The organism is Pantoea sp. OXWO6B1, assembly GCF_001641135.1.
Classification (GTDB): Bacteria; Pseudomonadota; Gammaproteobacteria; order Enterobacterales; family Enterobacteriaceae; genus Pantoea; species Pantoea allii.
Genome location: NZ_CM004290.1, coordinates 172,735 through 230,405, shown reverse-complemented (window position 1 = coordinate 230,405; position 57,671 = coordinate 172,735). Strand labels below are relative to the sequence as shown.

Genomic DNA, 57,671 nt, shown 5'->3' with positions numbered 1-57,671 from the left:
TTAAATATTATCCTCAATAATCACCGCTACGCACTGTCCTGCGCGTACTGCGCTGCCCGGTTGCACATTAACCTGCTGGATCACGCCGTCGCAGGGTGCCAGAAGCGGAATCTCCATCTTCATCGATTCCAGCACAACCAGAACATCGCCCGCGCGCACCCGGCTACCCACAGTGGTTTGCACTTGCCATAAATTGCCGGAAACAGGGCTTTCCACCCCCTGTTCACCCGGCTGTAGCGGCGCATCGCCGACTTCATCAGCCACAATCTCCTGACTGTCAAAATGGGCCTGACCGCTGGCGATCCAACGGTCGCGTTCAGCATTAAACGCCTGCCGCTGATGGTCGCGAAACGCAGTGATGCTCTGTGCTTCGCGTGCGAGGAACTGCTGATATTCTGCTAACCGTAGCGTGCTGTGTTCAATACGCAGCGGATAGCGGCCAAGTGGAAAATCACGACGAATATGCAGAAGTTCCTCTGCCGATACGGGATAAAAGCGTAGCTGATCGAAAAAACGCAACAGCCAGGGTTGACCGGCAAAATCAGCGACGTCGTGATATCGATTCCACATCTGAAGCGTGCGGCCCACAAACTGGTAGCCGCCAGGCCCTTCCATGCCGTAAACGCACAGATAGGCACCGCCAATGCCAACCGAGTTCTCGGCCGTCCAGGTGCGCGCCGGATTGTATTTGGTAGTGACCAGACGATGGCGCGGATCAAGCGGCGTCGCGACTGGCGCACCGAGATACACATCACCCAGCCCCATCACCAGGTAGCTGGCTTCAAACACCGTATTCCATACTGCTTCTTCATCAGGCAGATCGTTTATCCGGCGGATAAACTCAAGGTTACTCGGGCACCACGGCGCGTCATGGCGTACGGTGGTCATATATTTCTCTATGGCTTTCCGGCAGGCCGGATCATCCCAGGAGAGCGGCAAATGCACCACGCGCGTGGGTACCTGCAGGTCATCGCTAACGCATACTGCCGCCCATTCATCGCGCACCCAGGTCAGCAGCGAGGCCAGCGTCAGGGTTTCAGGCTGAAAATGGATTTGCAGTGAACGAATCCCTGGCGTGATATCAATTACGCCCTTTCGGGATGGCGCTTCCAGTGCCTGCATCAAGGCGTGAATACGAAAACGCAGCACCAGATCCAGCTCCGGCTCGCCTGCCTCAAGGAGCAAATGGGTGTCGCCGGAAAGGCGCGCCACCAGGCGTTTATCTGCCTCGCCGCAGGTCATGATGATCGGTGACGTCAAGGGAGCCGGTTGCCAGGCGATTTTCTGCACCTCGAGTGTCGCTAACTCGTTGCGTCGTCCTTCAGCCAGTCGGCGGGCGGTAGCTAAATCCACGGCCACAAAACGCACTTTATCGCCGGCTTTAAGTTGCCCTAACTGCCAGAGGTCGGCTTCTATCACTGTCACCGGACAGACAAAACCGCCCAGGCTGGGGCCATCCGGCCCCAGAATCACCGGCATATCGCCTGTAAAATCTACGGCACCGACGGCGTAAGGATTATCGTGAATATTTGACGGATGCAACCCCGCTTCTCCCCCGCTGTCGCGCGCCCAGATCGGCTTTGGTCCGATCAGGCGCACACCGGTACGGCTGGAGTTAAAATGCACTTCCCAGTCTGTCGCAAAGAAAGTCGCAATATATTCTGGCTCGAAGAACTCCGGCGCGCCATGCGGGCCATAAATCACCCGCAGCGTACGCACCTGCGGGAGTGCCGTACGCAGCGCGATGGGCAGCGTTGCGCTGGTCTGGCTGGCAGCTCGCGGAGCCAGATGCAACACATCGCCGCCGCGCAGCGCCCGTCCGGCGTGACCGCCAAACTGACCAAGCGTAAACGTGCTTTTACTGCCCAAATAATCCGGCACCTGAATGCCGCCGCTCAGACAGAGATAGCTTCTGACGCCCGCGTGGCTAATCGCACCCAGCTTCAGCGTTGCGCCAGCCGGAATGCTAAAAACACAGTCCATCGGCACAGCAACATCCTCTAGCGTGGCAGCCAGGGGCGCACCACATATCACCGCCTGAACATCGGTATTAAATTTCAAAGTTGGCCCCATAAGGGTGATTTCCAGCGCGGCTTCCCCTTCGGCATTGCCCAAAAGCCGATTGCCGAAACGCAGGGCGCGGTCATCCATCGGTCCCGACGGCGGCACGCCCACCGCCCAGTATCCCAGCCGCCCAGGGTAGTCCTGAACGCTGGTTTGGGTTCCGGCACTCAGCACCTCAACCGTGGCGGCTCGATAACACAGTTGCTCAAGACAGCGGGTCCAGGGTTCGCCTGCGGCAAAGGGAGCGAACGCCAAAATTTGCATCAGGTACAAGCGATTAGTTTCTACGCCGTATAACCGGGTCTCCGCCAGCGCCTGCGTCAGCGTGGCGATAGCCTCATTGCGGCTGGGACGCCAGGCGATGGTTTTTGCCAGCATAGGATCAAAAAACGGCGGGACTTCGCATCCCGCTTCGACCCAGCGGTCAATACGTAGCGTTTCACCATCGGCAGGCGGGAAGACGACTTCGGTTAACAGGCCGGGCGAAGGCTGGAACTGTCGGCCAGGATCTTCCGCATAAATTCTTGCCTGAATAGCATGCCCCTGTGGTTTTAGCCCGGCAAATAAGTCATCCAGTGGGGGCAAATCGCCCGCCGCCAGTTCAATCATCCATCGCACCAGATCAACGCCCCAGACCTGCTCCGTTACACCATGCTCCACCTGAAGGCGCGTATTTACTTCAAGAAAATAAAACTGCTGCGCCACGCTGTCATAGACAAACTCAACCGTTCCAGCGCTGCGATAGTTTACGGCTTTGCCCAGTGAAATGGCCGCCGCGCAGAGCGCCTGCGCCATGCCTTCAGGGAGATTGGGTGCCGGCGTCTCCTCAGCAGTGGCAAAATAGATCCTTTATATTTCCATTGTAAGACGGACCTAATAAATCAGATTATTCCTTGCCAGATCGTGACCTGTTTACATCACGCTTAAATTAAAATTATTCAATAGAATCATATAATAAATCAGATTAATGTCGTTTAACCTGGCTGCGAAGACGCTCAGTAACGCACCGCGAATAACGTACCAAACCCAATTAGAGCAACGGGGAATAAAAGGCTGATGTTACCGCCTGGCTCCAGTCTTAAACGTGGCTTCAAACCGTAATGCCAACATCCGCGTGCGTTTAAACCCTGTGCCCAAGGCTGTCAGAAATTTCATGCTTTTACGGCGATCTTATTTGCGCATAACTTTCATGAGGAAACGTTAAAGACGCGCTTTGTTTTTCTGCTTTTGTTTACCCTGAAGCATCATTCACTATCAGGCCGCATTCGTGGCGGCTGGCTCGGGAAGCCTAAAATGAAAGTACAAAAACTTGAACAACCTGCTTCACTCAAGACGCTTGAGCCATGGGGAACCGTGGAAGGTCTGCCTGGCTCACCCGAAATCGCACTGGCAGGACTGCAAAAGGTAATTCCGGGCCATGAAAGCATTGATATGGGCATTTTTGAATGTACGCCTGGAAGTTATCGTCGTGGCGTTAAGCAAGCAGAGATGATGCATTTCCTGTCAGGAACAGGGTCGTTTACAGCAGATGGCGAAGCACCGCAGCATTTTAAACCCGGTGATACCTTGTTCTTCGAAGCCAATACCGAAGGCACCTGGGTGATGGACACAACCATGCGCAAGCTCTACGTTATCTTCGACACGCTTTAAACGCCTGTGCACTGATTCACTCTGTAAGGGTGAATCAGGACAGCATGAAATTCACCGCATCGCTGGCATGGATTTTGGTGGTATCGAACACCGGTAACGCACTTTGCTGTTCTGGAATCAGCAAGCCTATTTCCGTGCAGCCAAAAATAATGCCTTGTGCGCCTTGCGTAGCCAGTTGCTGTATCACGTCAAGATAATAGTGCCGGGAAGCGTCCGTAAATATCCCCATACACAGTTCATCAAAAATGATGCGGTTAATGACCTCACGTTGCTCCGCATCGGGTACGACAGTGTTTATTGAGAACGACTTAGTCAGGCGACCCAGATAGAAATCCTGTTCCATCGTATATCGTGTGCCAAGCAAGGCAACACGGTTCATTCCTTTGCTCACTATCTCACGGCCCGTCGCGTCGGCAATATGTAAAAACGGCAAATCACAGCGAGATTCAATCGCGCCGGCAACCTTATGCATGGTATTGGTGCACAACACGATGGCATCAGCTCCGGCCATTGCCAGACCTTGTGCTGCCTCGGCCAGTAACTCACCTGCCCGATCCCAGTGACCACTGCGTTGGCAGGCTTCAATCTCATGGAAATCGACGCTGTGCAGAAGCAGTTTTGCAGAATGCAGGCCGCCTAACCGGGACCTGATCCCCTCATTAATTAAACGATAATAAGGGATTGTCGATTCCCAGCTCATGCCGCCAATAAGCCCAATCGTTTTCATCATTATCCTGTGAAGGGTTTTGCTAGAAAGCCATGAAACTGCTGATAATAGCGGCCTTAGCCCAACGGGCTATGGCCGTTTATCAGGCATTCCCTATGCATGCGATGGACGTGCGCTGTCGCCGCGAAGAAAATTCGCTGCGAAGAAAATAGCGGGCCTCCGTCAGGGTATGTCCGGCAGGCATTCACGTTCTGCTTTTGCCACTAAGATTTTTTGCCTTTTTCACTTGCCTGCTGCAAGGCAGTAATTACCGTTCCGGGGGTTAATACCTGAGGCAACACCACCGGTTTTCCGCCATCAGCCGGATAAACCACATAAAGCGGCAACCCACCACGACCAAAGTCACTGAGCGCCTGTTCAACGTCAGGATTGTACTTTGTCGAGTCTGCAATCATATAGATGGTGTTCGTGCGTGCCATGGCCGTTTTTACCGCCTGGGTAGACAGCGAGGTGCGTTCGTTTACCTGGCAGGTGATGCACCAGGAGGCGGTAAAGTTCACCAGAACCGGTTTACCCTGCCCTTTAATGGCATCAACGTTCTGAGGTGACCACGCAACCGCCGCCGCCGCAACAACATCTGACGAATCCGCTGCCGCCGTTGAGCCCTTAAGCGTGACTAAAGGGGGAACCAGCAAAACGATCACGACAGCCGTAGCGATGTGTAAAGCCCAATGCCGCCTTCCCATCATCTGCCGCTTTTGTGCCAGTCCATACAGCCAGGCGGCAAAACTCAGTAGCAGGCAGCAGGTCAGTATCGCCGCCAGCGCGGTTGAGCCTGCCTGGCGCTCCAGCACCCAGATTAACCAGCCAGCCGCACCTAACATCGGAAATGCCAGGGCATGTTTTAAGGTGATCATCCAGGCGCCCGGCGATGGCAGTATCCTGGCGACGATGGGGAAAAAGGAAATCAAGGTGAAAGGCGCGGCAAAGCCCAGCGCCAGCGAAAGGAAAATAATAAAACTGATAAAGGGCGGCTGCGTCAGCGCATAACCTACCGCACTGGCCATGAAGGGCGCACTGCAGGGAGTGGCAACAATGATGGCCAATGCCCCTGTCAACGCGGAACCAATCAGCCCACCCTGGCTGCCCCCGACTTCGCCGACCCGCTGAAGTGATAATCCCACTTCAAACAGGCCGAACAGATTGAGCGCCGAGGCCAGCATCACCAGGACTAACACTGCAATCACCAGAGGTGATTGCAGTTGAAAGCCCCAGCCCACGGATGCCCCACCCAATCGCGCCAGCAATAACAGACTGACCAGTAAAACCATGGTGACAACAACGCCAACCAAAAACGCGAGCCCTTCTGCGCGAGCATGGGCTGGCCGGGCGTGATGCCGTATCAGGCTCAACGCTTTGAGCGAAATAACCGGAAACACGCATGGCATAAGATTAAGTATGATGCCACCCAGAAAAGCGGCGGCGATAGCAGTCAGCATGATTTATCTGTCCAGATCTGAGATTAAGCCGGGTTAGCCTGGCGGTATTTTTTCACGGCATCCAGCGTTTTCTGGATATGGGATTCCGGGTTTTTATCCGTATAGCTCAGTAAAATTTTGCCATCTGGCGCAATAACATAGGAGGTACGATCGGAAAGCGTTTTACCTTTCATCTCCATGGTACTTTTATATTCCGCGGCCACTTTTGCACCCGGATCGGCGGCAACGGTGAATTTATCGCGGCATTCAAGCTTTGAGAATTTCTCAATCTGGTCGGTGTTACCTGCGGTCACGCCGATAACTGTCGCACCCTGTTTTTTAAATTCATCGGTGGCTTCAGCAAATGCGTGTGCTTCTAACGTACAACCGGCACTAAACGCCGCTGGGAAAAAATAAAGCACGACCGGGCCTTTTTGCAGCGCCTGCTGCAAGGAGAAGGTTGTTTCTTTACCTGCCAGTGCGGCTTCCAGTTTAAAATCTGGCGCATTTGCACCGACCGGTAATGCAGCAAATGCGGAGGTCATCGGCAGGCTCAGTGCCAGGAGCGTTGCGGTCGTCAATATTTTCAGGTGATTCTTGATACGCATTATTTTTTTCTCCGTCGACAAGCAGGCAAAAGTGCCCTTGTACTTTAATACTAGGTTCGTTAGCTAAAAATGGAAAAATTAACGTCATGTGATAACGCGACTGCGTTGCCAGCGTGGTGATACGAAATAGTCTGGCATGTACTGTAAGATAGCCACACAACCGGTCATTTAGATATCCGGTTAACCGATAATTTTGTGTCAGACGGTAAATAAGGCACATTTAGGGAAAAGAGAGACGACCAACCTCGTAGTGTTGCGTGTGCAGTACATTTTGCGCAGGCGCTTTTGTCCACAGGCAAAATGCTATGCGCCGCCAGTGAAAGGTATCCAGAGCAGAGACGCGTGCTACAGCCCCGGATTGATCTGGGCACTGAGTAAGCCCGGAAAGTTCGCTGTAAGCAGGAACGCGACTCACCGCCAGGGATGCAAAGCCAGCATGCGAGATATCTGGCCCTAAGTCAGCCGATAAGACCGGAAAGGTGTGCACCTGTGGCCAGCCGAAATCCTCGGTAAGTTTTTTAAAACCTGCCCCGGACAGAAAACGGTGCAGGCTTTCTGCGTTCTGCCACAGATAAAATGGCGCATAGCTGTTTTCTTCACTGTATGTCGGGCTGTTGGATTTGCAGGCATAAAGCCAGGCTTTAAACAGGAGACCCGGAAAGCCTTCCATCTTATGCCCATGGTCATTAATCCGGCGTTTAATGATTGTCATGTCGTAATCAGCAGGAAGAACAAACCGATATTGCATAGCAAGCATACTTTTCTCCTTAAGCGTGTGGAATAGCCGTCAGGCTAAACATTTTCCCATGACTGAAAGACCAGTCTTCAGATTGTGTGAAATGAATAATGACCATGACATCGCGGGGGTTTATGCCAGTCGCTTGTTCAAGACGCCCGATCAGATCGCGATAAAAAGCCTGCTTTTGTTGAGTGCTGCGCGCTTTACCGGCGGTAACAGTAAACATAAGGAAGTCATCGCTACGGCCCGCTTCCCCGTCGCACAGATAGTGCCGATCAAAAATGCGGCTACGTTCGTCATAACAATCAAAAAACTGAAAGCAGTCACCGCGTGGTACGGCAAACGACGCTTCAAGTGACTGCTGTAAAGCATCAGAAACAGCCTCTCGCCACTGCTGGAAACGCGGTGTTGAGATAGCGATACGAGTGACAGGCATACAGGCTCCTTACTCAGGCTGTGCATTTTTGAAGACGGTCAACGCAGAAACGGCATTTGGCCATCCGCAATAAAAGGCAAGATGCGTTATCACTTCCGTTATTTCCTCATCAGAAACCCCATTCTTCCGCGCGAACTGAAGATGCCAGTCCAGTTGCTCATGTCGAGACAGCGCAATAAGTGCACTGACCGTCACTAAACTTCTGTCCCGCGGGGAAAGCGCTTCCCGCTGCCAGATATCGCCAAACAACACCTCTTCACTGAGCAATGCCAGCTTTGGGGCAAGTTCAGCCATGTTTTCTCGGGTCACCTTTATAGCGTTCATTTATCTTCCTCTGGTGGATGTGGTAAAAAGATAAAACGCCTTGATAATTTATAAAATCAGAAATAATGGGACGCCTAATCCCAAAAAACAGGACACATAATGGCTAAAAGACCCGTTACGTTCGATGCGGAAACCTTACGCACTTTTGTGACCGGCATTGAGCTGGGTAGCTTTGCTTCCGCCGCTGAACGCTTAGGTCGTTCAACATCGGCCGTGAGCGCCCAACTTAAAAAGCTCGAACAACAGGCAGGTGCAGCGCTGGTGCAAAAGTCAGGGCGACATCTGGTTCTTACAGCCCAGGGTGAAATTATGCTTGCTTACGCGCGCAGGCTCATGAGTTTGAACGATGAAGCTTATGCAGCCGTTAAGGCCGTTGGTATCCGTGGCGAGCTACGTCTGGGTTTGCAGGAAGACTTTGGAGAGTCACTCCTTCCCACCATTCTTGGACAATTTTCACGTGCGCATCCCGATGTGCAGATATCAGCAACGGTCACCCGTAATAAACCTCTGTTAGAGGCTATTCGCCAAAATGAACTCGATATCGCACTGAGTTGGCAGGGTAAAGAGAGCAGTGCTTATAGCCAGTCGCTTGGCACGTTACCGCTATGCTGGATAGGCGCAAAGGATCTGGATATCGGCACATTTTTCTTGCAGAACCGACCGTTGCCGTTACTGGTTTTTGATGCACCCTGTATGATGCGTAGCGCAGCGACAGCCGCACTGGACAGCATGAATATCCCGTGGCGTATTGCGTTTACCAGCAGAAGCCTGAGCGGTATATGGGCCGCAGCCGCAGCGGGGCTGGGCATTACGCTACGCACTGAAACAGGCATGCCGTCATCGTTAGGGATTATTACCGGGCAAAAATTGCCTGATGCAGGAAGCATTGGCGTCACGCTGCATTACGCAGAAAAAAACGTATCTGCCGCAGCAGCCTCACTCTGCCAGATGATAAAAGTACACTTTCCCGGTGCTCAGGCGCGCTGACAGATTAAGGCGTTATTTTTACTCTCGGTTATAAATATTCATGCTGTCCTGGTGAGTATGAAAACAAGAGACAATATTTCAGCGCGACAACATATCTCTGTCGCACCAGCCGCTGATAGCGCGATGAGCCCGGCGGAAAATACATAGCCAGGGTCTGAATGACACCACATTCATTTAATCGATCAATGAACGGTTAAGCGGGTGGCGTTAGCGCACGCTGGCTTAACAGGGTTCGCCGTCTCAGCTAAGCGCCATCTTTCTCTACATCGCCATTACGCCTTAACTTACCCGCCGCTCTGCGCCTGATTCGGGCACCTTAATGATTTCACTTACAGTATGATGTAACTAAATCATCTTTAAAAAGAGGGGAAAAGAGGTCTGATTAGGAATGGTGGTGATTAAACGCGATTTAATGTCCTTGAGCAGCGGCTTACCTCTCCCTCAAAGCCATGTAACCTGAGTGTGTTATTGTCTATTTCCACCCGCGCAAAGGGCGCATCTGACGGACCATCCAGCATTCCTTTCATAGTGAAAAACTCGGTGTGCCCGATACGTGCATAGCCGCCACGATGATCGTGCCCGGCAAAACAGGCGCGTACCCGATAGCGAGTGAATAAATCCACCAACTCTCCGGCATTCATCAACATATGTGTATTCTCGGGTGCCAGCGGATAATGCCCCAATACCACGACGCTTTCCCCGCACTGTTGGGCGGCCTGTAACTGTTGCTCAATCCAGTCCAGTTGCTGTTTACCCACTGCGCCATTCCAGGGCTGTGCCTGGGGTTGCTGCGCGCGCTGGAGTCGGGCCAGCAACGCCGCGGCCTGTTCACGGTCTGTGCCGTTGAGTGCATTGCAGTAAACACTGATATCGTTGCCATCGTAGACAATGAAACGCCATCCGTTGAAACGGAAGGCGTAATAGCTCTTAGGTAAGGGAAGCTTTCCCTCAAGCCGTGCGGCTATAGTCTGCGCATCGTGATTACCCAGCACCACGGCATGAGGATGCTGTAAGCCTTGATAAACAGGCAGCACCGCCGCATAGCTTTGCCAGTCGCGATCGACCAGATCGCCCAGCGTGACAACAAAATCGAGCGGCTGCACGTTAAGCACCCCGATGGCCCGCTGTAGCTTTTGTAGTCCGTTGCGATAATAGAGATTATTGTCGATATCCGGCTCGCTATCCGCATATTGCGGATCGGCAATCAGACCAAAACAAACCCTGTTATCCCCTGTCGCCACAGTTCGCAGCGACGGCGGTTGATAAAGCTGAGCGACTTCCGCCAGTAATGCGCGTTGTGGCAGACTAAGCGAGTGAGGCATTAACATGCGGGACACCTTAACGTATGCCAGCACGCATAAAAGACTGGATAAACTGGCGCTGGAAAATCAGAAACAGCAGCAGTAACGGCAGCGTTGTCATGATCGTCGCCGCCCCAATAAGCGCCCACTGAACGCCCTGCTCCGGCGAAGAAAATAACTGCAGCCCGACCGTTAATGGCCGCACCTTAACAGAATCGGTAATCACCAGTGGCCAGAGAAAATCATTCCAGTGGAAGCTAACAGATACCAGTGCAAAGGCGATATAAATCGGCCTGGCCAGCGGGATATAAATTTTACGTAAAATATAAAACCGGCTGGCACCTTCCACGACAGCCGCTTCTTCCAGTACCACAGGAATGCTTTTAAACGTCTGGCGCAGCAGGAAGATGGCAAAGGCCGAGGCGAAATAGGGTAAGGCAATGCCGGTCAAGGTATCGCGCAACCCGAGCGCGCCAATCGTTTGGTAATTGTTGAGGATCAACACATCGGGGCTGATCATCAGCTGTAACAGGATAAGCGCAAACAAAACCCCCGAATACTTCAGGCGAAAACGCACCAAAGCGTAAGCCGCCATGGTGGCCAGCACCAGCTGACATACGACGATCATTAACACCAGCAAAATGGTGTTGAGAAAGTAGCGGGCAAAGGGCGCAGCGTGCCAGGCGTCAATAAAGTTCTGGAGCGTCAGGGGAGCAAAGAGCGTAAAGCTCCCCTGCTCTGCCGCGGGATGTATCGCCACCCACAGCGCGACCAGGATGGGAAGTAACCATAGCACTGCCATCAGCCAGATAACGGCATTCAGGCACAGGCGACCAACAGCACATTGAGGCTTCATTGATAATGGGCTCGCTTGTCCAGTAACCTAAACTTAACCACAGCAATGGCCGCTAAAATCAGCAGTAACACCACGGTCATTGCCGCCGCTGCCGGTAAATCCCAGTAACTGAATGCGGTGCGGTAGATGTAAAACAGTAACAGGCTGCTGCTGTTGTCCGGGCCGCCATTGGTCATGGCAATCACCTGATCGACAATGCGAAATGCGTTCATTGATGCGTTGATTAGCACAAATAACGTGGTCGGCATCAGTAATGGCCACTGGACGCGCCGGAAGAAGTACCCGTGAGATGCACCTTCAATTTGTGCCGCTTCACTCAGTCGCGGATCAATCTGCTGCAGAGCGGCCAGATAGAAGATCATAAAGAATCCGGCTTCACGCCAGACGGAGACCGCCATCAGACACCACAGCGAGGTGCCTGGCTCCCCGAGCCAGTTAATGGGGGCAAAGGAAAACAGCGCCAGCAGCTTGTTCAGCAGGCCAAGCTGCGGCGTGTAAAAAAACAGCCACAGGTTGGCAATGGCAATCATTGGCAGCAGAGAAGGAATAAAAAACGCCGCACGAACCACCGCATTCCCTGCCAGTCGTCGGTTAACGGCCAGCGCCATCAGTAAAGCCAGCGTGACCGCCAGCGGAATAGTGATCAGGGCATACAGCAGGTTATTCCACAACGCGCGGATAAACACATCGTCATCCAGCAGCGCAGCATAGTTATCCAGCCCAACAAACTGGGCCGGATGACCATTACGTGAGGCGCTGAACAGACTTTCCCACACCGTCGCCAGTGCAGGATAGTGGGTAAAGAGCAGCAAAAAAACCAGTGCCGGTAAAATCAGCAGATAGCCACACAGCTGTAATGACCCGCCACCAGAGCGAGAGGCTGACGCTGCCGGTGTAAGAATGCGCATCGCCATAGGGTTACTGGTAAGCCTTTAGCAAACGATCGGCCTGTTTCTGCGCCGCTTCCAGAGCTTCTGCTGGTGTTTTAGCCTGGGTAATGGCGGCTTCAATGGCGTGGTTCAGCGCCTCCTGAATTTGTACGCTGTTGTAGGTCGACAGTTCTGGCTGGGCATATTTGAGTTGCTCACGAGCCACCAGCGCCTGGGGTACCTGTTTCACATACGCTTCCATTGCCGGTGTTTCCCATGCGGCGGGAGAGGTCGCCACGTAGCCGGTGGCAATACTCCAGCGAGCGGCCTGTTCAGGGGCGGTGACCCAGCGGATAAATTCCATTGCCGCTTTCTGCTGCGCTGCCGATGCATTTTTGAAGACGTAAAGATTTCCGCCGCCGGTTGGGCTACCGCGCTGGGTTTTTTCAGGAAGCATTGCGATGCCAAACGGGAATTTGGCATTTTTGCGCACGACACTCAGGTTCCCGGTGGTCGTCACCATCATCGCAGTTTTGCCACTGAGAAAATCCTGCGGCGTCGTGCCCCAGGCGATAGCGCCTTTCGGTGAAACGCCTTCTTTCTGGCCTAAATCGGCCAGCCATTGCAGCGTTTCACTATTTTTAGGTGTATTAAAATAGACGGCGGTGCCCTTGCCGTTATCAAGATGCGCGCCGTTTGTCGCAGCAAACCCCTGAAACACCCAGTAGCCATTGGGCGTAGTCGGGATTTCAATGCCCCACTGGCTGACGTTATCACCGTCTTTCACGACCAGTTTTTTACCAAAGTCCACCACCTGCTGCCAGTTCGCCGGCGGTGTATCCGCATCCAGACCCGCTTTTTCAAACGCCTGCTTATTCCAGTACAGCACCACCGTCGAGCGCTGAAAAGGAATGCCCCACACTTTACCGTTGATATGACGCAAAAAAGCAGGATAGAAGCTGTCGATCCATTTTTTACCGTCATCGTCCTTTGCCAGGTCGCTGGCCGCCACAATGGCACCCGCGTCCATCAGTGAATAGGCTTCGATATCACCAATGACCGCCATTTGCGGTGCATTACCGCCGCGAAACGCAGTCAACGCTTTGGTCACCGTCGTGGCGTAGTCACCGGTATATACCGGCTGAATACTGACTTCAGGATGAATTTTTTCGAAATCAGCGACCAGTGCTTCGACGGTGTGGCTGATTTCTCCGCCCACCGCGATGGGATAGTACATCTGCAACTTAACCGGATCGGCGGCAAATACCGACGCGCTCGTTGCGATAAGCAATGCAGGAAGCAGATGTGACAGACGAATGGCAGACATGATTTTCCCTTAGGTAAAAAGACCGTTAAACCGCATATTTTTTGGATGACACAGACATCAGCTGCTCAGCGTGCAAACAGCGTTTACCGCTATCAGTTGAAAACAGGTATTGCTTATCGGCAGGCCATTGCAGCCCGGTCAGACTTCCCTCGATAAACCGTTTCATTCCCGGGACCGTGACGGTTAACGACGCATGGCTGTGAGCAAGCTGGCACTGTAATAAGGTGTCCGCCCCCATATATTCATAACTCACGACGTTGGCCGTCAGCGCCGCGCCATCGGCGTTAATGAGCTGGATATCTTCTGCCCTGATCCCAAGGCTGAGCGCGCCATTGCTAAAACCTTCAACGACGGGTTGCGTAAGCGGGCTCAGGTAGTGATTCATGTGGTCAAAGGTCAGCGGTAAGATATTCATGGGCGGTGCGCCTATAAACTGTGCCGCAAACACACTGGCTGGATTGTTATAGAGGTTATCTGGCGTGTCATGCTGCTCAATTCGCCCCTCATTCAGCAAGATGATGCTGTCGGCCATGCTCATCGCTTCTGTCTGATCGTGCGTCACGTAGAGCATCGTCAGCCCCAGTTTTTTCTGTAAGGCACGAATTTCACGACGCATGCTTTGGCGCAGTTTGGCATCAAGGTTAGAAAGGGGTTCATCCATCAGGCACAGCGTATTGTTAGCGATAACGGCACGGCCTAACGCCACCCGCTGTTGTTGACCACCGGACAGTTGGGACGGTAAGCGATCCAGCAACGTCTCAAGTTCCATCAGCTTACTGACCTGACGCAGACGATCGGCAAACGTGAGTTTATCCTCGCCACGGGCTTTTAAACCGAACAACAAATTCTCTTTGACGCTCAGATGAGGAAATAACGCATACGACTGAAACACCATGGAAAGCTTGCGCTGGGAGGGCGGTAAGTGGGTGATGTCCAGATGGTTAAAACTGACCGATCCGTTGTCGGCCGACTCCAGCCCGGCAATGGTGCGGAGTAAGGTCGATTTACCGCAGCCTGAAGGGCCCAACAGTGCAACAAACGTCCCTTCTGCGGCGTCAAAATTGATATTATCCAGCGCGATTTTCTCGCCCCAGCGTTTGGTGATGTTATGAAGCGCCAAATGGCTCATACATGCGCCGCTTTGCAAATGAGAATTGCAGTAAGCTAGCGGAGAAAAATGAACGATTTATGGCTGAAAAATGACAGAAAAATGATAAGCCTGCTTTTAATCATCCAGGCTTATCCTTCATCAGCTGCCCGTACCCTGTTTATCCCTTCAGACAGGTATCCGCCTTTACCGTGTGGTGGCGAGGCCTGCCGCACCCTTCCCACCAGCATGTCACTCGCCAGAGTGGTAAAAACGCAAACCGGATGTTATCTCAGGCACATTAGTCATGCTTAACGTCTCCAGGTTGCCTGTCCGTTAAATTTGTTATTAATCGACAGGTTAAGGCCAGTGCGGTTAAAGAGTGGCAGGCATAAATTTGTTATCCTCAGGCAACTGAATTTTAGGTTAACGTTTTGGAGCAACGATGAGCGATATTATTAACCTGTTTACCAGCCATAAAAGTGAACGCAGCTTTACCGACCAACCCGTCGACGATGCCATCCTGGATCGCATCATCAGCACCGCCTATCGCGCGCCGACTTCTGTTAATTCACAGCAGGTTTCACTGGTCGTCACGCGGGATGCCGGGAAACGTCAGGCGATCTCCCAGATTGCCGGTGGACAGCCGTGGATTGCTAAGGCCCCGGTGTTTATTACCCTGGTGCTCGACATGCATAAATCCCGTATGGCAATGGCGGCAGTAGGCAAAGAGCAGGTTGCTCAGGAAAGTATTGAGAGTATTGTTTCTGGCGCTACCGATGTCGGCATTGCGCTGGGAAGTATCATGGCAGCAGCCCGGGCAGAAGGCTTAGGCATCGTGCCCATCGGGGGGATTCGCCGCGATCCTGACGCGATGATCTCACTGCTTAATTTGCCAGAATATACGTTCCCGGTGGCGGGCGTCGTGATTGGGTATGTCGATCAACCCGCATTTCAAAAACCACGCCTGCCGATGCAAACCTTCCGTCACGAAGAAAGCTATCACACCGAAGGTCTGGAGCAGCAAATCGCGGCTTACAATGCTGAAATGGTTCAGCACTGGCAAGCAACCGGGCGTGCGGACGGCGAAAGCTGGAGCGACAGCGTGAGCGGATATTACCAGCACATCTATTTCCCCAACGTCCTGCCAGCGCTACACAAGCAGGGATTCGGTAGCGACAAATAATCTTTACCCGCCCGGGCAATGCCCGGGCGGTTTCCCTGCCAGATCGGCTCGACGTGAGCTAGATGCTGGCCCCGTTTCGTCCCTGGTGTTTGACACGATAGAGCGCTTCATCCGCGCGTTTAATCAATAATCCTGCGCTTTCCGGTCCTTCCCCGGACGCCGAAGACGCCACGCCGGCGCTTAACGTTACGCACCCCGTCTCCAGCCCCGTAGAAGTATGCGGTATAGCTAACGCTCTGACCGCCTCAACCACACTCAACGCCATCCTTAATGCATCCTCGGCGCGAGTATCGGCTAGCACGATGGCAAATTCTTCACCGCCATAACGGGCCGCAATATCGGTCCGACGCTGGGCGAACGTTTTCAGCACACGGCCCACCTGTTGTAAACAGGCGTCACCTGCAACGTGACCGTAGGTATCGTTGTAGCGTTTGAAATAATCGATATCGAAAAGTATCAACGATACCGGTCCTCCGCTACTGCGTCCGTGCAACAGGCTTTTTTTCAGAAAGTGGTCAAAATAACGACGGTTGGCCAGTCCCGTTAGCCCATCGGCGTTCGCCAGATTTTCCAGCGAGTGGTTGGCGGCGGTGAGTTCATCCCTGAGATGGGTTAATTCAATTTGGTAGCGTAAACTGCGCCGGGCTTCATGCCGCATTAACATCCACAGCAGGATGATCGCCATCAGTAACACCAGACTCAGTACCACTCCCTGCACCCTGCTTTCAGCCCAGTGCACGAAAAGCCCTTGTTTATCAAAGCCGGCGGCAACGACGAAAGGATAACGGCTTGAGCTAGCGAAGCCAAAAATGCGCGTTATACCGTCAACTTCAGCCTTCCACTGACCACTACCGCGCTGTGAATTTTCGAGTAACTGATGGAAAAGCGGGCTGGATGAGAGGTTTTTACCAATGTAGCTGTCTGGCAAAGGGCGAGCATAAAGCACAGTGCTGTCTGCCAGCATCAGCGCCAGTAAATCCTTGGGGCCAATGACAAAATAATCATAGTAATGGCGAAAGTAATCGACACTCACCGTGGCAAGAAGTACACCACGGAAATCACCGTAGTTATCGCTGACGCGCAAAGAAACAGGGATCACGTAGCGTTCCGAACTGCGGCTACGTAAAGCGGGCCCGACGTGCACGCTGTTACGGGGATTGTTGCGATGGTAGGCAAAATATTCCCGATCGGCGTTATTTGCTGAAGGTGTCTGCGTTAAGGAACTGGCTATCCATTTACCCTGCGCGTCGTAATAAAAGATGCCATCCATCTGAGGCAGACGGCTCTGTAAGGTGCGCATGATGTTATTGATTGCTGAAACATCCACGCCGGTCTCAGTCTGGGACTCAATTTCTCGCTGGACTTCACGCAGTGACAGTTCTGTCTGGAGAAACGTGTCTTCTGCCTGACGCGCCTGTGCCAGAGAAAGATCGATCGCGCGCTCTTCAGCTAATCGAACCGTCCTTTGCCAGTCCAGGTGAAGCGTCCAGACATTAACAACAATCACGCCAATCGTTAATAAACTCCCCGCCAGGGTAATACTTCTGAGCAGCGGCGAAATGCGCATCATTGCAACATCTTTTTTTCGACGTAATTCCATGCCGGTTTACCATTCTCTCGCTACGGGATAATGCAAAATATCAGAAACAGCGTGTTATCAATCACATCCTGACGGAATACTTATATCAGCTGTTTTCAGTTTAGAGTAAAGGAGAGGCTTCAGTATAGCGTTGCGCGCGGTCAGAAATGTGTTCAGAAGGCATGTAGCTGACTGCCGTAATAAGCAGCCGGGTCTTATCCGGGGACTACACCGATGTCACGGCGATTCTCCACGTCCACGGGGACGTGGAGAAAAAGCGACTAGCGTCGGCGACGCCACCACCAAAACAGCAGCAGTACGACCGCCAGCACAGCCACCGCTATGCCTGTGCGGGCTAGCGGCAAGAGTAGTGATGGCTCGCCGCCCTGACGCAGTGATTTCACCCGGTCCGGGGAAATGCGCACCGCACTGTTACCGATATCCTGCATAACATAATTGGTGACGTCAGCAATTTGCGTATCATCCAGCGTATGGGCAAAGCCAATCATACCCTGCCCCTTCGCTGGCCAGACACCGCCAAGCACAGCCATCGCAACGTTATCCGCCGTAGGTTTCTCTAATACCGGATGTTTAGTCAGAGCGGGGAATCCTGTTAAGCCCTGTCCTTCCAGGTTATGGCACGAGGCACAATTATTGCGGTACACCCGCTCGCCATCCGTCATATCCGATAACATATCTGGCGTATCATCACCGGTTACTGGTGTGAGCCCGCTGGCCGGTTCCTGTACATCTGACTCGGTGTCGGCATCGCTGTCTTCCTGCTCGGCGACAGGCATCAGATAGGTCGCAATCGCGTTCCGGTCTTCCGGCGTCATCCTGGAAAAGCTTTTATCGATGGCTTCAAGCATCGGCCCCGCTGCGGTCGCCCCGTTATCGGCGTGACCGCTCGCCAGGTAGGCAGCGAGCGATTCTCGTGACCACTGATCGTCACTCTGTAAGGTATTCGCCGTGATATCCGGCGCAAACCAGGTTCCCAAAGAAGCACCCTGTAGCGATTTGCTCTGTTGCTCCGCCATCAAAAAATTCCGCGGCGTATGGCAGGTGCTGCAGTGGGTTAATCCTTCGACCAGATAAGCGCCACGGTTCCATTCTGCTGACTGGCTGGGATCGGGCCTGAAGGGTTTGGTGTCGAGGAACAGTACATTCCATGCAGCCATACTAAAACGCAGGTTGAACGGAAAAGGCAGCGCAGTTTTCTCCGGCTGTGTGTCAACAGCTTTGACGCCATGCATAAAGTAAGCATAAAGCGCCGAAACATCGCTGTCGCTCACTTTGGCATAAGCAGTGTAAGGCATGGCGGGATAAAGATGGCTGCCATCGGCACGCATGCCCCTGCGTAGCGCATCGGCAAACTGTTTCTCACTGTAGTCACCTATGCCGGCCGTTTTTGATGGCGTAATATTGGTGCTGAAAATGATCCCTAACGGGCTACCAATGGCATGTCCGCCGCTAAAGGGTGCCTTGCCTTCATCTGTGTGGCAGGCGGCACAATCCCCGGCGACAGCAAGGTATTCACCCCGTTTTATAAGGTCAGTCTGGCTTTCTGCCTGCACACTGCCCTGGGTTGCAGTGAGCATGAGCACCACTAAAGGCAGTAACCGACTTAATCGCTTACCCATGCTGTGTCTCCTGCAAAATCTTGTCAGCGGTGCGCAGCGCAAGCGCCATGGCGGTGAGCGTAACATTACAGGTACCAACCGTTGGCATCACGCCGGTACCGACCATGAACAGGTTTTCATGATCGTGCGCCCGTCCCCAGGCATCGGTCACGCTGGTGGCGGGATCGTGCCCCATCGACAGGGTGCCGGTGATATGTTGGCGATTGGAGAATTTGCCGCTTTTGCTGTGCTGGATATTGGTTGCGCCAAGCTTGGCCGCTATCGCGTCATAGCACTCACGCGTTTTTTCTGTGCCTTTCTGCACATAGTCATCCACATCCCAGAACAACGCAGGTGTGGGTAATCCCAATGCATCTTTATTATTGCGACTTAAGGTCACGCGATTGTCAGGATTGGGGAGCTGCTCCAGCGCATTTTTAATGCTAAGACGGCGTGCCGCACGGAAACGGACTTGCTCCTGGAGTTTTTTACCAAAGTATCCCTCTTCCAGCACTTCTTTTGTCACCGCCGCCACCTGCGAGGCATTGGAGATATCCAGACGGAATGGCGCATGTTCGCGGCGGAATTCGCCGTCTCTGAACTGACCAATCGAGCACGGGCTGACAGGGCCACGTCCCGGCCAGATCTCCTCATCTACGTCGAAGGTGACGCCAATCGCGGGATGATCGCAGAGATGACGCCCGACAGTATCCCGGGCATTGGCAATTCCCTGCGGAAATTTATTGCTGATGGACATCAGTAACAGCTTCGGCGTTTCAATCGCGTTGGCCGCGAGGACAAATGTCTGTGCCGTGATGCGATGGCTGGTTTTATTCCAGTCATAATAGTTTGCGGCAACAATCCTGCCCTGCGCATCGTGTTCAAGCTGATAAACCACCGCCTCGGTAATGACCTGGACGCCGCTGTCTTCTGCCTGCTGGGCGGCCAGCCCGCCATGATACTGGGCATCGATCGGGCACAACGGCATACAGTTATTGTTGCCGCAGCAGGCTGGTCGACCATCATAACTACGGCTGTTGCGCCCCGTGCTGTCATCCAGCACGGTGAAATCTGGCGCGAGCCGTGCCGTTACACGCTGCTGTAGCCATGACGCCGGTACGCGCTCCATCGGGAAAGGCTTGCTACGTGGCGATCCGTTATCCGGCGATCCCCCGACACCAGCGATAAGTTCCGCCTCATAGTAATAGGGTTCCAGATCCTGATAGCCAATCGGCCAGTCTTTTCCCACGCCATAACGTGTGTATTGCTGGAAATCATTGGGCACAAAGCGCCACAGTTGGGCAGCCCAGTGCCAGCTGGTGCCACCAAAGATGCGGATGTACTGTGCATTAAACGCCTGCGGGCCTAATTGCTGCAGATAGTCGTTGGGTTCAGGCGTATATCGCGGCTGCGGCGCCATGGGCGAAAAGGGATAAGGCGACATAAAGTCAGATTTAAAGGCGGAGCTACGGAAGCGCTCGACCAGCTCATCCCGGCCGACTTTCGGCCCGGACTCAAGTAATACAACGGTTTTACCGGCTTTAGCCAATCGGGTAGCCAGCAATGCGCCATTCACGCCCGCGCCAATCACGACGACATCAGCCGACTCATTCTTCTTCATTGATGACATTACTCTTAAAAAGGATCACGGTTGACTCGCCCAACTGCCACAGACGCCATATGAGAAGCTCGGCGGAACCAGTTTGTCATTGACGACCTGATTCGCAAGGGTGTTGATGTAGGTGATGTATCGCGCATTTTTACCTTTCCCCACCACCCCGGTGTACCAACCGCTAAGAATGGCACCCGCCAGCTTCGCACAGCCCGCATCGCTCTCGGCAAACTGCAAACGTTCCTGTTGCAACAGATCGGTCTGACGCGTCAGCAGGTTACTTAAATGTACCAGTGCAGCTGAGAAATTCTTTTGCGTCTGGCTTAAGGTGTCATAGAGCGCACTGCCCACGGTTTCGTTAAGCTCATCCCGCTGTGTGAGCTGCTGAGAAACCTGCATGAAAACGTCCAGCTCATCAGCCTGGGCGTCCGGTTGTGCGGCATTAAGGCGGGCCAGGGGGAGCAGATGTCCGGCGGCGCTGGTCACAGCCACCAGTCCGACCATCTTCAGCACGCGTCGGCGTGAATAGTGATTCATGATATCTTCCAGTAAAAGCCGCCTGTCGCTGGCAGCAAATCAGTCTGCGGAATACGGGTTATGATGAGGGTAGTGCCCATGATGTCAGACATGTCGCCGCCTGGGTTAAGAGCGAAAGCCTGACGCGTTCGCGCCTGAACCTGCGCGTAAGAGAAAATCAACTGAGGTTGCAGAATCACGTCATCCGATTCTCTCCATGCCTGCGAATCATGGACGTCTCTTTTTTAATAATCCACTGGTAATTAACCAAATCATAACAATCTGCAGAGGATAAACCTGATAGTTGTTTGGGTTATAAATATATTAAATCGATATTAAACAAATTTGATACAAAGCGGAACTCACCCGCAGAACCGGCCATGCTGCACGGCATCACGATCTCCGCTTAGCCCGTCAGCCTGTCCTGAGGCAATTGCCTCTGGGGCTGGCTGAAGTAAACTGCTCTTCTGTCCTACTGTAGCGGCAGAATTTCTCAAGGAAACGGAGTCGATAATGCCCCCTTTGCGTTTACTGTTATCAGAATCGAACGATCCCTGGTTCAACCTGGCGGTGGAGGAGTGTATTTTTCGCCAGATGCCGGCGAGCCAGCGGGTACTGTTTTTGTGGCGAAATGCAGAAACCGTGGTGATTGGTCGGGCGCAAAACCCGTGGAAAGAGTGTAATACGCGTCGCATGGCAGAGGATGGCATCAAACTGGCGCGGCGCAGCAGCGGGGGCGGAGCGGTATTCCATGACCTGGGAAACTGCTGTTTTACATTTATGGCGGGCAAACCCGAGTATGACAAAAGTGTCTCAACCGCCATCATCCTGCAGGCACTGGCAAAGCTGGGGGTGAATGCGCAGGCGTCCGGACGCAACGACCTGGTGATCGACACGGAGGAAGGCGTGCGCAAAATTTCCGGTTCGGCTTATCGTGAAACCCCCGATCGTGGCTTTCATCATGGCACAATCCTGATGGATGCCGATCTGTCACGCCTGGCAAATTATCTCAATCCGGATAGCAAAAAATTACAGGCTAAAGGGATCGCCTCGGTGCGTGCACGCGTAACCAATCTGCAAACCCTGGTTCCCGATATTCGCTACGAACATATCTGCCACGCTATCACTGAAGCCTGTTTTGAACATTTTGCCACGCGCTGTGAACCCGAGCACATCTCACCCGACCGGCTGCCAGACCTGCCCGGCTTTGAACAACAGTTTGCCCGGCAAAGCAGTTGGGAATGGAATTTTGGTCAGGCGCCGGACTTTTCACACGTACTGGATAATCGTTTCGTCTGGGGCGGTGTGGAAATCCATTTTGACGTTGAGCGCGGCACGATTAGCCGCTGCCAGATTTTCAGTGACAGCCTGAATCCTGCGCCTCTGGAAATGCTGGCCTCGCGCTTACAGGGTGCAGCCTATCAACCTGATGTGATGGCACAGCACATTGAAGCGTTAAAAGCGGAATACCCACTGCAGCAGCATGAACTGGACGAACTGACACCATGGCTGGTGGCAAGCGTCAGTTAACAGGTGATACGCGGCTGCCTTTGCCAATGCCCGCCAGCATGTGGGCAATGACAGGCGACGTTACTGCCGTGCCGTTGCCCCTTTCGCGCTTAGCTTCCTGTATTCACGCGCTGACCTATATCCTTGAGTTGCGAGTATTTTTCAAGCAGGCGCGGCCCGTCATCCAGGCTCATTGCGAACATCCACAGATAGGTCATCACGGAATAGATATGTCCTGCATCACCAATCCCTTTTCTGGTCATGGCGAGGATCGTAAAGGCAAACAGCAGCGCCGCAGCCGTACCGATGGTCAAAAAACCCAGCGCCTCACGATCGGAGAGTCCAATACGTAATCGCGCCAGCACAGCGTAGTGCTTCGCCAGTGTGGGTGCCTGCGCCATCGTCACCAGACTCACCTCTTTTTCAAGCCGGTTATTCAGACGACCAAACAACGCCTCATTCTTGCGTGAGAAGCCGGGTAAAAAACAGGCAAGAACCAACAAAATGATCACACAGCCCACGCCGGTCCAGAATTCAATCACCAGCAGCATGATGGCTGCGCCGCTGATCGATGCCAGAGAAGTAATAAGCATGGGCAGATGAAGTTCGAAAAAGTCCACAAACTCACGTGACAACGTCACACGAGCGGCAACCGTTGACGCATTATGCTTTTCGTGACGCTGCGCCACGATAACTGGCACCGCCAGTTCGGCATAAATACGGGCGAAGGTGCGGGTATCGACGCTGCGTCTTGCGGCTCCGATGACCCACATCGTAAATACCATGACCGCATAGAGCACAGCATGGAGCGCCTGCCCGGTGACAATGGCGTTTATGGCAAACCCGGCTAATAGCGGATAAAGCAGGTAGGTGACGTTTTCTGCCATGACTAAAAGCAGAGTGAGCGCGAGCTTTTTATTGTGACGTCGACCTAACCTCTTTAAGGTCGCAATAGCGTTTGGTGGTGCGAGATCCGTTGGTGTCGTTCGGGTAGAACACATGATTTTCTTTTCTTAAACGGTTAGAATTGAGCGAATGCTCAAGTACCAGCGCATCGTATTTGAGCGTTTGCTCAAAGTCAATTCGGGAGTGATGATGAAAGCACCAATGGCAACATCTGGGGAAACCTTGAAAGAAAAAATCCTCACAGGCGCCGTCGCGCTTTTTATCGAAAAAGGCATTGAGAAAGCCACGACGCGGGAATTAACGGAATCGCTGGGTATATCGCGTAGCCATATTTATCACTATTTCCCTGACTGGCACACACTTACCTTAACCGCGCTGGAACACTTCATGCAGCGCGAGTTAGATGAATTTACCGCTGAACTGGCCGGCCTGGAACCTGAGCAGCAACTACACTGTATGATTGAAGGCCATATACCTGATACTTCAGATTCGGTCTGGCGGCTCTATGCTTCTTTCTGGCAGATGGCAGCGCATAACGCCGATTATGCAGACTTAGCCGACAAGATTACGGCGGGCTGGGATGCGTTGCTCTGTGACATTATTCGTGCTGGCGTTGCACAGGGTTGTTTTCATACGGATGATGTCGCGCGCAGCGCGCGCCAACTCAATGCCATGCTTAATGGCTATGCTGATATGTTGAGCATTAAATCTTCGCCAGAAAAAATTGAGCAGGTCATGGCCGACATTAATCACTTTATACAATTTATGCGTTAACGGAGCGGGAAGGACGCAAAGCGTCTTTTTCTCGCGTATTGGCTTTAATGGAATGTTAAATAGAAGTTATACGAATATTCATTCTTAACTTTTTAGTGTGTCATTCAGATGGCGTGCGTTTTACATTTTGTTGGTTGATTAATCTCAAATTTTATCGCTTATCTGTCCTGAAATGCTTGCTAACACACTTTATTTTTCGCTGGCAGATTCTCACGGGAATGCGGTAAGCAGGTGTTTTTAGGCGCTTTATTGTTTACGCATTTTAACATAAGTGGTTTACCTCGCTTCCCTTTCCGGGCTAAGTCGCTGGTTTATAAAGTAAATACATCCACAAATCCTTATAAAATTAATCATTGAGTCCTGTGTTAAAAAACCCTATATTGGCCGCGTTTTTAACACGAGCTCTAAATTTTATTCACTTATCCAACTGCAGCGTGATGCCACGCCCGGTTGTAGGAGAGATATGATGACGGATAAAGTCCGTATTGATAGTTTGAATGCGAATACATTAAACGGTAACAATGAGACTTATCTGGCCCGCCAGGCCGAGTTTGAATCAAATGTTCGAAGTTATCCGCGTAAATTACCGTTAGCGATTGCGAAAGCTAATGGTGTCTGGATCACAGACGTCGAGAACAAACAGTATCTTGACTGTCTTGCCGGTGCCGGAACGCTTGCGTTAGGTCATAATCACCCTGACGTACTGCAAAGCATCCAAAATGTCATTACCAGCGGCTTGCCGTTACATACTCTGGATCTGACCACGCCATTAAAAGATGCGTTCTCAGAATATCTGCTCTCCCTGTTACCGGGTCAGGGCAAAGAATATTGCCTGCAATTCACTGGGCCTTCCGGCGCAGATGCGGTCGAAGCGGCGCTCAAGCTGGCGAAGAAACACACCGGCCGTTCAGGTGTGATCAGCTTCTCCGGCGGTTATCACGGCATGACGCACGGTGCACTGGCTGTTACCGGCAACCTGTCACCTAAAGAAGCCGTCAATGGCATGATGCCAGAAGTCCAGTTTATGCCTTACCCGCATCTGTACCGCTGCCCGCTGGGCATTGGTGGTGACGCCGGTGTAAAAGCCCTGACCTACTACTTCGAAAACCTGATCAACGATGTTGAAAGTGGTGTCCGTAAACCTGCTGCTGTGATTCTCGAAGCGGTTCAGGGTGAAGGCGGCGTCAATCCGGCACCGGCTGAATGGCTGCAACGCATCCGTAAAGTGACGCAGGAGCACGGTATCCTGCTGATTCTGGATGAAGTTCAGGCAGGATTTGCCCGTACCGGTAAATTCTTCGCGTTTGAGCATGCCGGCATTGAGCCCGATATTATCGTGATGTCAAAAGCGGTAGGCGGCGGTTTACCGTTAGCCGTGCTGGGGATCAAAAAGCAGTTTGATGCCTGGTCACCGGGCCATCATACCGGCACGTTCCGTGGCAACCAGCTGGCGATGGCGACGGGCCTGACAACGCTGAAGCTGCTGAAAGAAAACAATATCGCTGACAGCGTCGCGGAAAAAGGTGAGTGGCTGAAAGGCAAACTTGGCGAACTGCAGCAACGCTATCCGGCCATCGGTAACGTGCGTGGTCTTGGCCTGATGCTCGGTATTGAAATGGTCAAGCCAAACGACGCGCAGGATCATATGGGCTGCTACCCGGCTGATGGTGATTTATCCGCTCTCATTCAGAAGAAATGCTTTGAAAATGGCCTGATCCTTGAGCGCGGTGGACGCCACGGCAGCGTATTACGTCTGCTGCCTTCCCTGCTGATCAATCATGATGAAATGCAGGTCTTCCTGGATAAATTTGAAAGCGCCCTGCTTGCCGCTGGCGTCGAAGCAGTTTGAGTGGAGTAAAGTCGATGTCACGGTCAAATCCAATTCTGGCGTCCTCAGTGCAAAGCACTGAGGCTTACCAGCAGGCTATCGCACAAAGCAGTGCGGCAGTCGTTAAGTGGCTGGAACAGCCTGAGATGTATCAGGGTAAAACGGTTGCAGAACTGCGCGAACGCATCAAGCTGGACTTTAATCCAGAGGGCCTGGGCAACCAGGTCGCCATCGAACGCGCGATTGAGTATTTCCTGAAAGACAGCCTGTCGGTGCATCATCCGCAGTGTGTTGCGCATTTGCATTGCCCTAGTCTGGTGATTAGCCAGGCGGCTGAAGTGCTGATTAACGCCACGAACCAGAGTATGGATTCGTGGGATCAGGCACCCTCTGCCACCCTCATTGAAATGAAGCTGATCGAATGGCTGCGTTCCCAGGTTGGCTATCAGGCGGGCGATGCCGGCGTGTTCACCAGCGGCGGAACCCAAAGCAATCTGATGGGTTTGATGCTGGCGCGTGACGCGTTCTTTGCCCGTCAGGGTCATTCTGTACAGCAGGACGGTCTGACTGGCGATCTCAGAAAGATCAAAGTCTTTTGTTCAGAGAATGCCCACTTCTCAGTGCAAAAGAACATGGCGCTGCTCGGCTTAGGCTACCAGTCCGTGACGTTGGTGAAATGCGATGCGTTTGCACGCATGGACATGACCGATCTGGCGGAGAAACTGGCACAGGCCAGGGCCAACAACGAACAGGTGCTGGCCATTGTCGCGACGGCAGGCACCACCGATGCCGGTGCCATCGATCCGCTGCGTGATATCGTCAAACTGGCCGCAGAACAACAAATCTGGGTGCACGTTGACGCGGCCTGGGGCGGCGCGCTGCTGCTGTCAGAGAAATATCGTCATTACCTGGATGGCCTGGATCTGGTGGATTCCGTGACGCTGGACTTCCACAAACAGTTTTTCCAGACCATCAGCTGCGGGGCGTTCCTGTTAAAAGAAGCCCGTCACTACGAGTTGATGCGCTATCAGGCTGCGTACCTGAACTCTGAGTTTGATGAAGCGCAGGGCGTGCCAAATCTGGTCTCAAAATCGTTGCAGACCACCCGCCGTTTCGATGCGTTGAAACTGTGGATGGGGCTGGAAGCCCTCGGCCAGAAACAGTATGCCGAGATCATCGATCATGGCGTAACCCTGGCACAGCAGGTCGCTCAGTTTATTGAGCAGCAAGATGCGCTGGAGTTGGTAATGAAACCACAGCTGGCGAGCGTGCTGTTCCGTTATCGTCCACAGCCGCTAACGGGCTGGAGCGATGCAGACGTTGCCCTGTTCAATCAGCGTATTGGTGATGCGTTGCTGGAATCGGGTCGCGCCAACGTTGGCGTAACCGAGCACAACGGTGTGACCTGTTTGAAAATGACGTTGTTGAATCCAACGGTCACGCTGGAGGATATTACTGTCCTGCTGACGCTGCTGGAGAAGACCGCCGAGTCATTGCGCTAAGTGCGATAACCGTCCGGTGACACTGTCACCGGACGGTTGCTTTCTGCCAGACCTGCCTACTCCAATCATCGCCTTAACAACTGTCGCCGATATTAAAGCGGCATTTCCCCTGGTACCTGTTCCATTTTACTGGCTGACAACCGTGGCGTCGTCTGCTGTGTGCTCTGGAGACAACACGCTCATCCTTCATTGCAGCCCTCATGGACGTCCTGCAGGGTAAACCGTCTTCCCCTCGGTCTTTTTCAAAGCGAAGAGCCGGCAAGATGCCGATAATGTGTATTCCTTTCCAGGCCCTGCCATCGGGAAAAACGCGCCAGGTCAATGCTCACCATCGCTGACGTCAATCATCTCTGAAACGCACCTGAAACAGTTCTGTTAACGCAGGAAGCATGTTATAGCACTGCGAAAAACGCCATCCGCCAACGGCTTCACGCAGCGATCTCAGTGGCCGAAAACAGCGAGTACTTCCGACCAACAGAGGATACTGTCCGTCTGTTAATGAACGGAGGATGAAATGAAATACCGAATCTCAGGCCTGAAAGCCGATCCCTATATCCATTTTTTTGGACAGGATGAAGGCTATTTAAAACAACATGGGGTGATAAGAAAAAAGGTCGATAGTCATCCTGGCTATCCCGACAGAATTTCCCTGCGCGATATCCCGGCAGGCGAAACCGCGCTGCTGATTAATCATCTCTATCAGCCGGCCCAAACGCCCTATTTTGGTTCTCATGCGATCTATCTTTGGGAAAACTGGACCCAGCAGGGAATTTACACAGATGAAATACCTGCGGTCATGACGCACCGGCTGCTTTCGTTACGGGGTTTTGATGGGCATGATTATCTGACGCAAGCAGACGTCTGTGAAGGAAGCGCCGCAGACGAGATGATAATGCGTTTTTTTGCCAACCCGGCGGTCTGTTATATCCAGGTGCACAATGCAAAACAGGGATGTTATTCCTGTCTGGTTGAGCGCATTACGTAACCTCTCTACCGCATCCGTGCAGCAGATCTTCAGGGCAAGCAGGGTTTATGTTCAGTAAACACTTGCGCCATGCAACGCCATCCCGCAGGATCAAGGTTTGACAGCATTAAGCGGAAAGACGATGAACGTTCACGCCTCTAAAGATCCCCTGCATGGCATTACGCTTGAAATGCAGGTCAACAGCCTGGTCGAACAGTATGGCTGGCCTGAACTGAGCAAGCGTATCAATATTAACTGTTTTAAAAGCGATCCCAGCGTAAAGTCCAGCCTGAAGTTTTTGCGCCGAACGCCCTGGGCGCGTGCCGAAGTGGAAGCGCTCTATCTGGCTTCATTGAGTGAATCTGAGCCGGATTCTGCGCCCCCAGCCACTGATGATCCCTGGGCTAACTGGCGCGGCGATAAAACCTGATAATTTTTACCGCATTGTTTAGACGTAAAAAAAGCCCGCGTCATCAATGACGCGGGCTTCGTTTTTCTCAATTACAACATTACAGCGCCATATCGTGCTTAGCCGAGGCTGGAGCAGGTGCTTTTTCGCTGTTAGCGGCAGGCGCTTCAGTTGGCTGATTTCCCATCTGAATAACCGGTGGCTTGGTCAGCTGCAGCGTTGCTGCTGTTTCATCCCAAACCTGCTGCGTGAGCGCAGGATTGTCGTTAAGTTTCTGACCATAGGCAGGAACGATTTTACGGATTTTTTCCTGCCATTCTGCTGACTTGAATTGTTCAGGGAACAGTTTCTGCATCACATTGATCGCGATGGGCGCGGCGGTCGACGCGCCAGGCGATGCGCCCAACAAGGCGGCAACGGTTTTCTGCTGATCGGTCACGATTTCCGTACCCAGTTTCAGCACGCCGCCTTTCTCCGCATCTTTCTTGATGATCTGTACGCGCTGACCGGCCTGAATCAGTTTCCAGTCTTCTTTCTTCGCGTCAGGATAATACTCTTTCAGCGCGGCGAAACGGTCATCATCGCTCAGCATAACCTGACCGATCAGGTATTTCACCAGGTCGAAGTTATCCATGCCCACGTGCGTCATCGGCATAACGTTGCTGGTGGTCGTGGTGCTCAGTAAATCAAACAGCGAACCATTTTTCAGGAACTTGGTTGAGAACGTTGCAAAAGGTCCAAACAACACTACACGTTTACCATCAAGATAGCGGGTATCCAGATGCGGAACCGACATCGGTGGTGCACCTACCGACGCCTGGCCATAGACTTTCGCTAAATGGCGATCGGCAATGGCAGTGTTCTCTGTGACCAGGAAAGAGCCCCCGACCGGGAAACCTGCATAGTTGTCGGCTTCCGGAATACCGGTTTTTTGCAGCAGTTTAAGCGCACCACCACCTGCACCAATAAACACATATTTCGCGTCGACAGTACGTTCGCCGCCGTTTTTGGCGTCTTTGATGGTAACGTGCCAGGAATTATCACCGTTACGTTTGAAATCGGTCACTTCTGAAGAGGTTTCCAGACGGAAATTATCGTTCTTCTTCAGGCTGCCAATTAACTGACGGGTAATTTCACCGTAGTTAACATCGGTTCCCACTGGCGTCCAGGTTGCTGCCACTTTTTGTTGTGGATCGCGCCCTTCCATGACCAGCGGTGCCCACTGTTCAATCTGCTTGTGATCGGTTGAGAATTTCATGCCCTGGAACAGCACGGTTTTCTGCAGCGCAGCATAGCGTTTGGTCAGGTAATCAACGTTATCACCCCAGACGAAGCTCATATGCGGCGTTGAGTTAATGAACGAGCGCGGGTTATTTAACACGCCATCTTTAACCTGAGAACTCCAGAACTGGCGAGAAATCATGAATGCTTCATTGATTTCCAGTGCTTTGGTCACGTCGATAGAACCGTCTGCACGCTCGGGCGTGTAGTTCAGCTCCATGTTGGCAGAGTGGCCGGTGCCGGCATTATTCCAGCCATTAGAGGATTCCAGCGCAACACGATCAAGCTTCTCAACCATGATCTGTTTCCAGCCAGGCTGCAGCTCTTCCAGCAGGGTGCCCAGAGAGGCGCTCATGATACCGCCGCCAATCAGCAGGACATCAGTTTTTTCTGGTGAATTTTCAGCGTGGGTAACTGAAGAAACGAGTAACGCTGCAAGCGACAATGCAGGTACAAATTTAGTTGATTTAATCATTCGGGATCTACGATTTTTGTGGAGAACTGGTTAAAAAAAGTCCCGAAATTTTAAAATATTGTTATTGCGTAGTTAATATGAAAATAGTTAAAAAATTAAAAGGCAGGATGGTGCAGTTAATTTAGTTACAAAAGGTTAACTTTGTTATCGATATATTTTAACCACACAATAAACGGGCGTTTCGCAATATTCAATGCCTTAACACAAATATTCTGTGTGAGGCTAAGAAACAATGATAAGAGCAGATCCGGCCTTACTCTGCGTCACTATTAGCCTGGCAGGCAGCCTGAAGGGCTTTTACAACTGTTTGCGAATAAACGCCGAATGGCTATTTACATTGTCTGGCAATAGCCTGCCGCTACGGGCACCACTTAGTGACGGATCAGCGCGAGGTCGTCTTCGTTCAGCCCGGTCATTTTCATTACCGTCTCACGATCAAGGCCGCTTTGCAGCATTGTGCGGGCAATTTTCAGTGTCGCTTCGCGTTCCCCTTCAGAGCGGCCTTCTTCGCGACCCAGCTGGATGCCTTTTTCCATGCCTTTTTCAATCCCTTTTTGTTCAAGCTGTTGTGCAATGGTCATCAGTGCATCTCCGTGTTGCGGCACGCGATGTGCCAGTTCTCTTACCAACGCTTCAGCATCGGCGGTTTCGCCCGCCTGCACAATGTAGTGTATCAGCGATATGACCTGTGATGAAGAAAGATAGCCCGCCAGCAATACTGGGACCAGCTTATCCACCAACTCGGCTAAATCACGCTGGTGAATATGCTTCTGCAGCAGGGTTAGTGCCGCCATACTGCGGTGCTCAGCAATCTCCTCGTCAGGAATAATGGTGACATCCACCAGCGGGAACGCCTCGCCGTATAGCCTGCTGGCCAGCGCAGGATCGGTAAACTCATCCAGCCAGCGCGTGGAATAAGGATACGGGCTACGTTTACCGGTATAGAACAAGACCGGAATCACCAGCGGTAATGTTTTATGGCCGGCTTCAAGGTGGCGCTGCATCGCGGCCACAGCGTAACGCAGCAATCTGAATGCCATGTGCTTATCAGGTGAGGACTGATGTTCGATCAACACATGAACGTAGCCATCGTCGCCATGGGTGGTTTTCAGACTGTACAACACGTCACTGAAATATTGGCGTAGGTCATCTTCAACGAATGAACCTGATTCGAGTTTTAACGTGCTGAGGTCGCAAACCGCCCGTAATTCCGCAGGCAGGTGCAATTCCATAAAATCCCGCGCAATCTCTGGCTGTGTAAGAAACTGTCGGAAGGTCGCATCGTGAGGCGTGGGCGTCGTGTTTTTTTTCTTCATCTTTCCTGACTCTGAAATCGCAACCTGGCGTAAAGGGAATGGGCGCGAAACCGAATTTGTCGACTCACACAGACATTTTGCACAGCACGCGCTGATTTACCTGCCATGCTGTCAATAGGAGCCACAAGCGTTGCTCGTTATCATGCCAGACATACGCGGTCGAAAGCACGCTAACCGGCTTAATTTGCCGGATGTCAGGCTCAAACTGTACTGGTGCCACGACTTCGCGTATGTTGCACCGCGACCCTTAACACTTCTGATGCTCACTATGAATGTATCCCGGCCACACCGTTCGTCAAAAAAGCGCCCGATGAAGCTCAGCACCTTATCGTCACTGATGATGGCAGCCGTGCTGATGACCGTATTACTCAGCGTCCATCTGCTTTACTACATTCAAATCGATAATTTCACACGCTCGCATGTGAAAGATAAAGCGCTGGCGGTGGCACGGACCCTGGCTGACAGCCCTGAGATTCAGCAGGCGCTGACCCGGCCTGACGGCAGCGCTATCATCCAGCCCATTGCGCAGGCAACGCGTAAACGTAACGATTTGCTGTTCGTCGTGGTAACCGATATGCGCGGCATTCGTTTTTCTCACCCGAACCCTGAAGTGGTTAATCAGCACTTCGTCGGGGACGATATCAATCCGGCGCTGCGTGGCAGGGAAAATGTCGCGGTCAATCATGGCGTACTGGTTGAAGCACTCAGAGTCTTCACGCCTGTTTTTAATCAGGCGCATCAGCAAATTGGTGTGGTGGCGATAGGGATTTCTGTTAACGATGTCGCGGCGCAGATCGCCAAAAGCCGCTGGAATATCCTCTGGACGGTACTGTTTGGTGGCCTGGTTGGCATGCTTGGCATTTTAATCTTAGTGAAACGCCTGAAGCGCATCTTACTTGGATTAGAACCTTATGAGATCTCCAGCTTGTTTGAACAGCGTCAGGCTATTCTCGATTCCATCAAAGAGGGCGTGATTGCCGTTGATGATCAATCCCGCGTCAGCCTTATCAACCAGGCCGCTCAGCAGCTGTTAAAAGAAACCACCCGCGAAGCCTTTCTGAGCGGCGACCGCGTGCCGGAAAACGCACAAATGCTGACCCACCTGCGCGAAGCATTACATGATGGCAAGGCCTCGTATGACGAAGAACTGAACGTACGGGGCAAAATACTGATCAGTAACACCGTGCCGGTGCGGAGCCGCGACAGCATTATCGGCGCGGTAAGTACCTTCAGGGATAAAACAGAAATCAGTCAGCTGATGCAGCGTCTTGATGGCATGGTAAACTATGTCGATGCACTGCGGGAACGCTCCCATGAGTTCATGAACAAACTCCATGTGATCCTTGGGCTGCTGCATATGAAAAACTATGCGCAGATGGAAGAGTACATTCTTAAAACGGCCAATAACTATCAGACAGAGATTGGCTCGCTGCTGCAGAAGATTAAGTCGCCTGTCATTGCGGGCTTCCTGCTGAGCAAAATTAACCGCGTGACCGATGAAGGCCATCAGTTGATCCTGAGCGAAGCCAGCTATCTGCCCGACAACGGCAGTGAGCAGCAAGTCGCCGCATTAATCACGGTGCTGGGGAATCTGATTGAAAACGCGCTTGAAGCGCTTGATCCGGAAGTGGAAGGGGAAATCCATGTCATGCTGCATTATCAAAACGGCTGGCTGTCATGTGAGGTCAGCGACGACGGCCCCGGGATTACTGCCGATCAGATAGCCGCTATTTTCGAACGCGGCGTCTCTACCAAAGGTGAAGATCGTGGCGTTGGACTGTTTTTACTCAAGCAACAAACGGAAAGCCTGGGCGGTAACGTCAGCGTTGAATCCGAGCCGGGCGTGTACACCCAGTTCCTGGTTCAGCTTCCGTGGGAAAGAGGAAATATTAACGAATGATCAATGTGTTAGTTGTAGACGATGATGCCATGGTGGCCGAGCTGAACCGATGCTATATCGGGCAGATTGACGGTTTTACCTGCTGTGGCACTGCGTCCACCTTACTGCAAGCCAAAGAGCGACTGTTAAAGACAGATCCGGCCGTTGATCTTATTTTGCTGGATATTTATATGCAGCAGGAAAACGGACTGGACCTGTTACCCGAGCTGCGTAGTGCAGGTCGCCCGATTGACGTCATTATCATCTCTTCTGCTGCCGATGCGGCGACGATCAAAACGTCTCTGAATTATGGTGTCGTCGATTATCTGATTAAACCGTTTCAGTTTTCGCGCTTCGAAGAAGCCCTGACCGGCTGGCGCCAGAAAAAACGATTGATGGATAATCATCAGTTTTATCAGCAAGCCGATGTCGATCAGCTGTTGCACGGTAATCAGGCCAATGCCAACGAGACAAAACGTCTGCCAAAAGGGCTGACGCCGCAGACACTGCGCACCCTCTGTTTATGGATTGATGCGCATCCCGGTACAGAGTTCTCGACCGATGAGCTGGCAACCGAGGTGAATATATCGCGCGTATCCTGTCGTAAGTATTTGATTTGGCTGGCTCAGAGCAATATTTTATTTACCAGCATCCATTATGGTGTAACGGGTCGACCGGTTTATCGCTATCGTCTGCAACCTGAGTACCACGCGCTTTTACGCCAGTACTGTCAGTGATGAAGCTGATAGCTATTATCCAGTAAGGTGAAGCTGAAGTGGCGTTGTGACGAACAAATGACCTGCTTGTCGCGCGTCACAAAGATGGCTTCAATGTCAGGAAAGGTTTTCAGATAGTCGATGCCCTTTACAACGCCCATGCCATAAATCAGCGTGGTGAAAATATCACCATCGATTGACTGGTCCGAAATAATGGTCACGCTAAGCAGTTCATTATCCAGCGGATAGCCGGTATGCCGGTCAAGAATATGGTGGTAACAGACGCCGTCCCGTTCGAAGTACCGCTCATAGATGCCGGACGTCACTACTGATTTGTTAACCACATGAATGACGCCAATCAGTGCATCCTGCGCTGCAAATGGAGTTTTCAGACCGATAGCCCATCCTTGCTGCGGCGCATCGCGTGGTGCGCCCAACGTCTGCACGTTGCCGCCAAGGTTAATCAGGGCACTGTCCACACCCTGCTGCTGCAAAAATGCCTGCACCCGATCGGCGATGTAGCCTTTGGCGATCGCGCCTAAATCAATCTCCATCCCCGCTTTTTTCAGAAAGACTGCCCGGCTGTCAGCATCAAGCTCGACGTTCTCCGGATCGGTTAAGGGCAACGTCGCCAGCAAGGTCTTCCGCGCAGGAACGCTGTCGCCCTGAAAGCCAATCTTCCAACATTTTACCAGCGGACCAATCGCCAGATTAAAACTGCTGCCTGGCAACAGGCTGACCGTTAATGCGCGCTGAATCAAATCAAAGACGGGTTGACTGACGCTCACAGGATGCAGACCTGCAGCATGGTTAACAGCCATCACTTCGGAGTGCACCCGGTTAACCGTCAGCAGATTCTCATACTGTTTAATTAACCTGAAAGCCTGAGCGGCAAGCTTTTCGTTATGATCAAACAGCTTAAGCAGAATGGGCGATCCCATCAGGACGGCAGAATAAGCATAAACTTGCGAATCGGTTTGCATAAGCGACACGGCCCTGAATGAAATAAAACCGGCATCTGCGTGCTGGCAGATGCCGGATGTCACGGCTTAACGTTTGGCAAAAGCCGCTGCGTTTGCGCCGGCCAGAATACCGAAGATGATGATATCCGCAACGGCGTTACCGCCGATACGGTTTGCGCCGTGAATACCGCCGACGACTTCACCGCACGCCCAGGCACCGTTGATGGCCTGTTTTTCACTGTCAAGCACCGCCGTGGTGGTATCGATGGTGACACCGCCCATCGTATGGTGAACGCCAGGGGCGATACGAATGGCATGGAAAGGCCCTTCATTCAACGGATGGCGCAGCGCCGTCTGTCGGTCAAAATCGACGTCTTTCTGTTGCACAACAAACCCGTTGTAGCGTTGCAATGTGTCTTCCAGCGTCTGATGCTCCATATTCAGTTTCACTGCCAGTTCACCGACGGTGGGAGCACTGATGACAAAACCTTTGGCAATATACTCATCAGCCGCTTTGTTATTCATACGGACCTGCTCGTCAAACACAATCCAGGCGCTTTTCTCTGGCAGCGCAATAATCTGTGCCGAGACTTTATCGCGGGTTTCCATTTCATTACAGAAACGCTGTCCCGCCTGGCTGACCAGAATGGCCCCACCGCCACGAATGGACTCGGAAACCAGATAGGACGTTGTCTGTTCAACCGTTGGGTGAATCTGAATTTCACCCATGTCCACGGTATCTGCGCCAATTTTTTGCAACATTGCGATGCCCGCGCCGGTGGCACCTTTATGGTTAGTGGTAACAAAACCATCCAGCTCAGGACGGTATTTGACCACCATTTCCCGGTTAGCGCTGAAACCGCCTGTTGCTACGATGACACTTTTCGCATTGAGGATGCGGCTGTCATTGTATTCGTCCACCACTTTCACACCGCTGACCGCCCCATTTTCAAACAGGATTTCCTCTACGGCAGTTTCCAGCAACACATCGATGTTGCGGTTATTAATATTTTTCACCAGTCCACTGATCAGGAAGCCCCCTACCGCTGAGCGGTCGGCAGGACGGTGTGTACGGTCAATACTCATGCCACCGGTGATGGTAATGTCATTCAGTTCAATACCGTGATCAGCCAGCCAGTCAATCGCCTCGGGCGCCAAATCCACAAATTCGCGCAACAGGGTTGGGTTATTTTTAAATTTGCCGCCCTTGAGGGTTTCTTCATAAAACAGTTCTTTACTGTCTTCAATCCCTTTTAGTTTCTGAAAGCGCGTTTCTGCCGCGTTCATTCCGACAGACGCTTTAATGGTGTTGCCACCGATAGTGGGCATTTTTTCAATGACAACCACTTTGGCGCCTTCATCATGAGCCTGAATAGCCGCAGCCAGCCCGGCACCACCACTTCCCACGACCACGACATCATACTGCTGCGGCGCGTTCGGATTGCCGCCCTCCTCAATCACATGGGCTTTATTGGATGTGGTCATCGCACGTGAAACCGCTTTTTTCAGCGCCTCACTCTGCGTTGTCGCACCGGTGATAGCATCCACGTGCGGGCTGTTAGCCACCAAAATACGATTACGCAGGCTTTCAAACGTGGTGGTGAAGTCGACGTCGAGCGTATCGTCCGGCACCAGAGAAATATCCGTAATACGGTCGGTATCCAGCGTGACGTTGATTTTCAGCTTCAGCGCCTCGGCCTCCACTTTCTCCTGATAAACCCCGGCTTTGTATTTACGTCCGGTTTCGCTCATGTCACGAATCATCGCGTCAACCAGCGAGAAGCGCCACAGCGGCTCAGGGATCAGTAACGCTTCACGTTTGTTACTGTCGATATAGAGTTCGAGGTGCTCATTATTGATGATGCGGTCTGTCCAGTCTGGATAAGCGATACAGGCTTTCCCGATCGCAACCAGGTCGTAGCCTTTTTCCAGCGCTTTCTCTGCATCTTCTTTGTTTATCACGCCGCCAACACCAATCACCGGCACTTTTGCCAGGGTTGCGGAGCGCATGGCGACGAACTTTTCAATGAGCGGCGTCGGATCGCGGGTATCTACGATTGACGGGCGCATGAGCTGTCCAACGGAAAAGTGAACATAATCCAGCCCGCGTGCCGCCAGCTTTTCCAGTAAGTACAGGGTATCCTCAAAGCGGATACCCGGAACTTCAATTTCTTCAGGGGAAAAGCGATAGCCGATAATAAATCCGTTATGCGCAAATCGCGCGGCCATTTTATGGGTGATTTCCAGGACTTCTAAGGGAAACCGGGCACGGTTATCGCGGCTGCCGCCCCACTTATCCTCGCGTTGGTTTGAATTGGGGGAGTAAAACTGCTGAATCAGATAGGTATTTGCACCATGGATTTCCACACCATCAAAACCGGCTTTGATGGCGCGGTTAACGGCATCACCAAACTTGGTGATCATGGTTTCGACTTCCTCAGCCGTTAACGCACGTGGTGTCGTTGCGCCTTCCCGCGGTGCGGCAATCGCGCTTGGAGCAACAGGCGTTTTACCGCCTATTAGCTCAGGCTCAACCATGCGACCACCATGATAGATCTGTAAAATCGCCGTCGATCCTTCTTGCTTGATGGCGTCAGCGATTCTCTTTAAACCCGGTATTTTGTTATCACTGTCGATGGCAATGGCACCTGGAAACGCGGGGCCATGCGGATCGATAAAGCAGCATTCAACAATGACCGTTCCGATACTGCCAGCACGGGCACGATAATATTCAACCAGTTCACTGGTGACGGTTCCGTCATAAAATCCCGTACAGGTTGTCATCGGTGCCATTATCAGGCGATTTTTTAAAACCGCGCCCCGCGGCAAAGTAATGGGATTGAGAATGGGGGTGAGTGTATTCATTGCGATTAACTCCAAAATTTCAAAAGCTGGGAATTTTTTGCGGACGCTATTTTATTAATAATTAAGTGGTCCGATGTCATGACACTAATATACCAATTATTTTAGTTTCATAAGCTATAATTTTAATTATTTAACTTTTAAATATTTCTGCATGGCTATTTGCGAAAAACGAAATCGTAATGTATATTTATTGTTAACCAATAGTTAACTAAAATCAATTGAAAGCATAAAATTAAAAATAACCAATAAAAACAACAGATTAAAAAGGTATTTTTGTTGGCCATCATTCAAAAAACCGCCAAAAAACTTTATTAATTAATATATTTAATCTATTTATACGTTATAAAAAATATGATTGTTAAAAATTAAAAATATAATTTAACTTACTTGATCTGGATCAATATTTTATTTGGAATAAATCGCATCATATCGACATGACCTCTTAAAGTTTCTGCATCGCACTCGTAGAAACGCTTAAAAAATATAAAGCATCACGGTTTATTCGCATAAACAAGAATAAAAAGGCAAGTATTGATGAATAGCCGGGACGCAGATCGAATTATCCTTAACACGTAGAAAAATACTATGAAAACACTCTCAAACGTCAAAGAGCCCCCAAAAGCAGCCCCTGCAGCTGCGGGCAAAAATAAAGCGCTGATGTTAATTCTACCGATTGTGGTAGCCGTGCTTTTATTACTTGTTCCCGTGCCATCAGGTCTTGAGCCTTATGCATGGCACTTCTTTGCTATCTTCGTTGGCGTTATCGTCGGGCTGATTTTTGAACCGTTACCCGGCGCAGTAATTGGCCTGACCGGGGTGGTCGTCATTGCCCTGTTCAGTCAGTTTCTGCTTTTTAGCCCGGCAGAGCTGGCCAATCCCAAATTTAAGCTGGCCACCGAGTCATTCAAATGGGCGGTGAGTGGCTTTGGTAACTCAACGGTGTGGCTGATTTTCGGCGCATTTATGTTTGCCGCCGGCTATGACAAAACCCAGTTTGGTCGCCGTCTGGCACTGATTCTGGTGAAATACCTGGGCCGCCGGAGTTTAACCCTGGGCTATGCCATTACCTTCGCTGACTTACTGCTGGCCCCTTTCACCCCGTCTAATACGGCGCGCAGTGGCGGCACCATTTATCCCATCATAGCTAACCTGCCACCGCTGTATGGTTCAAAACCCAATGATCCCAGTGCGCGTAAAATTGGATCTTATCTGATGTGGGTTGCCATCACTGCCGCCTGTATCACCAGCTCTATGTTTCTGTCTGCTCTGGCTCCCAACCTGCTCGCCCTTGCGTTAGTCAAAAGCGTTATTGGTTTTGATATTTCATGGGGAATGTGGTTCCTTGCCTTTCTGCCACTGGGTCTGCTGCTGATTCTGACAATGCCGCTGCTGGCGTACTGGTTCTACCCGCCGGAAGTGAAAGTGAATGATGAAGTGCCTCGCTGGGCCATCGCTGAGCTGGAAAAACTGGGTAAGCTAACCCGCAATGAAATTCTGTTACTGGTGTTTGTGGTCTGTGCGCTGCTGATGTGGATTTTTGCCACCGCATGGATCGAACCGGCGATGGCAGCCCTGCTGGTCATTATCCTGATGCTGTGGACCGGCGTTCTCAACTGGAATGACATCACCAGCAATAAAGCCGCCTGGAACACCTTTGCCTGGTTTGCCACGCTGGTTGCCCTGGCTGATGGTTTAGCCCGTGTAGGCTTTATCGCCTGGCTGGGCAAAGAAGGGGGAATGTTGCTGCAAGGGTACGACCCACAAATATCCGCTGTGGTACTGCTGATTGCCTTCTTCCTCTTGCACTATCTGTTTGCCAGTACCACCGCGCACACTACCGCGTTGCTGCCTGCCATGTTGACCATTGCGGCCTCAATTCCAGGTATCAATATGCCGGTGTTCTGCCTGATGCTGTGTACTTCGCTGGGTGTCATGGGCATCATCACACCTTACGGTACTGGCCCAAGCCCCATTTATTACGGCAGCGGCTACTTACCAACGAAGGATTACTGGCGGTTGGGTACCATCTTTGGCGCTATCTTCCTGATTGCTATGATGCTAATCGCCTATCCCTGGATGGTGTGGATGTTCTGATGGTGCCAAATGCAATTCGACGCGTCATAAGATAACATGCCAACACTTGCCAGCCTGTGTTAAAGGCTGGCAAGCATAATAAACAACTCATTCGCCTTTGATGTTGCTCCTGTCAGCCTGCCTTAATGGAGCCAGCACGTCATTAAGTGAGATACTATGTCGAACAAACCTTTTTTTTATCAGAACCCCTTTCCTCTTACCCACGAGGACACCGAATACTATCTGCTCAGCCCTGATTATGTTTCCGTTGCTGAGTTTGACGGCCAGTCCATCTTAAAAGTGGACCCACAGGCATTGACCCTGTTGGCACAACAGGCATTTCATGATGCCTCTTTTATGTTGCGCCCCGCCCACCAGCAGCAGGTTGCGTCAATTCTGGCCGATCCTGAAGCCAGCAATAACGATAAGTACGTTGCGCTGCAGTTTTTACGCAATTCAGAGATTGCGGCTAAAGGTGTATTGCCCACCTGTCAGGACACGGGCACGGCCATCATTATGGGGAAAAAAGGCCAGCGAGTCTGGACCGGCGGGGGTGATGAGGCGGCGCTGTCACAAGGTATCTACAATACCTATATCGAAGATAACCTGCGTTACTCGCAAAACGCCGCGCTGGATATGTACAAAGAAGTGAATACCGGCACCAACCTTCCGGCGCAGATTGACCTGTACAGCGTGGACGGTGATGAATACAAATTCCTTTGTATTGCCAAAGGCGGCGGTTCCGCAAACAAAACGTATTTGTATCAGGAAACCAAAGCGCTGCTCAGCCCGGGCAAGTTGAAAAATTATCTGGTTGATAAAATGCGCACGCTGGGTACGGCGGCTTGTCCTCCTTACCATATCGCCTTTGTGATAGGTGGAACCTCTGCCGAAAGTACGCTGAAAACCGTAAAGCTGGCCTCGACCCATTACTACGATGGCTTGCCAACAGAAGGTAACGAGCATGGTCAGGCGTTCCGTGATGTTCAGCTTGAGCAGGAGTTACTGGAAGCGGCGCAGCAGCTTGGGCTGGGAGCACAGTTTGGCGGCAAATATTTTGCGCATGACATCCGCGTAGTCCGCTTGCCTCGCCACGGCGCATCCTGCCCCATTGGCATGGGTGTTTCATGTTCCGCCGACCGCAATATCAAAGCAAAAATCAACCGCGACGGTATCTGGATTGAAAAACTGGAAGCCAATCCGGGACGCTTTATCCCTGAAGCATTGCGCAAGCAGGGTGAAGGCGAAGTGGTTCATATCGACCTGAACCGTCCAATGAATGAAATCCTTGCTCAGCTTTCGGAATACCCGGTTTCAACGCGTTTGTCTCTGACCGGCACCATTATTGTTGCCCGCGACATTGCACATGCCAAATTAAAAGAACGTATTGATAACGGTGAAGGGCTGCCGCAGTACATTAAAGATCACCCGGTCTATTATGCTGGCCCGGCAAAAACACCGGAAGGCTATGCGTCGGGTTCACTGGGCCCGACCACCGCAGGCCGTATGGATTCCTATGTCGATCTTCTGCAGGCCAATGGCGGCAGCAAAGTCATGCTGGCAAAAGGCAACCGTAGCCAGCAGGTCACCGATGCCTGTCATAAACATGGCGGTTTCTATCTTGGCAGTATTGGTGGACCCGCTGCCGTTCTGGCGCAACAGAGCATCAAGAGTCTGGAGTGCGTGGAGTATGCAGAGCTGGGAATGGAAGCCATCTGGAAAATTGAGGTAGAGAATTTCCCGGCCTTCATTCTGGTTGATGACAAAGGAAATGACTTCTTCCAGCATATTGAACGTGAACACTGCTCGCGCTGTGTGAAATAAACTTACGCAGTCAGCAATACGAAACGGCCCCTGTTACGGGGCCGTTTTTTTTAATCGCGCTGCAGGCGATGCATTGCGTCGCTTATTCTTTCATCACCTTCGGTCAGCTCGATAATTTTGTGTGAAATTTGCGGTGTTTCGACCAGCGCCACCAGCGTGGCGGCTACGTCCTCGCGCGGGACCGACCCGTAAGGGATAGCTAAATCTGCACGTACCCTGCCCGTGCCCGCAACATCGGTTAACGTACCGGGCCGAAGAATAACCCAGTCAAGCGCGCTTTCAACTAAACGCACATCGGCAAGTCGCTTCACGCGCATATAGTTCTCGAATCTCTCGGAGGTTTTTTCACCACGACCGGCATCCGGGAAGGCCGAAACCAGCATAAAGCGCTTCACATGGGCTTTTTCTGCTGCGTCAACGGCGAGAGCCAGGCCCTCACCATCAATGGCATTAGTCAGTTCAATGCCCGCGCCACCCGCGCCCGCGCTAAAAATCACCACTTCATGATGTGCCATTTTTTGCGCCAGTTGATCCACAGTCAGTTGCTGAATGTCGCCAGCCACAGGAACAGCACCCGCTAACTTAAGTGCTTCGGCCTGCTCGGGTTTGCGATGCAGTGCAGAAACCGCATGTTGCTTAGCACTGAGCTGCTTCGTCAGATGAAAGCCGACTTTGCCAGCTGCGCCAATAATAAAACATGTCGTCATCATTCTGCTCCTTATCTCACATCAGTCAGACAATCAGTATATACATAAGCAAAACGATAATGAGCGCCGGATAAGGCGCTCTGTAAGGCGTTATGACGGAATGATTTTCTCTTGCTTAAGCTTATCGAAAAGCTGAATAAACGCGTCCAGAGTACTCCGGTAGCCGGTGAAGCCCGCTTTGCGACTTTTGCTCATGTCAGTAAAGGCTTCCATTGGGCGGCCCAGATCGGCATCGGTGTGCCACCAGGAAGCCAGTCGGGTAATATCTTTCTCACGCAGGTTCTCGCGCTGGGCAAGTTCCTGCCATACACTGGCGGCCTCCTGCATGCGCCCGTCAAGCGGCATCATCTTCGCCGGATAATCTGCGGCCTCTACACCAAAATACTCAGCCAGTTTTGGCCACATCCAGTTCCAGCGGAAAACGTCACCATTCACCGCGTTAAAATCCTGGTTAGCGGCAGCGGGGCTGGTCGCGGCCCACGCGAGTTGCTCCGCCAGAAGGCCAGCGTCGGTCATGTCAACCACGCCATTCCACTGCTCAGGCGAGCCAGGGAAGATAAATGGCCAGCCTTTCTCTTTACACAACGTCGCATAGACGGCGAGGGTTTGCCCCATGTTCATGGCATTCCCCAGCGCATAACCAATGATGGTGTGCGGACGATGTACGCTCCAGCGATAGCCATACTTTTCTGCGCCAGCAAAGACTTCGTCTTCTTGCGCATAATAGAAATTGTCTACCGGCTGACGGCCTTGTTCTTCACGGAAAGGTGTTACCGGAACAGCTCCTTTTCCGTAAGCTTCAAATGGCCCCAGATAGTGCTTAAGGCCCGTCACCAGCGCCACATGGGCACCCTGCAGACGTTCGCCGAGTGCTTCGATAACGTTGCGAATCATGCCGCCATTAACACGAATATTCTCTTTTTCCGTATCCTGTCGTGCCCACACGCTGAAGAAAACCGCATCGGGTTTGATCGCTTTTAGTGCCGCCCGTACGGCTTCAGGATCGGTGAGATCGGCCGTTAAGCTGCTGCAGCCTTCGGGCACTGCGCCGCGGCCGCGCGACAGTCCGCTGACCTGCCAGCCCTCATTGTGTAGTCTTTCAGCTAACGCCCGACCGATCACGCCACTAATGCCGACAATCAAAGCCTGTTTTTGCATGTTAATTCTCCTCGTTTTACGTAATGCTAAGGGTAATAGAGAATTTCATTCCCATTTCGGGTAATAATTCACACCATTATCAACCTGAGTTCATCAATCATGCACGATCAACGTTTGAAGGACATTGTCCCTTTTGTGGCCAGCGTAGAAAGCGGAAGTTTTACCGCTGCCGCTGCGCGTTTACATGTTACCGGCTCAGCCGTAAGCAAAAGCGTCAGCCGGCTGGAGACGCGTCTGGGATCGCGCCTGCTTGAACGCACAACCCGTAAACTGCAACTGACCGATGCGGGCAGCGCCTATTACCAGACCTGCTTACGTATTATGGAAGAGCTGGCTGAAGCGGAAGCCGTACTGGCAGCGCAACGTATTATTCCTTCTGGACGTCTGCGGCTTGCGGTACCTCATACTTATGGTCGACTGAATGTGATGCCGTTGCTGATTCCGTTTTGTCAGCAACATCCTGAACTTGAGTTGAGAATGCGTTTTTCGGATCGCTTCACCGATCTGTTTGATGAAGGGATTGATGTTGCGGTCAGAATTGGAGGATCAGACGATTTGCCTGCCTCAATGGGTTGTCGTCACATAGGACGTGAACGAATGGTGTTTTGTGCTTCGCCTGACTGGCTGGCGCGCGAAGGGCGGCCGCAAAGCGAACAGGCGCTGATGCAGCATCGGGCGATCCTGTATGAACGTGCCGATAATACGCCAAAGCCGTGGTTGTTTACCGGCAAAGACGGGCATACCTACTGGCGCGACGTGCCCTTTCGCATGGCGCTGGCTGATGTGGATGCACAACTTCAGGCAGTCATTGCCGGGTTGGGCGTCGCGCAAATGCCATCGTGGCTGGTGGAGAGCGCCGTCGCCCGCGGTGAACTGGAAATCGTATTACCGCAACTGCAACCTGATGGTCTGCCGCTGAGTGTCATTTGGCCACGACGTAAACAGCTCCTGCCCAAAGTGGATGTGTTATTAACGGCATTAACCCAGTTGACCATTCGTTGATCCTGTCAGGACACGATGTCTCCGTTGCCACATTGCCAGGCGGGTTTATGCCGGCCCTTTCAGAAATGGACAAAACACGTTATCTCATCATTTTTCAGTCTTTTCTGGCGTTTCCAGTGGTGTTCATTACCGAGTGGCGCTAAATTACGGGATAGCAGACCGCTCAGACAAAAGGACAAACGCGATATGGCATGGGAAGGATTGAGCGGTACAGGTAGCAGAGGCAGTGAACGCTTTTCCGATCCCCACAGGTTATTCCTGGCTGTGAACGGTTGAGTTTATGCTGACGCTGCTCTGTCGCCTGATGATACTGGCTGGAATGGCGCTCACGCTGGCGGGATGCGCTCGCTCAGATGCGTTGTGGGCGGTGACGGACAACCTTTGCATGGTGAACTATCAGTACACCGGCCATCCCTCCCCTTGCCAGCAAGTTTATATTCCAAAAGGAAAACAGCAGGGTTTCACCCTGATTCAAAACCCACGCTATCCCTATCATTTCATTCTGGTTCCCACGATTCCGATGTCCGGTATTGAAAGCCCGTTGCTGTCGGTGCGTAACCGACCAGACTATTTTGGCTACGCCTGGCTGATGCGTTATCAGTTAACGTCGGTTTACGGCAGGCCGGTGCCCGAAGACAGGCTCGGGATGGCGATCAATTCAGCCTGGGGCCGCAGCCAGAATCAATTGCACATTCATCTTACCTGCCTGCGAGAAGATGTTTACAGGCAGTTGAAGGCCGAGCGTCCCTATATTCAGGATGCGTGGCATCCCCTGCCCGATAAGCTGCTTACTCATACCTACTACGCCCGTCGTGTGCTGCAACCCACAGCCATGGGCATTTACCCCATTGCCTCTGTTGCCAGCCACTTTCGCCTGTCGCCTCCTATGCTGGCGGAATATGGAATCGCCTTGGTGCCAACGACCTTCTGGGGTGAAAAAGGCTTTATCCTGCTGGCAACCCGCCGCGGCTGGGATAAGGGCAACAGAGCATCAGTTGAGTCTTTGCTGGACAAGGAATGCCGTATTCTGCGCGGTCTTGTTTTGCCGCCCGCGGTCAGCGTCAGTCCATCATCGGGTCGCACTGACGATTTCCCCAAACCTTAACCGGGCTTTCATCTTAACGACGGCGTAAATCCTCAAGAGGCACAATCCTGCCGCAGGCGCTCAGCACTTATCCGGGAAGTCGTTAGAACAAATTGCATAAAAAGTGAATTTTTTCATTTTGTAACTTTAACGTTATGTTACTTCGTGTTTTTGCTGCCATGATTCACCAGGTTACTTATTGAAATGTGTTGGTCACTCAACCCTTACTATTGCTACAGGGAAAATCACATGTCACAACGGTCACTTCAGGCACTGTGTCTGATGAGTTTTTTTCTGGCCGACGTCAGAGACGGTCTGGGGCCCTTTTTAGGCATTTTTTTGACAGAGCGCCACTGGAGCCCGGATGAAATAGGCCTGGTGATGACGTCGGGCGGCATCGCCGGACTTCTGTCAACCTTACCCGCTGGCGTGGTGGCGGATGCGACGCGGTATAAACGACTTGTCATACTGGTCGGATGCATCGTGATTACCGTTGCCACTTTATTGCTCTGGTACAGCGATCAGTCCTGGACAGCGATCATTTCACAAATCGTTGCTGGTATTGCTGCCGCCTTTATTGGCCCAACCGTAGCAGGAATAACGCTGGGTTTGACCGGACAAAAGGGATTTAACCACCAGATGGGCCGCAATGAGGCCTACAACCATGCAGGAAACACGCTGGCGGCTGTCCTGGCAGGATTTGCAGCCTGGAAATGGGGGCTGGGGGCGGTATTTATTTTAATGATGATCATGGCCGTCTTTGCAGCTATCGCGACGATGGCGATCCGGGGGCAGGATATCAATCATGAGGTGGCGCGCGGATTAGAAGATAATCAGTCGCACAAGCCTACTCTGAGCCTGTGGATACTGGCACGTAAACCGGCACTGTTGATTACCGGCCTGACTTTATTGCTGTTTCATCTGGCCAACGCCGCCCTGCTGCCCATGCTGAGTATGCGCGTTGCTTCCTCTACCGGACCACATGCGGTTGACCCCGGCTTATACGCTGCGGCGACCGTGGTGATTTCCCAACTGGTCATGATCCCGGTAGCGATTTATGTCTCACGACGCGTGGATAAAATTGGCTATCGCCATTTAATTATGACCGCCCTGTTAATGATGCCGCTTCGTGCGCTTATTGCGGCAGAGTTTCCAGAGACGTTATTTGTGATCCCTGTGCAAATCCTCGATGGTATTGCGGCCGGCATCCTCGGCGTTGCCGTCCCGGGTTATATTGTGTCGCTGCTGCGTGGAAGCGGGCACGTTAATGCCGGTCAGAGCGTGGTGATGCTGATGCAAGGCGTTGGCGCATCAATGAGCCCGGCGATGACCGGACTGATCGTGGCGCGCTATTCCTACAGCATTGCCTTTAGCGCATTAGGTTGCATCGCCCTGGTGGCGTTACTGCTGTGGTGGAGCAGCGGACGAACACCAGCTGCAGAACCAGCATAAATCAAATCGATCTGCCAGCACCTGTGCTGGCAGATCGATGAACCCCTACCAAGGATGTTATCCGCGACTCACCGTGCTTCTGTGACAGCATTGATGTGCATAAAAAGGCATTTACGCCGCCCAAAACATCTCAATATGTAAACAAAAGTAAAAAATAATGTATGGCTATCTCTTTTATAAGACAGTCTTTTTTGCTGATTACTTGCAAAAAATTACATTCATGTACTATGTTTTCTCGCTGCGGTTAAGAACGCTCTATCATTAATGTAACTGGCCTCTTATAGCTTTCACTTCCTTTTTTTCCGTTAACCTCGCTGACTGGCTGCGAAAGCTATAGGTCGTCTTCATTTAAGTAGTATGAGGAAAATATGGATACCAATCGTTCATCGTCACCCAGGCCTAAAAAACATTTCTGGAATAAAAAACCAAAAAAGCTCACGTTCGATGACATCACCGTTATCGATAACGGAATGTTGAAACGTGCTGTCGGTGCAGCCGCATTAGGCAATGCCATGGAGTGGTTTGACTTCGGTGTTTACAGCTATCTGGCTGTCATTATCGGCAAAGTTTTCTTCCCCGATGCCAATACGGCCATCCAGTTAATCGCTACGTTTGGTACCTTTGCCGCAGCCTTTTTGGTGCGACCGCTGGGCGGTATGGTATTCGGTCCCCTGGGCGACCGCATCGGGCGCCAGAAAGTGCTGGCGATAACCATGATAATGATGTCGATAGGCACGTTCTGCATCGGCATCATCCCGTCCTATGCCTCAATCGGTATCATGGCGCCAATCCTTCTGCTGGTTGCAAGACTTGTTCAGGGATTTTCTACAGGAGGAGAATATGGCGGTGCAGCAACCTTTATCGCTGAATATTCAACTGATAAACGCCGCGGTTTCATGGGCAGCTTCCTGGAGTTCGGGACCTTAGGCGGTTATCTGCTGGGTGCCTGCCTGGTGACGGTTATGACGACCGTTATCTCGCCTGAAGCCATGATGTCATGGGGCTGGCGCGTGCCCTTCTTTATCGCCGCACCACTGGGTTTGTTCGGCCTGTATGTCCGTCTGAAGCTCGAAGAAACACCGGCCTTCAAGCAACACATGCAAAAACAGGAGGAGCTGGAGCAAAGTAAACCCCGTCTGACGCTCCTCAAGATGTTAAGCAAGCACCGCGTGCCAATGATGAAGTGTATTGGGCTGGTCCTGTTGTTTAACGTTTCAAACTATATGCTGACCTCATACATGCCCAGCTACCTTACTGGCGTACTGGGTTTACCCGAACTCAGCGGACTGCTGCTGGTGATGGTGGTGATGTTTGTCATGATGCCGCTGACGCTCATGTGGGGCCGCTGGACCGATCGCATTGGTCGTCGTCCTGTGATTGGTTTTGGTGCGGTAGGACTGATCCTGCTCGCGATTCCAAGCTTTATGTTGATCGGTACACATAACATGTGGGCCGTTTTTGCCGGGCTGCTAATATTGGGCATATTACATACCTGCTTTAGTGGCACCATGCCTTCAACGCTCCCTGCGCTCTTTACCACTGATATTCGTTACAGTGCTCTGGCGATTGGCTTTAATCTTTCGGTCTCGCTGTTTGGTGGTACCACACCTTTACTGACCGCATGGCTGGTTGATACGACGCAGAACACCATGATGCCCGCCTATTACATGATGGTCGCAGGCGTTATTGGGTTGCTGACGATTCTGACGGTTCGGGAAACGGCCCGTAAACCATTAAGTGGCTCTTCTCCCGCCGTGGCAAGTGAAGCCGAAGCCCATAGCCTGATCAGTAAACTGGATAAAAAGCCTGACCCCGGTCAGCCAGCGTCAGCTGACGCGAAATAAGCTGTCGATCTCGATAAAAACACCCTGTCCGCAGGGTGTTTTTTTTTATGCGCTACTTACAGACTCAGTCATTGCCAAAGCGGGCCACCGTGCTGGCCGCACCAAGAGAATGGCCTTTAAGTTTGTTCAGTAGCTGATCCTGTGTTAATCCGGCTTCAAGCACCGACGGCGCCAGATCGGTAGCGATAAGCACGAAATTATAATGATGCATACCTGAGCCCACAGGTGGGCAAGGTCCGTAATAATGCGCAGTGCCTGGTGAGTTTTTCCCTCCGGTGTACCCCTTTCCTTGCGTCAGTTCACCCTGGGCAAAAGCGGTACGATCGGCGGCAATGTTATAGGCCACCATATGGGTTACACCCAATCCTTTAGCGCCGACAGGATCGGTCATCACTAAAGCAAAGCTTTTGGTGCCTGCCGGTATTTCAGACCAGTTAAGTTCAGGCGATACGTTATCACCGGTACAGGCGGCGTTACTTTTATTGGCACCCGCAAACTTTTTGTCTAACAGACCATTATCACTGAAGTCTTTTGATTGCAGCGTCAAAGCAAAAGCCGAAGGACATAAAAGGATTAACAACAGATAGGAAAGTTTATTCACCTGATACTCCTGTGTTATCGAGACCTGAGGGGCGACGATATGTTAGCCCCGCGTTGAAACAGTATATGTCTCAAAATCGGCCCCGTAATAGTAACAGGCACTCAGGGAACAGAGGGCTAGCGAACGTTAAAACCTGTCATTCGCCAGACAACCTCGGCACTGAGGATCGGCCTGCGAGCAGGGATAAAGCCGCGTTAAACGGCAACGTTTCAGGGTGAAATCGCCAGTGATGGCCAGCAGGCAGGCAACAACACCCCAGCTAAGCTGCCATTTTTTTATTTACACAAAAGGCCGGATACTTGATCTGAGTCACAAAATTCCGCATGATCTGTACCAGACAACGAAACAGACGGCGGGGCTAAAATGACACTTTATCAACATATGTTGGTCTTCTACGGCGTTGTTGCCTCGGTAGCGGCATTAATTACCTTCTTTATCGCCAAAGATAAACTCAGCATAAAATTACTGAGTGCTCTTTTGGTCGGCGCAACCTGGCCTATGAGCTTCCCCGTCGCGCTGATGTTTGCATTATTTTAGTCATCTTAATTTTTAAGCCTTTCCAGGGCCCATTCACCTCTTGCGCTTCGCCCTTATCACGCTGAGGTGCACTCCCCGACCCATTTTGCGTGAAGTTGCACAGCGCTAAATCTGCAGGCTTTACAGCCACACTAAATCGCCTTTTACTGACCTCCGGCGCCTCAACGCAACGACTCACAGGTTACAGCACTTGTGGACGGATCGTTGCCGCGCGTCATGCCTGATTATTTCGGGTTTTCAGACCACGCCAGGTTTGATGACGCGATGCCAAAGGGACATACCGTAGGGTATCCGGTTAAGGACGATAAACCGTGAAAAAAAAGCACAGTACACCGACGCCTCACGATGCCACCTTTCGCCAGTTTCTGACGCAGCCAGAGATTGCACGAGATTTTATCGAACTGCATCTTCCTGCGGGATTACGTGCGATTTGCGACCTCAGTTCATTAAAGCTTGAATCGGGATCGTTCATTGAAGACGACCTGCGTCAGTATTTCAGCGATGTGCTATATCGCATGAAAACAACGACCGGCGGAGAGGGTTATATCCATGTGCTCATTGAGCATCAGTCCACCCCGGACAAACATATGGCCTTCAGATTGTTACGCTATGCGGTGGCGGCAATGCAGCGCCATCTGGCCGCCGGGCATAAAAAACTGCCGCTGGTCATTCCGATACTTTTTTATGCAGGGAAGCGCAGCCCCTATCCCTATTCCACCCGATGGCTGGATGGATTTGAATATCCAGAGCTGGCGGGAAAATTCTACAGCAGGGAATTTCCATTAGTGGATGTCACGGTAATACCGGATGACGAGATTATGCACCATCGCAGCATGGCCGCACTCACGTTGCTACAGAAGCATATACACCGGCGTGATATCGCGGCACTGACCGATCGCCTGGTCACGCTCTTAATGGCGAATCATCTTTCTTCACCACAGGTAACCACACTGGTACACTATTTAGTTCAGGCAGGTGAGTCAGCGGACTCCGAAGCCTTTGTTCGCGAACTGGCACAACGCGTGCCGCAGCACGGAGATGCGCTAATGACCATTGCCCAACAGCTTGAGCAGAAAGGTATTGAGAAAGGCCTTGAGCAAGGCGTGCAGATTGGCAGGAACGAAGGCAAGCGTGAAGTCGCCCGTAGCCTGCTCAACATGGGCATGCCACATGACGCTATTAGGGAAGCAACGGGTCTGAGTGAAGACGCGCTGGCCCAGCTATGCCAGGGGTCAACAGGGCTGTAAGACGGTCTGTCAGTCAGGGCCGATTGTCTTAACCTGGGCAGCCAGGCTGTCACCTAAATACATCTTCCGTTTCGCTTTTAAATACTCCTTCGCTGCAACCCTCAGGCTCGCTCGCGCCTTGTATTATCCTCTGGATCGTTTTGTTGCTGCTTAGCCAGCGTCCGCGCAAGAAGGGTTGAATACAATGGCGTTCCTCCGAAGTATTGTGCGGACAAGGTAGCGCCAAGGCAGGTAATAATCATGGGCAGGATCAGTTGGTAATTATTGGTCATCTCCAGCACCAAAATAATGCCGGTCAGCGGAGCACGTACCGAGGCCGCAAATAACGCCCCCATGCCCGCTACCGCAAAGGTTGCGGCTTCAAGGTGATATTCTGGGAACATCGCGACACAGAGTTGACCCACGCTGATGCCAAGTAACGTACCAAGCGTCAGCATGGGCGCAAAGATACCGCCGGGCGCTCCGGACGCAAAACACAATAAGGTGGTTAAGGCTCGCAATAAAAACAGGCAAAGTAATGCCGTTGATGTGTAATGACCCGCTGAAAAATCAGGGATAAGCGTAATACCGCCAGTGACGGCCTGAGGCAGGATTAACCCCAGCAAACCGCACAATCCCCCCAACACCGCGCCACCCAGCACCCAACGTGACGTCTGGCCCTTATGTAGCTTTTGAAACAGATCCTGAAGCGTAAATATCAGGCGATTAAAGGCAACACCGCAGCCACCAAACAAAATCCCCAACAGTAAATATAACCAGAGGGTTTGTATCGGCGCATCTTTCAGCTGTCCGATATCAATAATGGGCTCGTTACCGTTCAGTGTGCGAAAAACGATACTTGATGTAATCACGCCAACAAACACGGCTTTGATGGATATCAGGCTAAAACGAAACTGCAGGCGCATTTCTTCGATGATGAACAGAATGCCAGCCAGTGGCGCATTGAAGGCAGCGGCCAGCCCAGAGGCGGCACCGGTCGCCAGAATAGTATGGCGCGATTCAGACGAACGCATGCGAAAAATATCCAGACACATGCGGCCGATATTCCCACCGATCTGCACCGTCGGCCCTTCACGTCCCAGCACCATTCCCGACCCTAAAGCGCCCAAACCACCCACAAATTTAACCGGTAGAACCCGCCACCAGCGTACCGGTCGCAGTTCTTCCAGCGCCCCTTCGATCTCGGGAATGCCTGAACCTCCCGCTTCAGGGGCAAAGCGTCTGACGAGAAAATACCCTATCGCCGCCAGGACGGCAGAGAAAATAAAGGCGCACAATCCCAGTAATATGCCCTGATTCTCGAATTGGCTAAGCCAGTTGAGGCGGGAATGAATGACCCAGCTCACCGCTTTATCAAATGCCACGGCCGTTAATCCCGTCAGTACCCCCACCAGCGCGGCCAGCAGCAGCAATGCAATCGGCGTTTTGTCACGCCGTATAAGATATTGCAACAACCGCAACCGACGGGGACGGAAGATTCCGGGTCGATTTGAAACAAAAGCGCGCATGCCTGACCTCAAAATTAGCGTGCTAAACAGCACCAACAATGCAAATTAAATCCAGAGGTTATCGCATCTCCGCCATAATTCCTCGCTTTTATTTATTTCCGAATTTTAGTAAATCAGCAAACCCACTACGGCAAAATGAATGATGAGCCGCAATGGCAACCTGTGCATAGATTTCAGATGTCGTCTGGCAATTTTACCGGCAACCCATTGATTTGCGCCTTCAGGACGCTCATCATCCTGCGCCATCATCCATTCTTCTGGAGAGACGTGTGTGACCACTCTTAGTAATACATTGCTGGAAGCCGTTCTGGATCAGGTTCGTCCATTGGTTCATCAAGGTAAGGTGGCCAACTATATTCCGGCACTGGCTGACGTCGCAGCGGATAACCTGGGTATAGCAGTGTGTTTGCGTGATGGCACTGTTTTTCAGGCAGGCGATGCTGAAACACGTTTTTCGATCCAGTCAATTTCCAAAGTGCTCTCTTTGAGCGTTGCTCTGACACGCTATGACGATGCCGAGATATGGCAACGTGTGGGTAAGGAACCGTCCGGCCAACCTTTTAATTCACTGGTTCAACTTGAGCTGGAGCAGGGAAAGCCGCGCAACCCCTTTATCAACGCTGGGGCACTGGTGATCTGCGATTTGCTGGAGACACGGCTGACTGCGCCTCGCCAGCGCATGCTTGAGATCATCCGTCAACTCAGTCAGCAACCCGATATTCAGTATGATCGCCATGTCGCCCGCTCAGAATATGAACACTCTGCCCGCAATGCGGCGATCGCCTGGCTGATGAAGTCGTTTGGGAATTTTAATAACGACGTCACCAGCGTGATGCAGACCTACTTCCACTATTGCTCGCTGTCTATGAACTGTATTGAACTGGCTCGCAGTTTTATTTATTTGGCTAACCAGGGAAAAACGCTGGAGGGTTCAGCCTTGATCACCTCCCGTCAGGCCCGACAAATCAATGCACTGATGATCACCAGTGGTATGTATGACGGAGCAGGCGAATTTGCCTGGCGGGTGGGAATGCCGGCTAAATCAGGCGTAGGAGGTGGCATCATTGCCGTGATCCCCGGTGAAATGAGTATCGCTGTCTGGTCACCGGGGTTAGACAATGCAGGTAATTCATTAGCCGGCACTGCCGCGCTGGAGTGCCTGACCGATAAACTGGGACGCTCGATTTTCTGACTTAGCTTACTACATTGACAGGACGGTTCTGTTCGAAGCCAGCCAGATTGACCATGATGCCCTGTAGCAGGTTATGCATACCGCTATGACTCGCCCAGGCAACATGCGGCGTCAGGATCAGATTCGGGATATCGGGCTGGAGTAAGGGATGATCCGCTGCAGGCGGTTCACTGGTAAGCACATCCAGTGCAGCACCGGCAAGCGTACCATTCCGTAGCGCCTCCGCCAGATGGGCTTCATGAATTAAACCGCCTCGCGCAGTATTGATCAGTAGCGCCTGGGGTTTCATTTTGCTCAGCGTATCACGATCGATCAGTTGCCGGGTTTGCTCACTCAAAGGGCAGTGCAATGAAATGATATCGCTGGAGGCCAGCATCTCATCAAAGCTTACATAGCCGTCGCGTACCTTGCTGCTGCCCTTGCGTTCAGCATAAACAACTCGCATTCCCAGCGCCTGTGCCAGCCTGCCTACAGCGGTGCCAATATCGCCCTTACCCACGATACCCAACGTCGCGCCAGCGATATCTTGTATCGGCGTCTGGTGCAGGCAAAAATGAGAGGATTCAGGCCATAAATGACGCGTGCTGTTAGCGTATTCCACTATCTGGCGTCGCAGGGCAAAAATGAACGCGATCACGCCCTCGGAAACACTTTGCGTTGAATAGCCCGGAATGTTGCTGACCACAATACCGCGTTCTTTGCAGGCCGCGATATCAATACAGTCATAGCCGGTTGCCGTCACACAGATGTAGCGTAGCTCAGGCAGCGCTGCCAGCGTTGCTGCGCGCAAGGGTACCTTATTAGTAATGGCAATGGTCGCGCCCTTGAGCGCCATAACAATCTCGTCCTCTGCCGTGTCATGACGAAATTGCCAGTCACTACACCAGGTGGGTTGCGGTGGGGGTACGGGCAACGTGCCGCCATCCAGCGTTACAATTTTCATTAAGTCCCTCTCAAATAACAACAACACAGATTAATAATGTTATTTAAATGTACGACATGAGTAACAAGAAAGTTAAACTCAAAGCTAATTAAGGTGAAGGTGTTCAAAAGGTGCTAATTTTTTTGTCTTAAGTGCCATTTTTTTTAACCCTTTTATCTACGCCGCGTTACACTGCCGCCCTTAAATTGTAAATAACTGTCCTCGTTTTGATGATGAAATCCACCCGCTATAAACGACAACGCCTGAGCGCCTGTATTGCGATACTGGCCGTACTGCTGTTGTTTATTGCACCGGTAGTATCTAAAAATCTTGTTGAACACCATGATGCCATGGTCATGTCGGGCATGAGTGCGGATATGCCGATGATGGATCATCACAGCGACAGGGCGATGGCCGATCACAGCATGATGATGGATGATGGCGTCGCCTGCGGTTATTGTGATCTGTTGGTGCATGTCCCGTTAATGTTGTGGGTGTTTATTCCCTTCATCTGGCTAATGTGCCTTATCAGCCGCGCCCCTCCGCCGCAACACATTGTACACCTTGCGTTGCCACGCCTGAAGGGGAGTTATCGGCCTCGCGCGCCCCCGTTGTCCCGATTGTTTATCTCCTTTATGTGATCTTTTTTTCACGCCAGCGTGCGGGAAGAAAACCCCGGTATTCTGAAAATAGGGAATAGCTATGACCTTTTCACGGGAAAACAATCCACCTCCTCGCGGGGCGGTACTGACTGTACTTCGTCGTCTACATTTTTATATTGGCCTGTTTATTGCGCCATTTATTTTTATTGCCGCATTAACCGGCACCTTGTATGTCATAACGCCGCAATTAGAGAACTTTATTTATAAAGACGCATTAACCACTGACGCGCAGGCGCAGGGCCATGCCAAACCCCTTTCTGCGCAAATTAATGCGGCACGACATTATGCGGGTAATTTACGGATCTATGCCGTTCGTCCTGCCCCTGGCGCACAGGATACAACACGTGTGCAATTCTCAGATCCGCAGTTAGGCCCTTCAGAATCGCGTTCGATTTTTATCGATCCTTATACGCTTGGTGTGAAAGGCGATATGACGGTTTATGGCACCAGCGGCGTGTTGCCACTGCGCATGTGGCTCGATCAGGTTCATCGCGGCTTGCTGCTGGGTGATATCGGCCGTAATTACAGTGAGCTGGCGGCGTCGTGGTTATGGGTAGCGGCATTGGGCGGCATCGTATTGTGGCTGGGCACACGTCCCCGTCGTAAGGTCAAAAAGACAGGGGCTGGTTTTGCTTTAACGCGTTCCTGGCACGTCACACTTGGCTTAGTGCTGTCGCTGGGTCTGGTGTTTTTCTCCGTAACGGGATTAACCTGGTCACAATGGGCTGGCAATAATATCGATAAAATGCGTAGCGACTTTGGCTGGTTGACGCCTCAGGTCAGAACCGCGTTAAACGGTGATGCGCCAGCGGTGCCTGCCGATCCTCACGCCGACCACCATGCCACGATGGACGGTATGACGATGAGCGGCGCTATGCCAGCCATGTCAGATCACCAGGCCCGCACTCCCGCCATCCTTAATCAGCCCGACGCTGACTGGGACAGGGTTGAGGCCGCCGCACGCAGCGCAGGCCTGGAGGCGGCAAAAATTGAATTACGTCAACCGAAAAGTGGAGGTCAGGCATGGACGGTGAGTGAGATTGACCGCCGCTGGCCGAGCCATGTCGATTCGGTTTCTGTTAATCCTGATAACTTTAGCATTGTCGACCACGTAGAGTTTGCCCATTTCCCTCTGGTCGCCAAACTGACGCGCTGGGGCGTGGATGCGCACATGGGCGTGTTGTTTGGGCTACCCAATCAACTCATCCTGGTGCTGTTTGGCGCGGGCTTGTGTGCGATGATCGTACTGGGCTATCGCATGTGGTGGATTCGCCGTCCGGCATTACCGCAGGTTAATCCCGTGCAAACCCTGCTGTCGGCATGGCTGGTTTTACCGCGCTATCTTCAGGGCGCAAGCCTGATGCTTGCCCTGGTATTAGGTTATGCGTTGCCGCTGATGGGATTGAGTTTACTGGCCTTCGCCCTGCTCGACATCCAGCGCTGGCGAAAAGCACATCGCGCCACACGTCAGGATACTGTCACACCGCTGGACAAACAGTCCCCGCTGGCGATTGTGCAATCCCGTTTTGCCGTTAAGCGTAAAGAGATGCGTTATTTTCTGCGCAGT

Annotated in this window: 48 protein-coding genes and 1 pseudogene (1 of these 49 running past the window's edge); 22 read left to right on the top strand and 27 right to left on the bottom strand. The window is 52.1% G+C overall.

The window, feature by feature from the left end; genetic code table 11:
• Nucleotides 1–2,892: pseudogene (gene uca, locus A6A26_RS01090) on the bottom strand (urea carboxylase); the annotation flags it as partial.
• Nucleotides 2,893–3,357: 465 nt separating this feature from the next.
• Here uca and A6A26_RS01085 point away from each other — a divergent pair.
• Nucleotides 3,358–3,714: a cupin domain-containing protein gene (locus A6A26_RS01085; RefSeq protein WP_063877101.1), complete on the top strand. Its 357-nt coding sequence runs from the start codon at nt 3,358–3,360 to the stop codon at nt 3,712–3,714.
• A 34-nt stretch (nt 3,715–3,748) separates the two neighbouring features.
• On the opposite strand, the gene A6A26_RS01080 is transcribed toward A6A26_RS01085, so the two are convergent.
• From A6A26_RS01080 to A6A26_RS01055, 6 genes are all read right to left on the bottom strand, one after another.
• On the bottom strand, nt 3,749–4,441 hold the full coding sequence (locus A6A26_RS01080; protein WP_063877074.1) for an aspartate/glutamate racemase: 693 nt from the start codon (nt 4,439–4,441) through the stop codon (nt 3,749–3,751).
• Between the two features lie 203 nt (nt 4,442–4,644).
• Entirely contained in the window at nt 4,645–5,880 is a 1,236-nt protein-coding gene (locus tag A6A26_RS01075; RefSeq protein ID WP_063877073.1) for a protein-disulfide reductase DsbD family protein, read from the bottom strand.
• A 23-nt stretch (nt 5,881–5,903) separates the two neighbouring features.
• The gene (locus tag A6A26_RS01070; RefSeq protein ID WP_063877072.1) at nt 5,904–6,467 is read right to left on the bottom strand and encodes a peroxiredoxin; all 564 of its coding nucleotides are present in this window, start codon (nt 6,465–6,467) and stop codon (nt 5,904–5,906) included.
• A 220-nt stretch (nt 6,468–6,687) separates the two neighbouring features.
• Nucleotides 6,688–7,224: a DUF4865 family protein gene (locus tag A6A26_RS01065; protein WP_063877071.1), complete on the bottom strand. Its 537-nt coding sequence runs from the start codon at nt 7,222–7,224 to the stop codon at nt 6,688–6,690.
• 10 nt (nt 7,225–7,234) lie between these two features.
• A complete protein-coding gene (locus A6A26_RS01060; protein ID WP_063877070.1) occupies nt 7,235–7,642 on the bottom strand; it encodes a tautomerase family protein in 408 nt (135 codons plus the stop codon).
• Nucleotides 7,643–7,651: 9 nt separating this feature from the next.
• On the bottom strand, nt 7,652–7,966 hold the full coding sequence (locus A6A26_RS01055; protein WP_063877069.1) for a carboxymuconolactone decarboxylase family protein: 315 nt from the start codon (nt 7,964–7,966) through the stop codon (nt 7,652–7,654).
• 99 nt (nt 7,967–8,065) lie between these two features.
• Between A6A26_RS01055 and A6A26_RS01050 the strand changes: the two genes are divergently transcribed.
• Nucleotides 8,066–8,953, top strand: coding sequence for a LysR substrate-binding domain-containing protein (locus A6A26_RS01050; RefSeq protein WP_063877068.1), 888 nt, complete (start codon nt 8,066–8,068; stop codon nt 8,951–8,953).
• 398 nt (nt 8,954–9,351) lie between these two features.
• Here the strand turns inward: A6A26_RS01050 and A6A26_RS01045 are convergent, their stop codons facing one another.
• The 5 genes from A6A26_RS01045 to A6A26_RS01025 are packed head-to-tail and all read right to left on the bottom strand — an operon-like array spanning nt 9,352 to nt 14,435.
• Entirely contained in the window at nt 9,352–10,281 is a 930-nt protein-coding gene (locus A6A26_RS01045) for a metallophosphoesterase (RefSeq protein WP_063877067.1), read from the bottom strand.
• Between the two features lie 10 nt (nt 10,282–10,291).
• On the bottom strand, nt 10,292–11,110 hold the full coding sequence (locus tag A6A26_RS01040) for a carbohydrate ABC transporter permease (RefSeq protein WP_063877066.1): 819 nt from the start codon (nt 11,108–11,110) through the stop codon (nt 10,292–10,294).
• Entirely contained in the window at nt 11,107–12,018 is a 912-nt protein-coding gene (locus A6A26_RS01035; RefSeq protein ID WP_156506617.1) for a carbohydrate ABC transporter permease, read from the bottom strand. The genes A6A26_RS01040 and A6A26_RS01035 overlap by 4 nt, the downstream gene beginning before the upstream one ends.
• 10 nt (nt 12,019–12,028) lie before the next feature.
• On the bottom strand, nt 12,029–13,306 hold the full coding sequence (locus tag A6A26_RS01030; RefSeq protein ID WP_063877064.1) for an ABC transporter substrate-binding protein: 1,278 nt from the start codon (nt 13,304–13,306) through the stop codon (nt 12,029–12,031).
• 25 nt (nt 13,307–13,331) lie between these two features.
• Complete coding sequence (locus A6A26_RS01025) at nt 13,332–14,435, bottom strand: ABC transporter ATP-binding protein (RefSeq protein WP_063877063.1); 1,104 nt, start codon at nt 14,433–14,435, stop codon at nt 13,332–13,334.
• Between the two features lie 403 nt (nt 14,436–14,838).
• On the opposite strand from A6A26_RS01025, the gene A6A26_RS01020 reads away from it, so the two are divergent.
• Nucleotides 14,839–15,579: a nitroreductase family protein gene (locus A6A26_RS01020; protein WP_063877062.1), complete on the top strand. Its 741-nt coding sequence runs from the start codon at nt 14,839–14,841 to the stop codon at nt 15,577–15,579.
• A 58-nt stretch (nt 15,580–15,637) separates the two neighbouring features.
• Here the strand turns inward: A6A26_RS01020 and A6A26_RS01015 are convergent, their stop codons facing one another.
• From A6A26_RS01015 to A6A26_RS01000, 4 genes are all read right to left on the bottom strand, one after another.
• Nucleotides 15,638–17,179: a sensor domain-containing diguanylate cyclase gene (locus A6A26_RS01015; RefSeq protein WP_063877061.1), complete on the bottom strand. Its 1,542-nt coding sequence runs from the start codon at nt 17,177–17,179 to the stop codon at nt 15,638–15,640.
• Nucleotides 17,180–17,439: 260 nt separating this feature from the next.
• The gene (locus A6A26_RS01010; RefSeq protein WP_063877060.1) at nt 17,440–18,798 is read right to left on the bottom strand and encodes a c-type cytochrome; all 1,359 of its coding nucleotides are present in this window, start codon (nt 18,796–18,798) and stop codon (nt 17,440–17,442) included.
• On the bottom strand, nt 18,791–20,398 hold the full coding sequence (locus A6A26_RS01005; protein WP_063877059.1) for a GMC family oxidoreductase: 1,608 nt from the start codon (nt 20,396–20,398) through the stop codon (nt 18,791–18,793). Before A6A26_RS01005 ends, A6A26_RS01010 begins: the two co-directional genes overlap by 8 nt.
• Nucleotides 20,399–20,422: 24 nt before the next feature.
• Complete coding sequence (locus A6A26_RS01000) at nt 20,423–20,926, bottom strand: sugar dehydrogenase complex small subunit (protein ID WP_063877058.1); 504 nt, start codon at nt 20,924–20,926, stop codon at nt 20,423–20,425.
• Between the two features lie 492 nt (nt 20,927–21,418).
• On the opposite strand from A6A26_RS01000, the gene A6A26_RS00990 reads away from it, so the two are divergent.
• On the top strand, nt 21,419–22,435 hold the full coding sequence (locus A6A26_RS00990) for a lipoate--protein ligase A (RefSeq protein ID WP_063877056.1): 1,017 nt from the start codon (nt 21,419–21,421) through the stop codon (nt 22,433–22,435).
• An 89-nt stretch (nt 22,436–22,524) separates the two neighbouring features.
• Here A6A26_RS00990 and A6A26_RS00985 read toward each other — a convergent pair whose 3' ends face one another.
• The gene (locus A6A26_RS00985; protein ID WP_063877055.1) at nt 22,525–23,415 is read right to left on the bottom strand and encodes an ABC transporter six-transmembrane domain-containing protein; all 891 of its coding nucleotides are present in this window, start codon (nt 23,413–23,415) and stop codon (nt 22,525–22,527) included.
• Between the two features lie 94 nt (nt 23,416–23,509).
• On the opposite strand from A6A26_RS00985, the gene A6A26_RS00980 reads away from it, so the two are divergent.
• From A6A26_RS00980 to A6A26_RS00960, 5 genes are all read left to right on the top strand, one after another.
• Entirely contained in the window at nt 23,510–24,094 is a 585-nt protein-coding gene (locus tag A6A26_RS00980; RefSeq protein ID WP_082875124.1) for a TetR/AcrR family transcriptional regulator, read from the top strand.
• Between the two features lie 466 nt (nt 24,095–24,560).
• Nucleotides 24,561–25,943, top strand: a complete 1,383-nt coding sequence (locus A6A26_RS00975) for a diaminobutyrate--2-oxoglutarate transaminase (protein ID WP_063877053.1) — start codon at nt 24,561–24,563, stop codon at nt 25,941–25,943.
• A 14-nt stretch (nt 25,944–25,957) separates the two neighbouring features.
• Nucleotides 25,958–27,424, top strand: coding sequence for a pyridoxal phosphate-dependent decarboxylase family protein (locus tag A6A26_RS00970; RefSeq protein ID WP_063877052.1), 1,467 nt, complete (start codon nt 25,958–25,960; stop codon nt 27,422–27,424).
• Nucleotides 27,425–27,938: 514 nt separating this feature from the next.
• A complete protein-coding gene (locus A6A26_RS00965) occupies nt 27,939–28,409 on the top strand; it encodes a DUF1203 domain-containing protein (protein ID WP_063877051.1) in 471 nt (156 codons plus the stop codon).
• Between the two features lie 121 nt (nt 28,410–28,530).
• Nucleotides 28,531–28,818 (top strand): VF530 family protein, encoded by a 288-nt coding sequence (locus A6A26_RS00960; protein ID WP_063877050.1) that lies wholly within the window; start codon nt 28,531–28,533, stop codon nt 28,816–28,818.
• Between the two features lie 79 nt (nt 28,819–28,897).
• Here the strand turns inward: A6A26_RS00960 and mqo are convergent, their stop codons facing one another.
• Nucleotides 28,898–30,553 (bottom strand): malate dehydrogenase (quinone), encoded by a 1,656-nt coding sequence (mqo, locus tag A6A26_RS00955; RefSeq protein ID WP_063877049.1) that lies wholly within the window; start codon nt 30,551–30,553, stop codon nt 28,898–28,900.
• A 371-nt stretch (nt 30,554–30,924) separates the two neighbouring features.
• Entirely contained in the window at nt 30,925–31,869 is a 945-nt protein-coding gene (locus A6A26_RS00950; RefSeq protein ID WP_063877048.1) for an Rpn family recombination-promoting nuclease/putative transposase, read from the bottom strand.
• A 259-nt stretch (nt 31,870–32,128) separates the two neighbouring features.
• Between A6A26_RS00950 and A6A26_RS00945 the strand changes: the two genes are divergently transcribed.
• Both A6A26_RS00945 and dcuR read left to right on the top strand, forming a co-directional pair.
• Nucleotides 32,129–33,769, top strand: a complete 1,641-nt coding sequence (locus A6A26_RS00945) for a sensor histidine kinase (RefSeq protein ID WP_074180957.1) — start codon at nt 32,129–32,131, stop codon at nt 33,767–33,769.
• Nucleotides 33,766–34,485, top strand: coding sequence for a two-component system response regulator DcuR (dcuR, locus tag A6A26_RS00940; protein ID WP_063877047.1), 720 nt, complete (start codon nt 33,766–33,768; stop codon nt 34,483–34,485). Before A6A26_RS00945 ends, dcuR begins: the two co-directional genes overlap by 4 nt.
• Here the strand turns inward: dcuR and A6A26_RS00935 are convergent.
• Complete coding sequence (locus tag A6A26_RS00935; RefSeq protein WP_063877046.1) at nt 34,479–35,447, bottom strand: FAD:protein FMN transferase; 969 nt, start codon at nt 35,445–35,447, stop codon at nt 34,479–34,481. The two genes, dcuR and A6A26_RS00935, sit on opposite strands and share 7 nt — an antisense overlap.
• A gap of 66 nt (nt 35,448–35,513) precedes the next feature.
• Nucleotides 35,514–38,291 carry a flavocytochrome c gene (locus A6A26_RS00930; protein WP_063877045.1) on the bottom strand — a complete coding sequence of 926 codons (2,778 nt, stop codon included), beginning with the start codon at nt 38,289–38,291 and terminating at the stop codon, nt 35,514–35,516.
• A gap of 585 nt (nt 38,292–38,876) precedes the next feature.
• On the opposite strand from A6A26_RS00930, the gene A6A26_RS00925 reads away from it, so the two are divergent.
• A complete protein-coding gene (locus A6A26_RS00925) occupies nt 38,877–40,385 on the top strand; it encodes a DASS family sodium-coupled anion symporter (protein WP_063877044.1) in 1,509 nt (502 codons plus the stop codon).
• 156 nt (nt 40,386–40,541) lie between these two features.
• Nucleotides 40,542–42,188: a class I fumarate hydratase FumA gene (gene fumA, locus A6A26_RS00920; protein ID WP_063877043.1), complete on the top strand. Its 1,647-nt coding sequence runs from the start codon at nt 40,542–40,544 to the stop codon at nt 42,186–42,188.
• Nucleotides 42,189–42,238: 50 nt separating this feature from the next.
• On the opposite strand, the gene A6A26_RS00915 is transcribed toward fumA, so the two are convergent.
• On the bottom strand, nt 42,239–42,895 hold the full coding sequence (locus tag A6A26_RS00915) for an SDR family oxidoreductase (RefSeq protein ID WP_063877042.1): 657 nt from the start codon (nt 42,893–42,895) through the stop codon (nt 42,239–42,241).
• A 90-nt stretch (nt 42,896–42,985) separates the two neighbouring features.
• On the bottom strand, nt 42,986–44,053 hold the full coding sequence (locus A6A26_RS00910) for an SDR family oxidoreductase (protein ID WP_063877041.1): 1,068 nt from the start codon (nt 44,051–44,053) through the stop codon (nt 42,986–42,988).
• A gap of 99 nt (nt 44,054–44,152) precedes the next feature.
• Between A6A26_RS00910 and A6A26_RS00905 the strand changes: the two genes are divergently transcribed.
• From A6A26_RS00905 to proP, 4 genes are all read left to right on the top strand, one after another.
• Nucleotides 44,153–45,055 (top strand): LysR family transcriptional regulator, encoded by a 903-nt coding sequence (locus A6A26_RS00905; RefSeq protein ID WP_063877040.1) that lies wholly within the window; start codon nt 44,153–44,155, stop codon nt 45,053–45,055.
• 280 nt (nt 45,056–45,335) lie between these two features.
• Entirely contained in the window at nt 45,336–46,160 is an 825-nt protein-coding gene (locus tag A6A26_RS00900) for a CDP-diacylglycerol diphosphatase (RefSeq protein WP_063877039.1), read from the top strand.
• Between the two features lie 228 nt (nt 46,161–46,388).
• Nucleotides 46,389–47,591, top strand: coding sequence for an MFS transporter (locus A6A26_RS00895; RefSeq protein ID WP_063877038.1), 1,203 nt, complete (start codon nt 46,389–46,391; stop codon nt 47,589–47,591).
• Between the two features lie 368 nt (nt 47,592–47,959).
• Complete coding sequence (proP, locus tag A6A26_RS00890) at nt 47,960–49,435, top strand: glycine betaine/L-proline transporter ProP (RefSeq protein WP_063877037.1); 1,476 nt, start codon at nt 47,960–47,962, stop codon at nt 49,433–49,435.
• A gap of 64 nt (nt 49,436–49,499) precedes the next feature.
• Here the strand turns inward: proP and A6A26_RS00885 are convergent, their stop codons facing one another.
• Nucleotides 49,500–50,036, bottom strand: a complete 537-nt coding sequence (locus A6A26_RS00885; RefSeq protein WP_063877036.1) for a YbhB/YbcL family Raf kinase inhibitor-like protein — start codon at nt 50,034–50,036, stop codon at nt 49,500–49,502.
• Between the two features lie 363 nt (nt 50,037–50,399).
• Here A6A26_RS00885 and A6A26_RS24475 point away from each other — a divergent pair, with 363 nt between their 5' ends.
• The gene (locus A6A26_RS24475) at nt 50,400–50,573 is read left to right on the top strand and encodes a GhoT/OrtT family toxin (RefSeq protein WP_074180956.1); all 174 of its coding nucleotides are present in this window, start codon (nt 50,400–50,402) and stop codon (nt 50,571–50,573) included.
• Between the two features lie 311 nt (nt 50,574–50,884).
• The gene (locus A6A26_RS00880) at nt 50,885–51,820 is read left to right on the top strand and encodes an Rpn family recombination-promoting nuclease/putative transposase (protein ID WP_063877035.1); all 936 of its coding nucleotides are present in this window, start codon (nt 50,885–50,887) and stop codon (nt 51,818–51,820) included.
• A 101-nt stretch (nt 51,821–51,921) separates the two neighbouring features.
• On the opposite strand, the gene clcA is transcribed toward A6A26_RS00880, so the two are convergent.
• Both clcA and A6A26_RS25290 read right to left on the bottom strand, forming a co-directional pair.
• Entirely contained in the window at nt 51,922–53,340 is a 1,419-nt protein-coding gene (clcA, locus tag A6A26_RS00875; RefSeq protein WP_063877099.1) for a H(+)/Cl(-) exchange transporter ClcA, read from the bottom strand.
• A gap of 93 nt (nt 53,341–53,433) precedes the next feature.
• Nucleotides 53,434–53,577, bottom strand: coding sequence for a hypothetical protein (locus A6A26_RS25290; protein ID WP_156506613.1), 144 nt, complete (start codon nt 53,575–53,577; stop codon nt 53,434–53,436).
• 22 nt (nt 53,578–53,599) lie between these two features.
• Here A6A26_RS25290 and glsB point away from each other — a divergent pair, with 22 nt between their 5' ends.
• Entirely contained in the window at nt 53,600–54,520 is a 921-nt protein-coding gene (gene glsB, locus A6A26_RS00870) for a glutaminase B (protein ID WP_063877034.1), read from the top strand.
• 1 nt (nt 54,521) lies between these two features.
• Here the strand turns inward: glsB and A6A26_RS00865 are convergent, their stop codons facing one another.
• Nucleotides 54,522–55,463, bottom strand: a complete 942-nt coding sequence (locus tag A6A26_RS00865) for a D-2-hydroxyacid dehydrogenase (RefSeq protein ID WP_063877033.1) — start codon at nt 55,461–55,463, stop codon at nt 54,522–54,524.
• A 209-nt stretch (nt 55,464–55,672) separates the two neighbouring features.
• Here A6A26_RS00865 and A6A26_RS00860 point away from each other — a divergent pair, with 209 nt between their 5' ends.
• Together A6A26_RS00860 and A6A26_RS00855 are read left to right on the top strand one after the other, a co-directional pair.
• Nucleotides 55,673–56,083, top strand: a complete 411-nt coding sequence (locus A6A26_RS00860; RefSeq protein WP_063877032.1) for a DUF2946 domain-containing protein — start codon at nt 55,673–55,675, stop codon at nt 56,081–56,083.
• 61 nt (nt 56,084–56,144) lie between these two features.
• Nucleotides 56,145–57,671, top strand: partial view of a DUF2534 family protein gene (locus A6A26_RS00855; protein ID WP_063877031.1) — the 5' portion only. Its footprint extends 216 nt past the window's final position; only the first 1,527 of its 1,743 coding nucleotides appear in the window; its start codon is at nt 56,145–56,147; its stop codon lies beyond the right edge, outside the window.

Coding starts and splice junctions, on each gene's coding strand:
- A6A26_RS01075 (WP_063877073.1), bottom strand. CDS start 5,880: ATGCTGACTGCTATCGCCGCCGCTTTTCTGGGTGGCATCATACTTAAT.
- A6A26_RS00965 (WP_063877051.1), top strand. CDS start 27,939: ATGAAATACCGAATCTCAGGCCTGAAAGCCGATCCCTATATCCATTTT.
- A6A26_RS01010 (WP_063877060.1), bottom strand. CDS start 18,798: ATGGGTAAGCGATTAAGTCGGTTACTGCCTTTAGTGGTGCTCATGCTC.
- A6A26_RS00905 (WP_063877040.1), top strand. CDS start 44,153: ATGCACGATCAACGTTTGAAGGACATTGTCCCTTTTGTGGCCAGCGTA.
- A6A26_RS00925 (WP_063877044.1), top strand. CDS start 38,877: ATGAAAACACTCTCAAACGTCAAAGAGCCCCCAAAAGCAGCCCCTGCA.
- A6A26_RS01045 (WP_063877067.1), bottom strand. CDS start 10,281: ATGTTAATGCCTCACTCGCTTAGTCTGCCACAACGCGCATTACTGGCG.
- A6A26_RS01055 (WP_063877069.1), bottom strand. CDS start 7,966: ATGAACGCTATAAAGGTGACCCGAGAAAACATGGCTGAACTTGCCCCA.
- A6A26_RS00935 (WP_063877046.1), bottom strand. CDS start 35,447: ATGCAAACCGATTCGCAAGTTTATGCTTATTCTGCCGTCCTGATGGGA.
- A6A26_RS01065 (WP_063877071.1), bottom strand. CDS start 7,224: ATGCTTGCTATGCAATATCGGTTTGTTCTTCCTGCTGATTACGACATG.
- A6A26_RS01020 (WP_063877062.1), top strand. CDS start 14,839: ATGAGCGATATTATTAACCTGTTTACCAGCCATAAAAGTGAACGCAGC.
- proP (WP_063877037.1), top strand. CDS start 47,960: ATGGATACCAATCGTTCATCGTCACCCAGGCCTAAAAAACATTTCTGG.
- A6A26_RS00900 (WP_063877039.1), top strand. CDS start 45,336: ATGCTGACGCTGCTCTGTCGCCTGATGATACTGGCTGGAATGGCGCTC.
- A6A26_RS01070 (WP_063877072.1), bottom strand. CDS start 6,467: ATGCGTATCAAGAATCACCTGAAAATATTGACGACCGCAACGCTCCTG.
- A6A26_RS00970 (WP_063877052.1), top strand. CDS start 25,958: ATGTCACGGTCAAATCCAATTCTGGCGTCCTCAGTGCAAAGCACTGAG.
- A6A26_RS01040 (WP_063877066.1), bottom strand. CDS start 11,110: ATGAAGCCTCAATGTGCTGTTGGTCGCCTGTGCCTGAATGCCGTTATC.
- A6A26_RS24475 (WP_074180956.1), top strand. CDS start 50,400: ATGACACTTTATCAACATATGTTGGTCTTCTACGGCGTTGTTGCCTCG.
- A6A26_RS00895 (WP_063877038.1), top strand. CDS start 46,389: ATGTCACAACGGTCACTTCAGGCACTGTGTCTGATGAGTTTTTTTCTG.
- A6A26_RS00980 (WP_082875124.1), top strand. CDS start 23,510: ATGAAAGCACCAATGGCAACATCTGGGGAAACCTTGAAAGAAAAAATC.
- A6A26_RS00865 (WP_063877033.1), bottom strand. CDS start 55,463: ATGAAAATTGTAACGCTGGATGGCGGCACGTTGCCCGTACCCCCACCG.
- A6A26_RS00985 (WP_063877055.1), bottom strand. CDS start 23,415: ATGTGTTCTACCCGAACGACACCAACGGATCTCGCACCACCAAACGCT.
- A6A26_RS01080 (WP_063877074.1), bottom strand. CDS start 4,441: ATGAAAACGATTGGGCTTATTGGCGGCATGAGCTGGGAATCGACAATC.
- A6A26_RS00950 (WP_063877048.1), bottom strand. CDS start 31,869: ATGAAGAAAAAAAACACGACGCCCACGCCTCACGATGCGACCTTCCGA.
- A6A26_RS01035 (WP_156506617.1), bottom strand. CDS start 12,018: ATGCGCATTCTTACACCGGCAGCGTCAGCCTCTCGCTCTGGTGGCGGG.
- dcuR (WP_063877047.1), top strand. CDS start 33,766: ATGATCAATGTGTTAGTTGTAGACGATGATGCCATGGTGGCCGAGCTG.
- A6A26_RS25290 (WP_156506613.1), bottom strand. CDS start 53,577: ATGATGGCGCAGGATGATGAGCGTCCTGAAGGCGCAAATCAATGGGTT.
- A6A26_RS00960 (WP_063877050.1), top strand. CDS start 28,531: ATGAACGTTCACGCCTCTAAAGATCCCCTGCATGGCATTACGCTTGAA.
- A6A26_RS01005 (WP_063877059.1), bottom strand. CDS start 20,398: ATGAAGAAGAATGAGTCGGCTGATGTCGTCGTGATTGGCGCGGGCGTG.
- A6A26_RS00945 (WP_074180957.1), top strand. CDS start 32,129: ATGCTCACTATGAATGTATCCCGGCCACACCGTTCGTCAAAAAAGCGC.
- A6A26_RS01030 (WP_063877064.1), bottom strand. CDS start 13,306: ATGTCTGCCATTCGTCTGTCACATCTGCTTCCTGCATTGCTTATCGCA.
- A6A26_RS01060 (WP_063877070.1), bottom strand. CDS start 7,642: ATGCCTGTCACTCGTATCGCTATCTCAACACCGCGTTTCCAGCAGTGG.
- A6A26_RS01050 (WP_063877068.1), top strand. CDS start 8,066: ATGGCTAAAAGACCCGTTACGTTCGATGCGGAAACCTTACGCACTTTT.
- A6A26_RS00975 (WP_063877053.1), top strand. CDS start 24,561: ATGACGGATAAAGTCCGTATTGATAGTTTGAATGCGAATACATTAAAC.
- A6A26_RS01025 (WP_063877063.1), bottom strand. CDS start 14,435: ATGAGCCATTTGGCGCTTCATAACATCACCAAACGCTGGGGCGAGAAA.
- A6A26_RS00990 (WP_063877056.1), top strand. CDS start 21,419: ATGCCCCCTTTGCGTTTACTGTTATCAGAATCGAACGATCCCTGGTTC.
- A6A26_RS00860 (WP_063877032.1), top strand. CDS start 55,673: ATGATGAAATCCACCCGCTATAAACGACAACGCCTGAGCGCCTGTATT.
- A6A26_RS01085 (WP_063877101.1), top strand. CDS start 3,358: ATGAAAGTACAAAAACTTGAACAACCTGCTTCACTCAAGACGCTTGAG.
- A6A26_RS01015 (WP_063877061.1), bottom strand. CDS start 17,179: ATGGAATTACGTCGAAAAAAAGATGTTGCAATGATGCGCATTTCGCCG.
- mqo (WP_063877049.1), bottom strand. CDS start 30,553: ATGATTAAATCAACTAAATTTGTACCTGCATTGTCGCTTGCAGCGTTA.
- A6A26_RS01000 (WP_063877058.1), bottom strand. CDS start 20,926: ATGAATCACTATTCACGCCGACGCGTGCTGAAGATGGTCGGACTGGTG.
- A6A26_RS00915 (WP_063877042.1), bottom strand. CDS start 42,895: ATGACGACATGTTTTATTATTGGCGCAGCTGGCAAAGTCGGCTTTCAT.
- fumA (WP_063877043.1), top strand. CDS start 40,542: ATGTCGAACAAACCTTTTTTTTATCAGAACCCCTTTCCTCTTACCCAC.
- A6A26_RS00910 (WP_063877041.1), bottom strand. CDS start 44,053: ATGCAAAAACAGGCTTTGATTGTCGGCATTAGTGGCGTGATCGGTCGG.
- A6A26_RS00930 (WP_063877045.1), bottom strand. CDS start 38,291: ATGAATACACTCACCCCCATTCTCAATCCCATTACTTTGCCGCGGGGC.